The following is a 41,820-nucleotide window of genomic DNA, read 5'->3' as shown; positions in this document are numbered from 1 at the left end:
GTTAATAAATTATGATAAAGTAGTGTTACCGATGTGACCAGGCATCTTTGTTACCTATGTGCCGGTCACACAGGGGGGATCAAACCGCCGGCAGTTGCATCACCAGTGCAAAGGCGGTGATTATCCAGATGAGGGTACTTAATAAATAGGGGTGTTTAAAGCGCTCATAGGTTTTTTTAACAGACCATAAATCAATCAATAGCACCGGGACTACTGTCAGGGCCGCAAGTAAAAGAATCTGTGCGACCAACCAATCGCCGGTTTCAAAAGGCAGGATGTCCCTAATACCCTCTGCCAACACGTAGAGGATGGCCTTTAATTTCAGCAGCACCCATAAAACCCAGGGTTCATAATAGGCCAGTAAAAAGGAAGCCAGAGCCGTCGGGAGGATGAGTTTCATACCGGGGATTTTGAAGAATTTTTTAATGGCCTCGCCGAATTCCTGGGAAAAAAAGACGACTATGGCCGAACACAGTACAACCAATGCAATGGTTAATAACATGCCGCTACCCTTTTTCTTCCAGTGCTTCCCAACGCGCATAAAGTGTTGCCAATTCCGCCTCGTCTTTTGCCAGTTGTTGCGTGAATTGAGTGATAGTTTGCGCATCGCGTTGATAAAAATCGGGATTGGACATCACCAACTGCAATTCGCTTATTTTTTCTTCCAATTGTTCAATTTTTTGAGGCAATTGCGCTAACTCCCTTTGCTCATTAAAACTCAGTTTAACCGAACTAGCATTGCGTTTGATAGTCTTAACCGGTGCATTGGTGTCGCGCTGCTGCTTTTTCTGCCGGCGATAATCCTCATAGCCTCCCACGTATTCATTAAATACTCCTTCGCCTTCATAAACCAGCACACTGGTGACAACCTGATTAATGAAAGCACGATCATGGCTAATCAATAACAACGTGCCCGGGTAATCAACCAGCATGGTTTCGATGAGTTCAAGCGTTTCGATGTCCAAATCATTGGTCGGTTCGTCCATGACCAGAAGATTTACCGGTTTGGCGAATAATTTGGCCAGCAGCAGGCGGTTACGTTCACCGCCGGATAAGGTGGAAACCAGCTGATTGAATCGCTCCGGAGGAAATAAGAATTCACGCAGATAAGTGGCCACATGCTTTTGTTTGCCATTGATGGTGACGTAATCCGCCCCATCGCCGACATTGGCCATGACCGTTTCATTTTCATTGAGTTGGCGGCGTAGTTGATCAAAATAGGCGACCTCAAGGGAGGTCCCCTGACGCACCGTGCCACTGTCAGGCTGCAACTCACCTAGCAAGGTACGGATCAGCGTGGTTTTACCGCAGCCATTAGGGCCAATGATACCCACTTTGTCACCGCGAGTCAGCAGCAAGGAAAAATTCTTAAGCAGTGTTTTATTGCCTAATGTTAAATTGACCTTATCCGCCTCAATCACCAAAAAACCGGAGCGACTCACATCCAGCGTCACCGACTGCACCTTGCCCAATTGCGCTCGACGTGCCCTGTGTTCTTCACGCATGGCTTTTAACGCCCTCACCCGCCCTTCGTTGCGGGTTCGTCTGGCTTTAATGCCGGTGCGAATCCAGGCTTCTTCCTCACTCAGGCGTTTATCGAACAATTCATTGTGCTTCTCTTCCGTCAATCGCATCGCTTCACGGCGATCGAGGTAGGTTTCATAATCGCAATCATGCGTATACAGGTTGCCCCGGTCGACTTCGACAATGCGGCTGGCCACCTGGCTTAAAAATTCCCGATCGTGGGTTACAACCAGCAAACTGCCCTGGTACGTTTTGAGATAAGATTCCAACCAATCAATAGCATTCACGTCCAGATGGTTGGTCGGCTCATCCAGCAGGAGCAAATCCGGTGCGGCAATCAAGGCTGCGGCCAACAGGGCACGGCGTTTCATCCCGCCTGAGAGTTTATCCATGCGTGCATTGGCATCGATGCCGATGCGGGTAGCCATCATTTCAACCCGTGGCAAAATATCCCAGGCGTGGAGATTGTCCATCCGAACCTGGCATTGGGCGAGGCGATTCATATCGTTGCCCTGAGACAAGCGATGAAACTCATCAAGCACCTCACCCACTTCGCCAAGACTTTTGACCAGGAAATGATAAACCGATTCATTCTCATGAACAGGCACGTCCTGCGTTAGTCCTGCCACACGCAGGCCGCCCAAGCGGTTAATCTGGCCTTTGTCCGGTTGCAATTGGCCTTGCAACAGCCGCAGCAGAGTGGACTTGCCGGCACCATTGCGCCCTACCAGCGCAATACGATCCTGGGCTTGAATCTGCCAATCCACATCGTTAAGCAATTGATTGCCAGCAATTTTCAAGCTGACACCGTGAAGCGAGAGTATACTCATAAAAAACCTGTTGACCTAATTGTGTAAAACCTATTTTTCAATGATCAATTGCCTGTCTTTCTGCGATATATTAAAAAGCGACAACACATTCATTCCCAACAGCACCATCTCGTCCTGTTCATCCGGTAAAATGACCGCTTTAATATTTTTTAACTCAAAAGGACCAAAGGATAATCGCTCAAGCCGCGTTAATAAGCCGGTGACCTCGCCGCTGGCGGTATTGAGGGTAATGGGGTAACGACCTTCCAGGTGAAGCGCATCAGCAACGGTTTTGGGAATAGCAACCAGACTTGCACCCGTATCCACCATAAACTCAACCGCCTTGTCATTGATGAACCCCTTGACGCGGTAATGGCCCTGCCTGTCGCTTTTAATGGTTAACGTGCCCTGGTCTATGTCGTAGCGTGCGGGGTCATGCTGCTCATGAATATAAAAAAAAGTAAACAGCAGGCCGAATAAAATCAACCAGGCAATAATAAACATCTTACGCCCGGTACGGGCGTATGAATCGTTTTCCACGCCAGTGACTCACTTATTGTCGAGGTAAAACCAAAATGCCGTCCATTTCAACCTGGGCACCGCGCGGCAGTGCTGCCACCCCAATGGCCGCTCTGGCTGGGAATGGTTCAGCGAAATAGCGGGTCATGGCTTCGTTAACCAAAGGAAAATGGTTCAAATCGGTCAAATACACATTTAATTTGACAATATTGGCCAAGGTGCCCCCGGCTGCTTCGCACACGGCAGTTAAATTCTCCAGAACCTGATTAATCTGCAACCTGATTTCGTCACTGCAAAGCTGCATGGTTTTAGGATCCAGTGGAATTTGCCCGGATAAATACACGGTATCGCCGCAACGGACGGCCTGGCTGTAAGTCCCAATCGCTGCTGGAGCGACTTCGCTGTGAATGGCTTGCATGAATTAATCCCCCTGTTTCTTACGGTAAAGGCGCATGACCACTTTATTGGCCCGCAAGCGCCGCATGACTCTGGCTAAATGGGTACGGTCACGCACACTGATTGAAAACGTAACCGCGTTATGCCGCCCGTCGCGTGGGTCGACATTGATATTGCCAATATTGGATTCCGCCTCCGCAATGGCTGTGGCTAAAGCAGCAAGCACACCACGCTGGTTGGCCACGTCCACAGTGATATCCACCCAGTATTCTCCCTGCACCTGCTCATCCCAGCGCAGGGAAATAAACTGCTCAGGATGGCTTCGGACATGATTGACCTGCGGGCAGTCACTGGCATGAACAATAATACCTCGACCCTGCTGGAAACGTCCAACAATGCTGTCGCCGGGTATGGGCTGGCAGCAATCGGCAAAATGAATCACCATGCCCTCGGTGCCTTTAATGGCTAAAGGTCCCCCTTGGGCGGTTTTTTCAAGTTCCGGGCTTTCCTGGGTAATGACTAAGCGTTTGGCAATGACCATGGGCATTTGATTACCGATACCCACAGCGTAATATAATTCATCGGCAGATTTATAGCTGAGATCCTGCAGGAGGGCCTGAATGGATTCAGGCGGTACCTTGGATAACTCACTGCCCAGTTCGTTCAGTGCCTGATCCAGCAATCGTTTGCCAAGGACAATGGATTCTGCATGTTGCTGACTTTTCAAAAAATGACGGATATTGCTGCGCGCCTTGCCAGTTACGACAAAATTTAACCAGGCAGGATTCGGATGAGCGCCCGGCGCGGTAATGATTTCCACGGTTTGCCCATTGGACAAGGGGATGCTTAAAGGCACCAGCCGGCGGTTCACCTTGGCCGCCACGCAGCTGTTGCCTACGCCGGAGTGAACCGTGTAAGCAAAATCAACCGGGGTGGCCCCTTTTGGCAATTCCATGATATGCCCTTTGGGCGTAAACACGTAAATTTCATCAGGAAACAGGTCGATTTTAACGTTTTCGATAAATTCCAGTGAATTACCGGTGCTGCGCTGCATTTCCAGCAAACGCTGCACCCATTCCCTGGCCCGTAACTGGGCTTCATTAATTTCAAGGCCTGAGGATTTGTAAATCCAGTGCGCGGCAACCCCGTTTTCAGCAACCTTGTCCATATCGCGGGTACGGATCTGCACTTCCAGCGGTACGCCATAAGGACCAAACAGGGTCGTGTGCAGGGATTGATAACCGTTAGCCTTGGGAATGCCGATGTAATCTTTAAACCGTTGGGGGACGGGTTTATACGTGCGATGTAACGCACCCAGTACCCGATAACAGGAATCGATGTCTTCGGTTATCACCCGAAAAGCGAACACATCGGTAATCTCCGTAAAAGATGCTTTTTTTTGCTTCATTTTACGGTAAATGCTGTAAAGATGCTTCTGACGGCCAAACACATGCTCATAAGGAATATTCAAATCGTGCAGGGCTTTTTGCAAATCATGTTCAATGCGTTGAGTCAGCTCCCGGCGGTTACCCCGTGATTTCTCCACCGCCGATTTAATGGCACGGTAGCGCATGGGGTATAAAGCCTGAAAACCCAAATCCTCAAGGCCAGTGTAAAGCGCGTGCATCCCCAGACGGTTGGCAATCGGGGCATAGATTTCCAGGGTTTCAATGGCAATACGGCGGCGTTTTAAACGCGGCATGGCGCCAAGAGTATGCATGTTATGGAAGCGATCAGCCAGTTTAACAATAATGACGCGGATATCCTTCACCATGGCAAGCACCATCTTACGAAAGTTTTCCGCCTGGGCTTCTGCCCGCGATTCAAATTTGATTTTGGTTAATTTGGTCACGCCATCCACCAGCGCAGTGACGTCTTCGCCGAATTGCTGGGTTAAATCATCTTTGCTGATGGACGTGTCTTCGACCACGTCATGCAGGAGCGTCGCCATGATTGTCTGATAATCAAGACGCATGCGGGCAAGAATAAGGGCAGCGGCAACCGGATGGGTGATATAAGGCTCGCCGGAACGGCGCATTTGCCCCTGATGTGCTTTTTCAGCGACCAGGTAGGCCTGATAGCATTTTTCAATGTAGGGTTGCTCTAGATAGCATTTAAGCTCTTCATCCAGCTCCTTAAAGTAGCTCACGCCTTACTCCCCTCGCTTTGATGACGGCTATTATTAGGCGAGCCGCAGCTCCCTGGTTATAATTCAAGCGATATTGCCAAAACATCGAAAGCCTTAAACCAATTCTTATTAAAAAATGTACTCTATTATTTAAGTATCGCCATCAATGCATGAATCATCAAGACAAATAGACTATCCGGATGATAATTCCTGATTTTGGGATAATTAAGCACGTCCCAAGGTTTCGTGAAGGCCACGAAACCTGATACAGAGGAGATCTACCGGATGTTAATCCTTCTCCAGAATTTCAGGCGTGACTAATCCGGCTGCGATTTCTCTTAAAGCAACCACTGTGGGTTTGTCATTTTCCCAATCCACCATTGGTTGCTCGCCGCGGACTGCGATTTGGCGTGCACGTTTTGTAGCCACCATGACTAATTCAAAACGATTTGCTACGTGTTCTAAACAATCTTCTACCGTTACACGTGCCATACAAACTACCCTCCAGAATTGAAACGGCAAACCTTTTTATACCCGGTTTTGCCTACTTTTTAGCTAAAACATTCTATTTTACTGCTATGAGAGCAGGAAAGAAAGTAATTTTCCTACTTTGGCCGATTGACGCTGCAAGGTCAGGCGATTGGCTTTGACAATGGCCGTGAGATCCGACGCCGCCTGTTCGAAGTCATCATTGACAATCAGGTAGTCAAATTCTGAAAAATGGCTTAATTCATCCTGGGCCCTATGCATTCGATCAGCGATAACGTCCTCTTTATCCTGTTTCCTCTCCTGCAAACGCTGTTTTAACACGTCAAGCGATGGCGGAACCACGAAAATGCTGATGGCCTGGGGGAAAATGCGGCGGATTTGCTGCGCCCCCTGCCAGTCGATATCGAGAACCACATCGATGCCGGCACTGAGACGGGCATTGATCTGCGCCACGGAGGTCCCGTAATAATGGTTGAAGACTTGGGCATGCTCAACAAAATCGTTGTCATTAACCATCTCGAGGAAACGTTTTTCATCCACAAAGAAATAATCCGCTCCCTCTTTTTCGCCGGGACGTTTGGCACGCGTCGTATGAGAGATGGATACCTCAATGTCATCCAGTGTGCCAGTCAGGTGTTTAACCAGACTGGTTTTGCCGCCACCTGAAGGCGCTGCTACGATGAAAATATTTCCCAGCAATAAATTAGCCATTTTATCTACTCTATGTTTTGAATTTGCTCTCGCATTTGTTCAATCAATACTTTCATTTCTATCGCGCACTGTGTCAGTTCAATGGAGTCTGATTTTGAGCCCAGCGTATTGGCTTCGCGATTTAATTCCTGCATCAAAAAATCAAGCCGTCGACCTGATGCTTCAGTATTACTCAATACGCGCGCAACTTCCAGCAGATGCGTGGTTAAACGATCAAGTTCTTCACTGACATCCATACGGGTGAGCATAAGGGCGATTTCCTGCTCAACACGGGTCTGGTCAATATCAAGTTGCAAGGCATGCAAGCGGGTTGATAATTTATCGCGGGTATCATCCATGGACACGCTGACAGCCATTCTGGCTTTATCCACTTCGTCGTGCATTTTTTTAAGCCGCAACTGCAGGTAATGCTCTAAAGCCTCCCCTTCGGCCATTCGCGCCGTGATCAATGCCTTGACCGTCTGCGCAAATAAGTCTTTGACCTGACTGGCCAGATTTTCAGCGTCGGGTTGAGCAACCTGCACAATACCCGGCCAACTCAGCAGGGCTGACAGGGTTAAATCATTGGCCAGATGTTTCTCAGCGGCCAGCTTATCGCCCGTTTCGAGCAGGGAATCCAGCAAAGAATGGTTGATGGCGATGGATTGTGCCTGGCCGGCATTATCAGTCAGCTTTAACTGGCATTCAAATTTACCACGGCTGCACTGCTCACGAAGCACATGGCGCAAGTCATTTTCCAGAAAGCGAAAAATCTCAGGCAGCCTGAAAGAAATGTCCTGGTAGCGATGATTCACGGAACGAATTTCCCAACACAGGGTGGTCGCCTCAACCTGAGCCTGGGCTCGAGCAAAGGCAGTCATGCTTTGAGTCATAGAAAACCTGGATTGACTAAGGTGGGGCGACTATAAACGAAATTTGTACAAATGCAAGCCCAGGTGCATGATTGCCTGGAAAAGGGTATACTTGTGCATTTTTAGCGAGGATGAACCCATGCGCCCAAGTAATCGCGAAGTCAATCAGTTACGCCCCATCAAAATTACCCGCCAATACACCCAACATGCCGAAGGCTCCGTGCTGGTGGAATTTGGCCAGACCCGCGTACTGTGCACCGCATCAGTGGTCGAAGGCGTGCCTCGTTTCCTCAAGGGTAAAAATCAAGGCTGGATTACCGCGGAATACGGCATGCTCCCCCGTGCCACCCACAGCCGTACCGAGCGCGAAGCGAGTAAAGGTCGGCAGGGCGGACGCACCCTGGAAATCCAACGATTGATTGGCCGCTCATTAAGAGCCTGCATGGATTTAAAAGTACTGGGCGAAAATACCCTCACCATTGACTGCGATGTGATTCAGGCAGACGGTGGTACGCGTACAGCAGCGATTACAGGCGCCTGCGTGGCCATGAAAGATGCGGTCCACTGGATGGTCACCCGTGAAAAGCTGCGCAAAATGCCTGCCTTCCAGTATATAGCCGCCGTCTCAGTCGGCGTCTACCGCGGCCAGGCCGTTCTTGATCTGGATTACGCCGAAGACGTCCTGGCGGAAACCGACATGAACGTGGTGATGAATGAAACCGGAGAATTCATTGAAGTACAGGGTACAGCCGAGGATAAAAATTTCTCTCGACAACAGCTCAATGACATGCTGGCTCTGGCTGAAGGCGGCATTGCCCAATTAATCCAGTTGCAAAAGGAAGCAGGGCTTCAGGGTTAAACATCGAGTGCATCGACATGGATGCCGCGGCACGTAGGATTAAGTCTTTGCAATGAACCTGGCTCGGCCGGTAGCCCGTACACAGGGGGGCGTGCCCAATAAAAACCGACCTTACTGCGGCTTGTCCGGGTAACCCGTACACAGAGGGCGTGCCCCCAATAAGCCTACCTACCGCGGCGTGGCCGCGGTATCCAGCGCTCAGGTCATTGCCTACGCCCCCAACTGGATGCCGCGGACAAGCCGCGGCACGTAGGGATTAGGTCTTTGCAATGAACCTGGCTCGGCCGGTAGCCCGTACACAGAGGGGCGTGCCCCAATAAAACAGACCTTACTGCGGCTTATCCGGGTAACCCGTACACAGAGAGCGTGCCCCCACTAAAGCCTACCTACCGCGGCGTGGCCGCGGTATCCAGTGCTCAGGTCAACGCGTTCGAACTAAAACAGGGTTTTATTAATCGCTACATCCCGTGCCGTGTGTTTGGCAATGAGGTTGTCGTGAACAAGCTGGGTCAAATGCTGATCAAGCGTCTGCATGCCCTTGGCCTGCCCCGTCTGAATGGACGAATACATCTGTGCCACTTTATCTTCACGAATCAGGTTTCGGATGGCTGAATTGCAAATCATGATTTCCAGCGCCGCCACCCGCCCGCCGCCCACTTTCTTTAACAGACTTTGTGCTACCACAGCCATTAATGATTCAGATAACATCGAGCGGATCATCGACTTTTCTTCACCAGGGAACACGTCAATAATCCGGTTAATGGTTTTGGTTGCCGAGTTGGTGTGCAGCGTGCCGAAAACTAAGTGTCCGGTTTCTGCCGCGGTCATGGCGAGACGAATGGTTTCCAAATCCCGAAGCTCCCCTACGAGAATAATGTCGGGGTCTTCACGCAGGGCTGAACGCAGGGCCGCATTGAAACTGTGCGTATCACGGTGCACTTCCCGCTGGTTGACTAAGCATTTCTTGCTGTTGTGGACGAATTCGATGGGATCTTCGACGGTCAGAATATGCTCATAGCGGTTGGAATTGATGTAATCGATGACTGCCGCAAGCGTGGTACTTTTACCCGATCCGGTCGGTCCTGTAACCAGCACCAACCCCTTGGGGTAACTGGCCATTTCGGTAAAAATAGGCGGCAACCCCAAATCCTCCATGCTTAAAATTTTGGACGGAATGGTTCGGAATACCGCACCGGCACCCCGTGACTGGGTAAAGGCGTTGACCCTGAAGCGCGCAAGGTTGAGAATTTCAAATGAAAAGTCGGTTTCGAGATGCTCCTCAAATTCCTTGCGTTGTTTGTCATTCATGATGTCGTAAATGATTTTAATGACATCCTTGTGCTCCAAAGCCGGCACGTTAATGCGCCGCAAATCGCCGTCGACACGAATCATCGGGGGCAACCCTGCCGATAAATGCAGATCCGAGGAATTATTTTTAACTGAAAAAGCTAACAACTCGGCAATGTCCATATCCAATCCCTGTCATCACGTTGCTGACTATCACTATTTCATAGAGTAGCTCACTAACTGCCGTGGGGCAATGATTGTGAGGATGAAGCGGCTTTGATATCGTTAGCTTTTTGCAATCAGCCGACAATACCATGACCATTGCCGAACGCATACACCTTATTCAGCAACAAGTCTCCCAGAGTGCCAAAGCCTGCCAGCGTGAGCCGCAGACCATTCGCATCATGGCCGTGAGCAAAGGTCAGCCTGTCAGCGCGATAAGCGAAGCCTTTGCGGCCGGCCTGTCTAACATCGGTGAAAATTATTGGCAGGAGGCTTTCGAAAAAATGAAGCTCCTGCGGCACCTGCCGCTGACCTGGCATTTTATCGGCCCACTGCAAAGCAATAAAACCGAGGGCATCGCCAGGCATTTTGACTGGGTTCACAGCGTTGATCGGGAAAAAATCGCCCGCCTTCTGTCGCAGGCACGCCCGGCCGATAAGCCGCCGCTTAACCTCTGCATTCAGATTAATCTCGATAATGAACCCAGCAAGTCCGGCATTGATCCTGCGAAAATCGATGCGTTGGTTAAATGCATTAACACCTTGCCCGGTTTATGTCTGCGTGGCTTTATGGCCATCCCCAAACCCTTGGCGGATGAGGAAGCACAGTATGCCAGCCTGCAACGACTCACCGCCTTGCTTAAGGAAACCAATCAGCGCCTGCACTTGCAGATGGATACCTTATCGATGGGCATGAGCGATGATTTGCAGGCCGCCATCCGTGCCGGCAGTACCTTTATCCGCATTGGCCGCGCTATCTTTGGCGAGCGCCCTCATAACAGGACATGATGAATGAACATTACTTTTATTGGTTATGGTAATATGGCACGCGCCCTGATTCAGGGCTTTGAAAGAAATAAAACCCTGACGGTAAGTGCCGCTTCCCCCTCGCTTAAAACCGGCCAGCTCGGTTCTTTGCGATGCTATGCAGACAACAAGGCCGCGATCGGACGTCATACCGATATTCTGTTCCTGACGGTCAAGCCGGCCAAAATGGCTGAGGTCCTCCGTGAAATCGGCTCCTTTATTCCGCCAGAAGCGGTGGTCATTTCCGTGGCGGCCGGCGTAAGCCTTGCGTTTATCCAGTCATTTTGCACACCCGGGCAGGCCATTATCCGCTGCATGCCCAATCTACCGCATGCCGTTGGACTTGGCGCCACACCGCTGGCAGCCAATCAAGCCTTAACCGCCACACAAAAACAACGCGTCGAAGCGCTTTTTCAAAGTGCGGGGATTTATACCTGGGTTGACGAAACAGACCTCAATGCATTTACCGCCATCTCAGGCAGCGGCCCTGCCTATGTTTTTTTATTGATTGAGGCCCTGGTCGATGCAGCAACAAAACTCGGCCTTAAAGAGGCTCAGGCGACTGATTTTGTTTCTCAAACCGTTCGGGGCGCCGCGGTCCTGCTTCAGGAAAGCGGCCTGTCAGCCCGGGCCCTGCGTGAAAAAGTGACCTCCCCTGCCGGCACCACGGCTGCAGCCCTTGGCGTATTGCAAACGCAAGGGTTTGCGGTAATGATTGATTCAGCCGTGAAAGGAGCATTTAATCGCGCAAACGAACTGGGTTCTATTGACACTGCCTCAAAAAAGCCAAAAAATTAACACCATTCAAGCATGGCCTGATCCATCAGCCTTGCCTTAACCGCTATCCCTTGAGGAGATTTTATGACAGGCCTTGTAACTGTAGGGTATTACCTCGTCAGTCTGTTTTTTTCGTTAATCCTGTTATTGTTATGGGCTCGTATTTTTTTACGGTATTTCCGCATCAGCGCCCTGCATCCCATAAGCCAGGGCATTAACGGCTTGCTCAACCCGGTCATCGGCCCAGTCGAGCGCTTAGTCTACAAAAATCAGCCAGCGCCCAAACGCTACGACTGGATTACCCTGCTCTTTGTCATCGTGGTAGAATTGATTAAATTCTTTCTAATCGGCCTGATTGTTTATGGCGCTATTATGCCCTTCCCTTACCTGATTCTTTTTACAGCCGCCGACCTCATTGTCCAGCCCCTTAATCTTCTATTCTTCATGGTGTTAATCCGGGCACTTATGAGTTGGGTTAACCCGCAATGGCACCATCCGGCCGGGGAAGTACTGGCGGTGATGACTAACCCGTTACTGGCTTTGGGACGTAAAATCATCCCTGATATTTCCGGTTTTGATTTCTCACCCATCATTATTATGATCATCATTAAAGTCATTACCCTGTTTATCAGCGCATCCATGCCTTTACCGATTCTTTAGGAAAAGGCAGCCTCCTTTTTTAAGTGAGAGCAGCTATACTTGAAGCAAAGAATACGACGTTGAGGGCTGCCATGAACCGTGTGTTAACGACCCTTGGATTGCTGCTCCTCTCATGCACAGGTTTTGCTGCACAATCCCTTTATTGCCCTCAAAAGGCCGGCTACATTAATGTCGGCATGACCGAGGATCAGGTCAGGGCAGCCTGCGGCGAACCATTAAGCAAACAGGAATCCAATAACCCTATCATGCAGAAAGTGCAGGTTCAGCAATTGTTTTTTAACAATCAGGGTTCCAGCACGGCCTTTTATGGCGTCTGGTCATTACCAGTCGGAACCAGCAGCGGCGCCCAACTGCAGGTCGATGTCGTCAACAATAAAGTCTACAGCGTCAAATTAAATGGTTCCGACACCAATGCTTTTTCCATCTGCGGCGGGACCAGCATCCAGGTCGGTGATCCCGTTGGAAGGGTCTATGGCTCCTGCGGCAACCCCTCGCTGGTGAACAACACTTACATCAATCAACCGGTAGCCACAGCCCAGAAACCGCAACTATGGATTTATCAACCCGGTCAATATCAATCACCCGTTACCTTGACATTTGTCGATGGCAAATTACAATCCATCGATTAAATTTTATCGGGATAGTATGAATGGCTGAAAGTATTGATGAAATTACCATTGCCTTTGCAGATGACGGCATGGAAACAACGAAAGAGCTGGGCAAGGAAATTCTTTCCAAGGGAGCCTGGACGACCATCCTGTTTCGTTATCAGGATTGGGATAATACCCAAAAGGCCTATGGTCCGGTTAAATATTCCATTCGCCGCTACCAAAAGCGTAACAACCAGTACTGGATGAAATCCAAATTCAATATTTCAAGCAACGAGCAGGCACGAAAAATAATTGAAACACTGAACCAATGGCTTGCTGAGGACGACACCACGGGCAACTAGCCGTTCTCAGAATTGAATTGACCCACCTCTGGCACACCACGCGTGTGCCGCCGTCAATTTTGAATAATGCTGCAAATTGCTTTATAATTTTTCCCCATCTAATCCTCGGTGCCTGGCATGAAATTTCGCTTCACACTTCTTCTGTTCTGCTTCATGGCCATAGCAGGTGCCTGCTATTTTTATTTTAACCGTGTTGATGCCGAACTGCCTTCCGTCACACGGGCTAAACCCATTACCGTGGAAGTCTCGCGCGTCAAAGAAAAGGTATTTGCCGAGGAATTTGAAACCTTAGGCTCCTTAGCCAGCGTCGACAACATTGACATCAGTTCGGAATTGGCCGGGCAAATCACCGCCATTCATTTTAAGCCGGGCACCGACGTTAAAAAAGGCACACTGCTCATCCAGCTCGATGATACTGTCTTAAGGAGTGAATTGGCGACTGCGAAAGCTAATCTTGAACTGAGCGAAACCAATTACAAACGAACCACCGAACTCGCCAAACGCGGACTGGCGTCCGAGCAGGCTCAAGATCAGGTGCTTGCTGATTTGAAAGATAAGCAAAACCGCGTCAAAGTTAAACAGGCGCAATTGGCAAAACTGCGCCTGAAAGCCCCATTTTCTGGCACCCTGGGGTCCAGAAAAGTCAGTGTCGGTCAGTATGTGAATGTTGGACAACCCTTAGTCCGCCTCATTGCCAATCACCAGTTGCGCATTGAATACAGCCTGCCTGAACGCTTTTTAACCCGTTTAAAATTAGGCCAGCAAGTGCGGGTTTTTTCTGAAGCCTTCCCCAAACACAGCTTCAAAGGGGTTGTCAATTACATTGCGCCGTCCATCGATAAGGAAACGCGTACGATTGCGGTCGAGGCGTTAATCGATAACGACAGGCAACTCTTGTCAGCCGGCCTTTTCGTGCGGGTCAGCCATCAGTTGGGCAAAGAAAAAAAGCGCCTGTTTGTTCCGGAAGAAAGTCTCATTCCTACCATCAATGGCCAGCGCGTTTTTGTCCTGCGTGACGGCAGGGCCGTGGCCCTTCGCGTGCAAACCGGCGCCCACTATAAAGCACTCACTGAAATTAACAGCGGCTTAAACCCCGATGATGTCGTCATTATCCGCGGGCAACACAAGCTCAAAGAAGGAAGTCGCGTGGTCGCTGTTGCCCATGGTGCACCGTGACGTTTCCTGAGCGCTGCATCAAGCGCCCAGTCTTCACTATCGTCCTGACCTTACTGCTGGTGATTACCGGTTTATTGCATTTTAAACAATTGCCTGTGCGTCATTTGCCAAACATTGATAAACCCGTGGTCACGATCATGACCGTTTTTGATGGGGCCAGTCCGGATCTGATTGAAAAAGAAATTACCATCCCCATTGAAAACCTATTAACCAGTGTGCCTGGGGTCGATCTGATTCGTTCAACCAGCCTGCTCAGTAAAAGCCGCATCAATGTCGAATTTCAATTGGGTGTGGATATTAATGAAGCCGTGAATGAAATTCGCAATAAAATGTCGGCGCTTCAACCGCGTCTTCCCTTGGGCAGTGACGCACCGACTGTCAGCAAAAATGATGACGATGCTAATCCGGTCGTGGTTATTGCCTTTCATGACTCCAATAAAAACGCACTGGAATTAACCGATTACATCACCCGTAATATCAAACCTCAATTGCAGGAAATTCAGGGAGTCGGCGAGGTGGTTTATCATGGCGCACGCGACTATGCGGTAAAAATCGCACTGGATCCGGTCAGGATGGCCGCCCGAGGCATTACCGTAGCCGACATTAAACGAACACTCACGCAGCAGAACATCGATGTACCCAGCGGGCAAATTAAAAGTAAAAACCGTTATTACACTGTCGTCACCCACGCCCGCATTCAAAACGTCAAACATTTTGCTGAATTGGTGATTGCCAAACGCAATAATCAACTGATTCGTCTGGGTGAAGTCGCTATCATTAAAGTGGGCAGCGAACATGAAGATAACCTCTTGCGGGTGAATGGTAAACCCGCCGTGGGTTTAGCCATTCTCGCTCAATCCACAGCCAACCCGGTCGAGGTCGCTAAAGCCGTCAATCAGGAACTTAAACGCCTGCGTCCTACCTTACCCGTTGGATTTCAAGCCGAAGTGGTTTTTGATTCCACCCATTTCATTAAGGAATCGATCCACCAGGTCTATAAAACGTTCATCGAAGCCGCCCTCTTTGTCGGCTTTGTTGTGTTTTTATTTTTAGGATCTTTAAGGGCCTCGCTCATTCCCATCATCACAATTCCCATCTGCCTCATTTGCACCTTCTGGCCCATGTATTGGCTGGGATTTGAATTAAATTCGCTGACTCTACTGGCTATGGTGCTGGCCATTGGCCTGGTTGTCGATGATGCCATTGTCATTCTTGAAAACTGTCACCGCCATATGGAGGCGGGACTTTCGGCGATGCAGGCAACCATTAAGGGCAGTAATGAAATCATGTTCGCCGTCATCGCCATGACCTTAACCCTGAGCGCCGTTTATGCCCCTATGGGTTTTGTGTCCGGGTTTACCGGCAAATTATTTTTGCAATTCGGCTTTACCCTGGCATTGACAGTTATTTATTCCGGCATTATCGCATTAAGCCTTTCCCCCATGATGTGCTCAAGGCTGATGAAGAAAAGTCATTCACCCTACCAAAACTGGCTGGACAGGCAATTTGCCCGCCTCGGCAATGCCTATCGGCGCAACCTGCAAAATACCCTGAAAAAACCCATCATCCTGGTTGTGTCATTACTGGCTTTTGCAGGCGCAGGCACGCTGTCTTATCAGAAACTTGGCGCGGAAATTGCGCCAGTGGAAGATCAGGCTTATATAATTGGGCCAGTCAGTTCGCCAACCAATTCCAGCACAGCGTATACCGATTACTACACGCGTGAACTGGAAGCCATTTATGAATCCATTCCAGAAAAAATGGCTTATATGGTTTCCATCAAACCTGCCGCGGCCTTTACATTATTGAAATTAGCGCCGTGGAACAAACGCTCACGCTCGCAAAAAGAAATCAGTCAGGATCTAAGTGACAAAATGCAGAAAATCCCCGGCATTAATGTTTTTCCCGTCAGCCCCAATCCCTTAGGTCATCGCAGCGGCGGTAACAGTCAGTTCAGCCTGGCCTTAGTCAGCAATACCTCTTATTTACGTCTCAATGAAATTGGCACAGGCCTGGTCAAACGCTTGTCCAAAGATCCATTATTGCGCCACGTCAAAAATAATCTGGCGCTCGACAGTGAACAGGTGGACATCACCATTAATCGCCAGCTGGCAGCCGATTTGGAAGTCAACCTCGCTGATATTGCCGAATTACTCTCAACCATGCTCGGCGGTAACAACCCGGTTAACTTTAATTACGACGGTCAGGCTTATAAGGTCATTCTGCAATTGCAACAAGCTCAGCGCAGCGACATTGCGATTTTAAATAAACTCTACGTGCAAAGCGGCCATGGCCGCATGATTCCACTGACTACCCTAGTCGAAGTCAATAACAGCATTGGCCCTGACAGCCTGCCGCATTTAAATCGTCAACGTTCCGCAATCATTACCGCTGAACTTGCACCCAATGCCCATATCAGTACAGTCGTATCACGGGTGGAGCACCTGCTCCACGATTACTTGCCTGACGATATCCAATACCATTTTACCGGTGCGATTAAAGATTACCTCGAATCTTCCGGAAGCAGCTTATCTGCTTTTTTACTGGCACTATTATTCATCTATCTGGTATTGGCGGCGCAATTTGAGAGTTTTACTGATCCGCTAATCGTCCTGCTAAGCGTTCCCCTTTCGCTGGCAGGCGCCGCCCTGATCCTTTTCCTTTGCGGTGAAAGCCTGTCGATTTATACCAACATCGGTATGGTCACCCTAATAGGCCTTATCACCAAACATGGCATTATGATCACCGAATTTGCCAATCAACGGCTTCAGCAAGGTCAGGATAAATTGACCGCGGTATTAACCGGTGCTGAAGCCCGCTTACGCCCTATCCTGATGACCACCATGGCCATGCTGCTCGGCGCCCTGCCTTTAGCCCTGGCTTTTGGTGCCGGCGCTGAAAGCCGGCGTCAATTGGGTATTGTCATTTTAGGCGGCATGAGCGTGGGTACTTTCTTCTCCTTGTATGTCGTACCCTTTGCCTACTGCCTGCTGTCACGGCGTAAACCGGTGGAGATGGCAGACACAGTAAAAGTGCATCATCAACCGATCGTTAAAGAGGCTGAAACGATAAAATATAAAGCTTAGTGCCCACTCACGGATGCCCGCCTTGCGCGGGCATGGCAGAAAGCGAGCGCTTGCTCCTTCAACTGATTATGAATAAGCCGAAGTCACGAACAAACGCACGATGCTCCTGTTATATTAGAAATAGCAACCCACACCATCGAAACCGATGACGTCGCAGTGCCTGAAGGATGATTGATCCAATTGATAACGGGCCTTGCCGTACACTGCCACAATCCGATCACCCCTCTGCTCCACTTTAGGCAATTGATAATCGCTTTCGTCCAGGCAACCGACGTCCAGCTGTTGCCAATTGGCCGTCGCCGTGGTTACGGTTTTTGGTTGGGTCAAGGTCCCCTGGGCACAGACGCTTAATCCCAGATCCTGTGGCGCAGGCGCTGAGAAGACCACATCATACCCGGCCAGGGCCGCCTTGATGGCTTGATGGGCATCAAGGATACCGTGACCACAAGGCTTTTTACCCACACACGACTTGTTGGCATCTCGGCTCTCGCCAAATGCATGGGTGGTTGTAAAGAGGAGTTGCTCAACCTGTTCCGGCGTGATATCGCTGTTTTTTACAGCATAAATCAGAGCGGCAATACCTGCGGCATGTGGAGAAGCCATGCTGGTGCCCTGATAAAAGTCGAATCCAGACCCCTGATAGCCGCCCCCCGGATTAACCGTCGACAGGATAGCGCCGGTCTTGCCATAGCGCGCGTCACCACCGGGTGCCGCGTAAGTAATACCAGGACCGTAATTGGAATAATAAGCACGCAAACCTTCAGGGCCGGTGGAGGCAACCTTCATGGTGTGATTACAGACAGCAGGGGCATTATAATGTTCCCAGCGGTTATCATTACCGGCTGCTGCAGCAACGACGGCTCCCTGCTCGCGGGCGAACGCCAAGGCTTCCTGCAAGGCTTCATCGCAATGATCAATCTCTTTACCAGGACCTTCATCCACCCCAAAACTCATATTCAATACTTTAGCGGGGTAAGGATTGTGCGGCACCCCCGGCACATCACCACCGACAGACCAGTATATGGCATTGACCACCTGACTTTCATAAAACATACCGCTGGCATCCGGTATTTTCACTGGCAATACTTTGAGGTGAACGCCTATGCCATTCATGACATCGCCATAACCGGCAATCGTTCCGGCGACATGCGTCCCATGATAGGAACGGGTTTCATCCCGGACATCGCGGTTGTTTCCAGCAAAATTCCAACCCCAGACTGCCCCGCCATCGTCTTTCGTGAGGTTATCCACCAGACTGGGATTTAAGGCAACCCCGGTGTCCAGCACAGCAACCACCACGGGGAAATACGCCTCACCTGTTGTATAAGCCCAGGCTCCGTCTCGCTTGCCGGCGGCCGATTCCAGCATGACGCCTGCCGGCGCTGAAAACTCATCCCATTGCAGTTCGTGGGATAGTGGCATGTAGTCACTGCGCCTGGGCTGGTTCATGGGCTTAAAATGGCCCACACGGTCTTTGACGGCGTATTTGATCTCGGGATTGTGACGTAATGTCGCCAATACCCATTCCGTTGCGTCGCCACCTTTGCCAAAGGCCTGTTTTATTTCTGTGGCTGAAATGGAAAGCACATGGGCACCATTCGCCATGGGAGTCAGTGTGTGGATAGGAACATGCAATTGCTGAGTTAATTGCTTTTGCAGGCTGGTCAACGCCATGGGGTGTTTGTACTTGACGATGACCCGCACGTCATTGGCTTTAGTTGAAGCATAGCCCCCTTGCGCCAGGGCCAGCAGGGTGAATCCAAGAAATCCTGTTTGATACCGCATTTATCCCTCTCCTTGCGTCAATAAGTTGTTCAGTATGCAGGAGTTTTTTTTTAACAACAAGAGTATTGGTTACGGATTACAAGTCTTGCACTCAGGAGGGGATATCCCCCTTTGTACAGGGGGAAAGTAATGAATCAATAACGGTAATGATCCGGTTTATAAGGCCCGTCAACAGCAACCCCAATATAATCTGCCTGTTCAGGGGTCAACTGGGTTAATTTTGCGCCTATGCGGTCTAAGTGTAGCCGGGCCACTTTTTCATCCAGCTGTTTGGGCAATACATACACCTGGTGGTCGTAGCGGTTACTGTGCTGAAATAATTCGATTTGGGCTAAAACCTGATTGGTGAAAGAGGTAGACATCACAAAACTGGGATGCCCCGTCGCACAGCCCAAGTTAACCAAACGGCCTTCGGCTAGAATAATCAGACGTTTGCCGTCTGGGAAAATGACATGATCGACCTGGGGTTTTATATTTTCCCAACGGTATTGGCGCAGGCTTTGGATATCTATTTCTGAATCAAAATGACCGATGTTACAAACAATGGCTTGATGACGCATGCGGATAAGATGGTCATGTGTCACAACGTGGTAATTGCCTGTGGCGCTGACGACAATATCCACCTCATGAGCAACATCATCCAAAGTCACTACCCGATAGCCTTCCATCGCCGCCTGCAAGGCGCAGATGGGATCAATTTCGCTGATATAGACCGTTGCTCCCTGGCCTCTCAGGGCTTGAGCACAACCTTTGCCCACATCGCCATAACCCAGCACGATAGCTACCTTGCCAGCAATCATGACATCGGTGGCTCGCTTTAATCCATCCAGCAGGGATTCCCGGCAACCGTATAAATTATCGAATTTCGACTTGGTCACGGCATTATTGACATTGATGGCCGGCATTTTGAGCTGATGCTGCTTAGCCATTTCATACAAACGGGCTACACCGGTTGTGGTTTCCTCCGAAACACCCTTGACGTTCTTGAGCAGGTCTGGGTATTTTTCATGCATGACCTGAGTCAAATCGCCGCCGTCATCCAGTAACAGGTTGGGCTCCCAGCCATTAGGCCCGCGGATGGTTTGTTCCACACACCACCAATACTCGTCTTCCGTTTCACCTTTCCAGGCAAAAACCGGGACACCGCTTGCCGCAATCGCCGCGGCGGCCTGATCCTGGGTGGAAAAAATGTTACAGGAAGACCATCGGACTTCAGCACCCAGAGCAATCAGGGTTTCGATTAATACGGCTGTCTGAATGGTCATGTGCAGGCAGCCGGCAATTCTTGCGCCCTTCAACGGTTGGGTTTTGCCAAATTCCTGACGCAAGGCCATCAAGCCCGGCATTTCGGTTTCAGCAATCGCTATTTCTTTGCGGCCCCAGGCAGCTAATGACAGATCGGCTACTTTAAAATCCTGCCCAACACGAGGGGTGCTCAATGCATCGATGTGTTTCATGTGATTATCCTTTCTCACGACTTTAAACCGGATTTAAACGCCTGTTGCACGATGCAACAGGCCATTGCTTCATTATAGTGCTCTTTTTAAGGCATCCACTTTGTCCAGACGCTCCCAGGGAAGGTCATTACGGCCATAGTGACCATACGCGGCTGTTTGTCGATAGATGGGACGCAGCAGATCGTGATGATCAATAATACCCTGCGGCGTCAAATCGAAGTGTGTATTGATGAGATCAATGATGGTGTCATCCGATAAACGTCCGGTATTGTAGGTGTCAATGCTGATGGACGTGGGCTCTGCCACACCAATGGCATAAGAAACCTGAATTTCGCATTTATCAGCAATGCCTGCAGCCACCAAATTTTTAGCGACGTGGCGAGCAGCATAAGCGGCGGAACGATCCACTTTGGACGGATCTTTACCGGAGAAACACCCACCGCCATGACGAGCCATACCACCATAAGTATCCACAATAATTTTCCGGCCAGTCAAACCGCAATCGCCCAACGGTCCGCCGATAACAAAACGGCCGGTGGGGTTAATGAAATAGCGGGTGGAGGCATTTAACCAGTCCGCTGGCAAAACCGGCTTGATGATTTCTTCACGCACCGCCTCGCATAAATCCTTGTGACTGATATCAGGCGCATGCTGGGTAGAAAAAACGATGGTATCAATCGCGACGGGTTTGCCCTGTTCATAGCGCATGGTGAGCTGGCATTTGGCGTCCGGGCGTAACCAGGGTAATTTCCCTTCTTTACGCAGCTGAGCCTGCTTCGCCATCAGGCGATGAGAATAGGCAATCGGGGCCGGCATGAAGACATCGGTTTCCCGGCTGGCATAACCGAACATGAGACCCTGATCCCCGGCACCGAGGATTTTGGTTTCTTTATTGTCAACCCCTTGGGCAATGTCGGGAGACTGCTTACCGATAGCACATAACACGGCACAGGATGCCCAATCAAACCCCATCTCGGAACTGTTGTAACCGATGTCGCGGATGACGCCGCGGGTGATTTCATCGACATCAACCCAAGCGTTTGTGGTAATTTCTCCGCCGACTAACACCATCCCGGTTTTGACCAGGGTTTCACAAGCCACACGGGCTTTGGGATCTTTTGCTAAAATGGCATCTAAAATGGCATCAGAAATCTGATCAGCAATTTTATCCGGATGGCCTTCTGAAACGGATTCCGAAGTAAAAACGTGAAAATTACTCACTACCTGTTCTCCCTAAAGTGGTTTTATTATTTTAACCCATCATACTGACAAATTCATCGAAAATGATTTCAATTTCATGCGGACCGGGGCTTGCTTCGGGATGCCCCTGAAAAGCCAACGCCGGTTTGGTCTTGTGGCGGATGCCCTGTAAACTGTTATCGAAGAGTGAGCGGTGCGTGATGTCCAGGCAATCCGGCAAACTGGTTTCTTCGACAGTGAAGCCATGGTTCTGACTGGTAATGAATACCCGGCGGGGCTGTTGCGTTTCAATCACGGGATGGTTGGCACCATGATGACCAAATTTCATTTTAACGGTTTTAGCGCCAGCAGCTAAAGCGAGGATTTGAAAGCCCAGGCAAATGCCAAACACGGGTATGCCCCTTTCCAAAAACTCGCGCGTGGCGGCAATCGCATAATCACAGGCAAACGGATCACCCGGGCCATTGGATAAAAAGATACCGTCAGGATTTAAAGCCAATGCGTCTTTGGCCGACGTGGTCGCCGGCACGAGGGTAATGTGGCAACCTTTGTCATGGAGAATGCGCAAAATATTGTATTTGACGCCAAAATCATAAGCGACAACATGGAAATGCGACGGCCTGGATTTTTGTCCCCATTCGCCGCGTCCCTCATGCCAGCGTTCGATCGTCTGGCGTGATACGTCGCAGGCCAGATCAAGACCGTCCAAGCCGCTAAATTGTTGTGCCTTGCGGACAGCCGCTTCCTCATCATCCCGCGTGCTGATGCAGGCACCAATAGCCCCTTTTTCCCGTAAACGGATGGTTAACTGGCGGGTATCTATTCCGGCAATGGCCACGACGCCTTGCTTCTTAAGCCATTCCGGCAGGGATTGTGACGCACGGTAGTTGCTGGAAATCAGCGAACAATGCCGCATAACCAGACCCGCCGCCCAGACTCTTGAAGATTCCATGTCCTCATCGTTACAGCCGGTATTTCCTACATGCGCGGTAGTCAGGGTGATAATCTGCCTGGCATAGGATGGGTCCGTTAACATTTCCTGATAACCCGTCATGGACGTATTGAACACCAGTTCACCGACGCAATCCCCGTGTGCACCCACGGAAACCCCTCGGAATACTGTTCCATCGGCTAGCGCTAAAATTGCTGGTTTATTTAACATGGAGATACTCATCACTAAGGGCTTTTGGGCTCTGGACCCTTTTGGTCTGAGAAAGGGCCCAGAGCAGACATCACTGGCAAAATTAACGGATTGTAACGCACCCGTGTTAAAATTTCATGTCTTCGAAGAATTTTTTTACACCATCGAACCAGGAGCTCAATCGCGGCGAATGCGTTTTTTTACTGCTATCCAGTGATTCCTGCAATTGGGTTAATAATTCTTTCTGTTCGCGGGATAAATTTACAGGCGTTTCCACCACCACACGGCAAAGCAAATCACCGACCCCCTGACCTCTGACCGATTTAATCCCCTTGCCCCTCAAACGAAACACCTTGCCGGTTTGGGTCTCGGCGGGAATCTTAAGGGTGACGCGCCCTTCCAGGGTAGGCACTTCAATGGAGCCACCCAAAGCCGCGGTGACAAAGCTTATCGGCACTTCACAATGCAGATCGCTGTCGCTGCGTTCGAAAATGGGATGCGCCTTGACGCCGATTTGCACATACAAATCACCAGAGCCGCCGCCATGGATACCGGCTTCACCTTCTCCGCTTAAACGGACTCGGTCGCCATTGTCGACACCCGCCGGGATTTTAACGGTAAGTTTTTTACTTTCCCGCACACGGCCCTGGCCATGGCAATTGACGCAGGGATCCGTGATTACACGGCCTTCACCATGGCAGCCGGGGCAGGTTTGTTGAATGGAAAAGAAGCCCTGTTGAATACGTACCTGTCCCACACCACCGCAGGTTTCGCAATTTTTGGGATTAGACCCCGGTTTTGCCCCTGAACCATGACAGGCTCCGCAGGCTGCATGACGAGGCACTGTAATTTCAATCTGCTTACCGGCCGCCGCTTCTTCAAGGGTCAGCTGCAGATTATATTGCAGATCGGCACCGCGCTGGCCGCGTGATTGACGCCCTTGCCCACGCCCACCCGAGAAAATGTTTTCAAAAATATCTTCAAACACATCACCAAAGCCGCCAAAACCGCCAAAGCCGCCTCGCATCGAGGGGTCAACACCGGCATGTCCAAACTGATCATAGGCAGCCCGTTTTTGCGGATCGGATAGCACAGCATAGGCTTTTTGAATTTCCTTGAATTTTTCTTCAGACTCTTTGTCATTGGAATTACGATCAGGGTGGTATTTCATGGCCAACTTGCGATAGGCCTTTTTGATTTCGTTTTCATCGGCATGACGGCCAACGCCGAGAAGTTCGTAGTAATCCTGTTGTTCCATGACTGCTCACATCAATAATAACGCTATACCTATAAACCTATAGCACAATAACAGTAAAAGAGCGCCTTGGCACTCTCACCTTAGATCATTACAGCAACCAGGAACCGGCAGGGATGAGCCGGTTCCTGCCGGCTTTTATTTCTTGTCGTCCTGAACCTCTTCGAATTCAGCATCGACAACGCCTTCATCGGCCTTGGAAGCAGAGGCTTCTTCCGCATGGGTCTCAGCACCGGCTGAAGCCCCCTGCGGTTGGCCTTCCGCTGCTTTTTTGGCATAAATGCGCTCAGCCATTTTCGCAGAAGCGTCCGTCAGCACTTTCAATTTGTCTTCGATGTGAGCCTTGTCATTGCCCTTGACCGCTTCTTTCAACTCGGAAATAGCCGTTTCAATGCCGCGTTTTTCGTCATCCGAGAGTTCGGTCGCCAGGTCTTTCAAGGATTTTTCACTGCTGTGAATCAAACTGTCAGCATGGTTTCGAACATCAGCCAATTCTTTGAATTTCTTGTCTTCGTCCGCATGCGCCTGGGCATCTTTCACCATGGCTTCCACTTCCGCATCACTTAAACCACTGGACGCTTTAATGACGATGGATTGTGCCTTACCGGTCGCCTTGTCTTTGGCAGACACATTTAAAATACCATTGGCATCGATGTCGAAGGTCACTTCGATTTGCGGCACGCCACGCGGTGCAGGCGGGATATCGTTTAAGTCGAAACGGCCTAAGGATTTGTTCGCGGAAGCCTGTTCACGCTCGCCTTGCAGAACATGAACCGTAACCGCCGTTTGATTATCATCGGCCGTGGAGAAAACCTGATTGGCCTTGGTCGGAATGGTTGTGTTTTTTTCGATCAGCTTGGTCATGACGCCGCCTAAGGTTTCAATACCCAGAGACAACGGCGTGACATCAAGCAACAGAATATCCTTGACATCCCCTGACAGAACCGCCGCCTGGATTGCGGCACCGACAGCAACCGCTTCATCCGGGTTAACGTCTTTACGCGGCTCTTTGCCGAAAAAGTCCTGTACGGTTTTTTGCACCAGCGGCATACGGGTTTGACCGCCGACTAAAATCACTTCATTAATTTGAGAAACGGACAAACCAGCATCTTTCAAGGCCGTTTTGCAGGGCTCAATGGTACGCTCAACCAGCTTTTCAACCAACGATTCCAGTTTGGCACGGGTCAATTTGATGTTGAGGTGCTTCGGCCCTGATGCATCAGCGGTAATATAAGGCAGGTTAACATCCGTTTGTTGAGCGGAAGATAACTCAATTTTTGCTTTTTCAGCGGCTTCTTTCAGACGTTGCAGAGCCAAGGGGTCGTTATGCAGGTCAATGCCTGTGTCTTTTTTGAACTCAGCTGCCAAGTATTCAATTAACGCCAGGTCGAAGTCCTCACCCCCGAGGAAGGTATCACCATTCGTCGACAAGACTTCAAACTGGTGCTCGCCATCGACTTCTGCAATTTCAATAATGGAGATATCAAAGGTACCGCCCCCCAAGTCATAAACGGCAATGACCGAGTCACCGCGTTTCTTGTCCATACCGTAAGCCAATGCGGCCGCGGTGGGTTCGTTGATAATACGCTTGACTTCAAGACCGGCGATACGTCCAGCATCCTTAGTGGCCTGACGCTGAGAATCATTGAAGTAAGCCGGCACGGTAATCACCGCTTCCTTGACTTCTTCGCCGAGGTAATCTTCAGCCGTTTTCTTCATTTTACGCAACACTTCCGCAGAAATTTGCGGTGGCGCCTTGTCCTGGTTTTTAACGCGCACCCAGGCATCGCCATTGTCGGCTTTGATGATTTGGTAAGGAACCATTTTAATGTCTTTTTGAACAACCGGATCATCAAAACGACGGCCAATCAGACGCTTGACGGCAAACAGCGTATTTTTAGGATTGGTGACGGCCTGGCGCTTGGCGGCCTGGCCGACCAGTGTTTCATTGTCATCCGTGTAAGCAACAATAGATGGGGTTGTGCGGTGACCTTCACTGTTTTCAATCACGCGGGTGTTGTTCCCTTCCATGATTGCCACGCAGGAGTTGGTCGTACCCAAGTCAATTCCAATAATTTTTGCCATTTTATTCTTGCTCCACTATTAATATATTCATCATGTCTCTGATATGGGGTGAAATTTAACAATTTCAAGCGCATTTAAACATTTTCATCAATCGCCCTGGGTTTGGCGACAATAACACGCGCCGGACGAATGATGCGATCGTTGAGTTTGTAACCCTTCTGGAACACAGCAACAATGGAATTGGGTGCAGCTCCCGGCACGTCCTGCATGGACATGGCCTCATGTTCCTGCGGATTAAAAGTTTCCCCCTGTGGATCCAGTTGCTTGACGTCATGCTTATCCAGCACATCCAGAAAAAGCTTCATGGTTAACTGCAGGCCCTCATACATGGCGGTATTGGCGTCTTTGTCCGCCAGTTGCAGCGCCTGCTCCAGGCTATCCAATATGGGCAACAGGGACGAAATGAGTTTTTCCTGACCATAGCGATGCGCATTGGCGACATCACGTTCCGCCCGGCGGCGAACATTGTCAAGCTCCGCTATCGCACGGACTGATTTTTCCCAATTCTCATGGGCCTGTTTTTCAGCCAGCAGCAGTTTCTCCTCAAGCCCACCAATACTGGGTTGTTCGAGAGCGCCTTCAATGTGTTCTTCGGGATCAGCATCCTCATCCAGATCGTGATCATCCTCAAACAGATCATCCCTCTCCAGGGCTTCACTTTCCTCTTTAATTTTTTGCCAGTTTTTTGTTTTATTGTCGCTCATCAGCCACTCCTCGCATCAATCAGACGCTCTAAGTTGGGGGCGACGATAGAAAATTCAAGTCCTCCTGTGCAATAATAATGAATAAAGCGGTTGCGATTTTAAGGCAGATAGCTTTTGACGTATCTTGCGCAATCTGTTCATTCATCGCATACTTGGATATTTGCCTAGTCATAAGGTTCACTATGAGTTCTTGGTCCCCTGTTTCCTGGCAGCAGTTTTCTTACCAGCAGGCAGCCACTTACCCCGATGAAATTCAACTGTCGCGGGTGGTCGAGCAGTTAAGTCAAATGCCGCCTTTAGTCACCAGCGGCGAAATTAAAAGGCTGAAACTGGCCATAGCCCGCGCCGGTCGGGGACAGGCTTTTATTTTACAGGGCGGTGACTGTGCCGAATCATTTAATGATTGTCGCTCGCAGGTTATCAGCAACAAATTAAAAATTTTGCTGCAAATGAGCCTGGTGCTCCTCCACGGTATGCGTAAACCCATCATCCGTGTCGGCCGCATTGCCGGACAATACGCGAAACCCCGTTCGTCTGATTTTGAAACCGTCGACGGCGTGACTTTACCGAGTTACCGCGGCGATTTGGTCAACTCCCCGGAGTTTAACGCCCATTCCCGTATCCCTAACCCCAAGTTGTTGCTCAAGGGTTACAGCTGTGCCGCCATGACTTTAAATTACATCCGTGCCCTGCTTAACGGCGGCTTTGCCGATCTGCACCACCCGCAGCGCTGGGATTTAAGTTTTGTCGAACATTCACCGCAGGCGGAGGAATACAATGCGATTGTCCGCTCGATTGCTGACTCACTTGATTTTCTTGAAAGCATTGATGGCTTACGCAACAGCAGCCTGAACAAGGTCGATTTTTATACGTCGCATGAAGCCCTGCATCTCCATTATGAGCAGGCGCTGACGCGTAAACCGCAGGATGGCCTGTGGTACAATTTATCCACGCACTTGCCCTGGATAGGCATGCGCACCGCGCAGCTTGACAGCGCTCATGTGGAATTCATTCGCGGCATTCAAAATCCCATCGGCATTAAAATCGGCCCATCGGCTACTAAAGACTGGCTTAACGATTTGTTACACAAAGTCAATCCCGAGCGCGAAGAAGGCCGCGTGCTGCTCATCACCCGCCTGGGTGCCAATCAAATTGAAAAGCTGCTGCCTTCGTTGATTCAAGCCGTACAGGATAGCGGCTTTCCCGTTACCTGGTCCTGCGACCCCATGCATGGCAATACGGAAACTACGGCAGACGGCATTAAAACCCGGCGTTTTGACAATATTCTTTCGGAGTTGCAGCAAGCGGTTACTATTCATCATCAGATGAACAGTTATCTGGGTGGCGTGCATTTTGAATTAACCGGGGATAACGTCACCGAGTGCATTGGTGGCGCCCGTGGTTTAAGTGAGGAGGATTTAAAGCATGCCTATCGCAGCCTGGTTGATCCCCGCTTGAATTATGAACAATCCCTGGAAATGGCTATTCAATTGAGCCGTCAATTCCAAACTGGCTAAAATGCTGCTGAAGGTGCACAGGGATGCGCTCTTCAAGCCAATAGACGGGCCGCCCCGGAACACCGCCGCTGATAAAACCCACATGCCCCCCTCGCTTACTCAGTTCCAGAGTCACTTGTTCCGACAAGGCCTGCTCTTCGGGAACAACGTCCGGTGTCATGAATGGATCGTCTAATGCATGAATAATTAACGTCGGCGTGGCAATTTTACTTAAGTAGGAATGACAACTTGCTTGGCGATAATAGGCATGCACATTGGCAAAACCGTGCAAAGGCGCCGTCACTTTTTCATCAAAAGTCCAGAAACAATGCCATTGATTGACATTCATCAATTCTTCGGGCAAATCAGGCTTTAGTAATGCAATCTTGCGGCTAAATACCTTTTTCAAGCGCCGCAAAAGGTAAGACTGGTAAATGCGGGAAAATCCCTGGCCAATTTTGTCGGCGACCAGTCGCAACTGGAAAGGAACGGAAACGGCAACAGCCGGATTGACGAGGTGTTGTTCTCCCTGCTCTCCCAACCATTTCAATACGACATTTCCCCCCAGCGAAACCCCAACCACCGCTTTTAATGTGTCCGGTTCACGCTCAGCCAATACGTGTAATAAATAATCCAAATCGCCCGTATCACCCGAATGATAAGCACGCGCAAGACGATTAGGTTCTTGACTGGCACCTCGGAAATGCATGAGCATGGCTCGCCAACCATGCTGGTTGAAAACACTCATTAAGCCGGCGGCATAGGTCGATTCAATACTGCCACCGAGACCATGGAGTAGAATAACCAACGGCGTATCACCAGCCAGACCATTTACAGCCCACGCTAAATCAATAAAATCACCGTCAGGCAATTCAACGCGCTCCATCTTATCAACTGGCGCTGTGACACGGCGCATCATGGTCGGGTAAAGTGTTTGCCCATGACCATTCATTAACCACCAAGCCGGTTTAAAGCCGCTTTCGATGATCATCAATCCTCCTGGTGATAAAATGGGCTGTATTCATGGACTGCTTCAAGCATGGCCGCGACGTGTTCAGGTGGAACATCCGGCGTAATGCCATGCCCAAGATTAAAGACATGACCACTGCCCTTGCCGAAGGAGGCCAGCACTTTTTTGACTTCCTCACGAATCACGCTTTCGTTCGCCAATAACACCGTCGGATCCAGGTTACCCTGCAAAGCCACTCGCTTGCCTACCCGCGCTCTGGCGCCTTGCAAATCACAAGTCCAATCCAGTCCTAACGCATCGCAGCCGGTCATAGCCATAGCCTCCAGCCATTGCCCCCCGCCTTTAGTAAAAAGAATAATCGGTAGGTCGGGGAAACTCTGTTTAATTTCTCTGACAATTTTCTCCATGAAATGAAGCGAAAATTGTTGGTAATTTGACGTGCTGAGCAGGCCGCCCCAGGTATCAAACAGCATGACGGCATCCACCCCGGCACGAATTTGCTCTTGAAGATAGGCGCTGACTGCAACCGCGAGTTTTTCCAGTAAGGCATAGGCAGCCTGCGGCTCATTATAGAGCAAGGTCAGCATTTGCTTGTAATCGCGGCTGCCCTTGCCTTCGACCATGTAGCAGGCCAATGTCCAGGGACTTCCGGAAAAGCCAATGAGGGGTAGATGCGATGGCATCGCCCCGCGAATCAAACGCACAGCCTCCATAACATAGTTTAGCTCATCAACAACGGCGACATGAGGCAATGCTTCAATATCACGGATTGTACGCAAGGGTTTGTGAAAGCCTGGGCCTTCGCCTTCCGCAAAATAAAGCCCTAATCCCATGGCGTCAGGGATAGTCAAAATATCGGAAAATAAAATGGCCGCATCCAGCGGATAACGGCGCAGGGGTTGCAGCGTGACTTCGCAAGCCAGTTGCGGATTTTTGCACAGGCTTAAAAAATCCCCCGCTTGCTGACGCACCTGGCGGTATTCAGGAAGATAACGGCCTGCCTGCCGCATTAACCAAACCGGCGTGCGAGGGACTGATTGTTGTTTTAAAGCGCGTAAAAACAGGGATTGATGGCGGTCATTCATTGGGATAATCTCAGTTCTTGTTTAAAGGTTAATGTTAGCATTTTTATTGTTTCGCTAAACAGAAAATCAATTTGGAAATAAACAATCAATGGCTATTTTCAGGCTACTTCCTCTCGATACCCTGTCAAACGAGAGGCCGTTTCCACATTCAAAGAAAAACATCAGGCAATGATGCAATTTGATGAGCACTTTGGTTATGATGCTACTCTGATGATTTTTATCACGCTTAAACTGACCAGGGATAGTAACCTGCAAGAAAAAGCCCCTCACCTTGGACGATGATGGCTATGTTCATGATGGGATTCTCCCGGAATTTAAGACGTGAAAAAGAAATACCAGGAGCACAGCATGTGATCCTACGGGTGCATTTTGTTTGTCAGGCTCAAAAAGCCAGTTTAAGGATATCTTAATTTTTATCGGTTATCCTATCAACAGTAGTAACCCTAAGGGTCATTGATGGAAACGAACGAGCATAAACAAGCGGGCAACCAAATCCGTATCGTAACATTTGCCAATCCCTATCTGGAAGGCAGTGAAAATCTGTCGCCTGACGACAAGCAAACCTTAAAAGTGCGGATGATGCATAAAGTAGATGGCATTCCCATGCCGCTTGATCTGCAATTAAGCGCCGGTGACATCGTCGCTTTGGCCGGCGACTATTACACGCTCGCAGGCTGGGGTTTGCAATTACAAACACCCCAAGGGACTGATAACAAAGAAGTGATCACCAAACCCATTTCAACTCCAGAAATACAGGCTTTTCGGGGCGCTTTTGAAGATTTGGCCTCCTCTAAGGTGAAACAATCCGATATTCAACGCATTTATGCCATTGAAAAAAGTCCTCTTCCCAGCCTTCTGCAACAGGCGGCGTATGCCTTGCTTGTCCCAGGATACGGGGAAAAATTGAACAATAATGAGGCCCATTTTTCGCCCTGGTCACTCAGGGCTTACATCGTCGGCCACCGCTCGGCCCTGCGTATGGCCCACTTGGCCTATGTATGCAAAGAACTGGCTGCAGGAAGGATTCAAGAAGACAGCGACAAGTTACCAGCCAAATTAAAAGCCAATCTGCAAAAAATCCGGGATGATAAAGACAACAACAACTATAAATTCGCAGGAAAATCGCAAAAAGACATTTATATCGAATTAGGCCATCGTTACCACGCCATGGCGGTTGCCCGCGATTTATTCGCCATGCATTTTTATTCCGACCACTTTGCTGCCGGCCATTTAAGCCGCATGGGCATGATGCGCAAAAATCTGCCAAAAAACTTCGGTATTTGGGGCGGCATTTTAGTCAATAACATGCACAATGAAGACAACTCGGTCAGCATTACAGCCAGCAATCCGTTTACCCCTGTTATTTCAACTCAGACCAAACCAAATGATGAGCCTTTCATCATGATTCGTGAGGATCATAAAGTTTACGGCGATGGCACTTATTTTCAACGCCAAAACAATGGCAACAGCGATATGTTGATCAATGGCATGGATAATTCACTGGGTGATATCGCTCGACTGCTGCACGACGGCACGATGCGTCAACCCGAAAATTATGGGGGTCTGACTTTTTTACCGGAAATCGATCTGGATAAACCGCAGCCCCAGCCCTTATTTATTGCCCAGGGTAAGGACATTTATTATCGCAAGAATGTTCGGTCAATCAAACAATTATCCCCTGAGGAGTATGCCAACACCATGGCTAATCCGGCAGCGCAGAAAGATGATTATGAGCAGTTAACCTACTTTAAAGCCTTTCTTTTAGTCTTGAAACTGCGTGTGGGTGGGCTGTTTTTCAAACCCGAGATTATCAAGCCAGTGGTTAAAACATCGGAACCATTAACCCAATCGTCAACAAAAATAACGCAAGGGCTCTCAGAAGAACCGGCACCGACGGTTAAGGTCACCCCAGTAAAGTCCAGTTGGCAGCGACACGAACTATCTAATCAACCTGGCGCGCTTCAAACTCATGGCTTTCTAGCCCTCCGATCCCATAAGCCGAAGGATAATCCCGTGCAGGCTGAACATAGCTTTGCCTATTAAAAACACACCTCATTGGCCATTCATGCATGGCCAATGAGGCGAATTCCTTTATTTTGGAGAAATAACCACTTCTTCGGGTGGTGTTTTAGCTGATACTGTTTCGATAGCAGGACGCGGCCCGACATGCATATCGATAAAACGCAAACGACACATCAGTGATCCTTCTTCATTAAACTGAGGGTGCTCTCTTGCTTCGGTTTCCAGCGTATTTAAAACGGTTTTCATTTTCTCCCCCTGGACAAGCCCCTCGACTGCCTTTTTAACGGCCTCATGATGATGGCGGCCGCGATGAGCTGTAAAAAACAGGGATACCCTCGGAAAGGCAGAATCCAGCTTGCTGTAATCGATAAGAATCTTAAGGGTGTTTTGCTTGGGCGTGCATTCAAGCTGCCAAAGATGGCTGTGATCGCGGGGGAGTGCCTTTTTAATTTTTGCGCCCCCCATATCGGACAAGAGTTGGGTTTCTGTTTTAGTAAAGCCCAGGAGCCATGAATTATGCAGGTAGCAGTATAATTTTTGCTCACATTTTTGCATGTAATCAGCCGGCTTACTTTCAAGAAACACGTTGATTTCGGGTGCCTCCACCTTGGCCATCATCGCTAAAACCATGTAAATATCAATGAAATTGCGGGCATTATTTTGGGTAGTGAGCGATTCTCTTGCATCAATCACCAGTCTGGTGGATGGGCAATAGACTTCATCATTCTGTAATCCAGCGAATGATTTCTCGTCGCCTTTATATTTTTCATAGGTGGATTGCTGTTGACTGGCCAAGCCCTCAACAAATGAGCTCAGCGCAATAAAATCAGTACTCATCAGGGCAGGCGTAAAACACGTCGCAAAATGATCAAAGGCCGGTCGATTCTTAGGCGATATGGCCAAACGGGTGTGCTGCAAAAGCTCCTTATCTTTAAGCTGGGGATCAATGCTGTAATAGAAATCCCATTTTTCTTCAAACGATTTACAAAGCGTTAGAATCTCCCCATAGCTGTATTGAGCAGCAATCAAGGATTCCAGGAAACTTTTATAATGATGCTCAAGCGTTGTGAATGCTTCTGATTTCTTGAGCGCCAGGGCAATTTTACTCTTGTCATTTGAATGCAATGAAATATAGCTGAGGCGGCTTTGTTTATAGTCCAACATCTCCTGGAGTACAACTGCGGACATGACCCTGAATGCGTTACTGCGAACGTATCTCACTATCACCGGCTTCTCGGGAATTTCATCAATCTCTACAGGATCTACCAAAAGGCTAAGCGTGTTCTTTATTTTTTCAGCGAATGACGTTCCGCTCAAATCGATGGTTTTAAAATACGTAAGTTGAAATGGCATACTGCTCTCCCTGAGTCACAAAATCATCAATTTTAATTCAAACTGCCTTAACAATCCACACTCCTCACATCTTGATGCCATCTTGGCCTGCTGCTATGCTATTCATTTTAAAGGAAACGGCGCATGGACAGTCTGCACATTAAAGGCCTTACTATTGCAACGCGCATTGGTATTCATGAGTGGGAACAACGCATCGCTCAACGTTTACTGATTGATATTCACATCCCGGCTGACTTCAGCGATTGCCAGGAGGATATTAACAAAACCATCGATTACGATAAATTATGTCAACGGGTCACACGTCATGTGGAATCGCAATCGTTTAAACTCATCGAAACCGTAGCCGACTCGGTCGCTAACCTGCTGAAAGCAGAATTCCCTATCCAGCAGGTCTCTGTCAGTGTCAGCAAACCCCATGCCGTCAAAAATGCCAACGACATTGTGGTCAATGTAAGCCGCTAAAAACCACCTGACCATGCTCTTCGACAAGCAAGTCCCTCTGATTTTCGTCCATCAGCGGCAAGGATTCTGTCTGCAAGGAAATATCTGGATCTGGCGCATTGGCTGGCTTCCATGGCAAACCGGACTGACACTGGGTATAGGAGCACGGGCCAAAATCTGCCTTGTCTTCTTCCTTTGGCACGGCATCGGACTGCTGACATTTAAATCGATACGCATTGCCTAAAATCAGTAAGGTCTGAACGATCATCAACGCAACCCCCACCGCGGGATTGAGGGTTATGCCCAGGGCAACTAAAAGGCCCCCCGTCAAAATCACTGCCGCCATATTATACGCCAGGCTGAACCCCAAATTTTGTTTGATATTACTGACGGCTTGCCTGGCAATCGCCAAGCCATGGGCAATCGGTAATAATGAGCCTTGCTGGATGATGGCTCCGGCATTTTGAGAGGCCATGGCATGGCCAGAGCGTGACTGCACGGCGAAGCCTACATCGCTGCACGCCAGGGGCAAGCCGTCATTGCCGCCATCCCCGACCATGGCCACATGATACTTCTTCGCTTTAAGCGTTCGTATAAATTCTGCTTTCTTTTCACCACCCACGCAACCGGCATGGATATTCTCGTCAGGAATACCTAAACGCTCGGCATAACGGCGAGCCGTTTCCAGCGAAGCACCCGTATTAATAAACAGCGTTTTACCCGCTGCTTTTAACGCATCAATGGTTTGTTTGGCATCGGGACGCAGGGGATCTGTTATCACAAAATAGCCGAGTAATTTTTTCTTACTGGCTAAGAACACCAAACTGTCACCAGCCTGTAACGAAATCTTTTGCAACAGGTCCGGCGGGCATTCAACCCCTTCCTGCGCCATCAATTCCTGATTGCCAATGAGGTATTCCGTATCAGCAATGGTTCCCTTTAAGCCAGTATGGTAAGAATCGTCCACGTCGCTGGCAAGGCTTTGTTGTAATTTACCGCCGTATTTTTCATGGGCTTCATCACAGATTGCTCTGGCGAAGGCATGGGGCGAATGGCGTTCTAACGCAGCGGATAGCGAAAACAGATCACTTGTATTAATTGACTCATCAAGCAAACCGGTTCGGGTGATTTTGGGTTCCCCCAGAGTCAACGTACCATTCAAATCAAGAACTACCGCATCAACCGAGGCAGCCGCCTGCAGGGCTTTACCGCTTTTAAACTGCACCCCGTGATCAGCCGCTTTGCGATTACCAATCATCAGGGCCAAAGGAACAACCAGGCCTAATGTACAGGGGCAGGCGGAGACTAGCACTGTCACGGCGCATTGAATAGCCAGCGCCGGGGGAAAAAAGCAGGCAATGATAAGGCCCGATAAAAGGGCGAAACCGATCACGGCAGGAATAAAATATTGTAAAATTCTGGTGGCCATCTCCTCAATGGGCGCCTTTTCCATATAGGCTTCTGCAATGCCACGATCAAGCCTTGCCAGATAAGACTCGCTTTTGACGGCTTTCACCTGCAATACTAGCGGAGAAGCGTTTAAGGGAAGACGCATGCCCGATAACAAATGCTCCCCTTTTTTCAAGCGGCGCGGAATGATGGCACCACTGATAATATTATCATCAATCCAGTTATCATCTGACAAACAGATACCGTCTAAAGGAATGATGCCGCCGGGTTGAATAATAATAATCTCATCCACTTCAATCAATGCCAATTCACGGCTCTCTTCTATCCCTTCTTTCAATACCTGCACATCTTGGGGCAAATCCGATTGGTAGGTTCTATCCAGGCCCAATTTGTCTTTAATGGATTCTTCAATGGCAAGGCCAATGTGGCGAAAACCAAAAATAAGCAGCCCGGCTTCAAACATCATGGGCAACCAAGGGACAAAAAAGGAGGCAATGGAGACACCAATAATGGTCAGTGTACTGATAGCGAACAGCGTATCCATGGTTAAGGTACGGACCTTCACCAATTTTATCCAGGCCTGATAGTAGGAGGATGCGCCAAGGAGAAGCGTTAACACCACGGAGGTAACCCCCAACGCAATCATGATCGCCAAAGGCAGCCCGCCGGTCACCAGGCAGGCTATCATCAAGGCTATGCCGCACACGGTTCCTACCGCACCTAAAAACCAGTGTGACTTTAATACGCGTTGATAAAAGGGTAGAGGAGTAGGTATCTTCTGTTCAGGGGCTAATGTTGCTGGCGAAAAAGCGTGGGATTTTTTATTTCCCGGCAACACGCCAGGTTGGGATAAGTCAGGATTGAGTTCTGCTGAAATATCAGTAATATCATAAGCCTCAAGCAAGGCTAATAATTCTCTTTGGGTTTGCTCGTTTTCCTCTTCCTGCAAAACGGTGACAAACCCTTTTTTTGTGGCCAAATCCACACCCCAGGAGACGAATTTTAACCTCTCTTTCTCTCCCGCAAATAACCCATCTACAGAATTAACACAAGCACCGCAGGTAATACCGGGCAACGAAAAATGATAGGTTACAGTCATGTTAACCTCGGAATTTTGTTATTGTTATGATCAATCCAGTGCTTTTGCCCTAGACGTTAAATTTCCGAATAATCCCTTTGATGTGTTCCGTACGTGCCACATCGGTCTGGGCTTTTTCAGCCTCTGAGCGCGAATGGAACGGACCGATAATCACCCGGAACCAATTGGTGCGATTTTGGGCAATGGTGGTGATGGAAACATCAAACCCTTTTAATACCAGCAGCGCTTTCAGACGCTCGGCATCCTGACGGCGGTTGAACGCGGCCACCTGCACCAGATAGGATTCATGTGCCTGAACGGCGGGAACAGAGGGTTTGGCGTCCGTTACAGGTTTACTTTCCACGACAGCGACGGCTGGCTGGGTTGCATGAACCGCGGCCTGACCTACCGATTGACCGGCAGCCGCATGAGCCGACGGCGTAGCCGGGGTTGGTATCATTTTAGTGGGCGTTGCGGCTGTGGCGGCGTGATTGGTGACCGGCGCGCTGTTGTCCTTGGACAGCAAGGTATAAAATTCAAATTTGGGCTTGGGCCTTTCTTCGTGCTTAACCACTGCCGGGGTTGCAGGCGTTGGTTTTTCTTCTTGAGCAAGAACATTTTTATCGATCCAGTTGGATAAACTGGTCACATCAAACACCGTCGCTGCCAAATAACCACTTAAGAACGAGGCGATAACCCACAGGAATTGTCGCGGCGCACGGCTTTTTTGTCTCGAATTGCTTCCCTTTCTACCATAATCCCTTGCCATCACATGCTCTCAGGGCTTGAGACACCCAACAAATGTAAACCATTACGCAACACCTGACGGACCGCCTTTAATAAACAAAGCCGTGCAGCGCGTTGCACCTCGTCTTCGCATAATAATTGCACCGCATTGTAATAACTGTGCAGGTTATTGGCAAGTTCGCGCAGGTAGTAAGCCACCTGATGGGGTTCACAACTGCCGGCGGCGGCCTTAATGACTTCAGGGTAGCGACTAATCATAGTCATTAATGCTTGTTCATGCGGTTCCTTCAACGCACTCACATGATTAAGACCCATGTCCTCGTTCAGGCTCAAGCCCCGTTCACGCAATTGGCGCAAAACGCTGCTGATGCGGGCATGCGCGTATTGAATGTAATAAACCGGGTTGTCGCTGGATTGCGACTTGGCTAAATCCAAATCAAAATCCATGTGTTGTTCCGGCTTGCGCATGACATAGAAGAAACGGGCCGCGTCGTTGCCCACTTCATCACGCAATTCACGCAGGGTGACAAAGGAGCCACTGCGGGTGGACATCTGTACCCGTTCGCCGCCACGGTAAAGAATGGCAAACTGAACCAGCAGCACATTCAGTGCATCCTCATTATGGCCTAAAGCATTCACTGCCGCACGGACACGGGTCACATAACCGTGATGATCGGCGCCAAAAATATCAATGACGCGATCAAAGCCGCGATCGTATTTATTCCAGTGGTAGGCGACATCCGACGCAAAATAGGTGGTTTGGCCATTAGCTCTAATCAGTACCCGGTCCTTTTCATCGCCAAAATCCGTGGCTTTAAACCACAAGGCCCCATCTTTCAGGTAAGTATGGCCGCCCGCTTTCAAGGCTTCAATCCCTTTGCTGATGGCGCCATCATCGAGCAGAGACTGTTCGGAGAACCAGCAGTCAAACCGCACACCAAATTCAGCCAGATCACTTTTGATATCGCAAAGTACCGAATTTAAGGCCAATTGATGAAAATGCTTAAACCCAGCCTCACCGACTAATGCACGGGCACGTTCAATGATGGCATCGATATAAATCTCTTTATCGCCGCCCTCGGGTTCATCGGGGGGAAGCCCCTGGCTTACCATGGGCCATTCGTGACGGTAGGTCATGCCATAGTCACTCAGCGCCTGCTCTGCAATTTCATTGACATACTCGCCGCGGTAGCCATTGGCAGGAAAGACAATGGATTCGCCCGCCAGACTTAGGTATCGCAACCAGACGCTCACGGCAAGGATATTCATTTGACGCCCGGCATCATTGACATAATACTCACGGCTGACATCATACCCTGCCACTGTTAAGAGATTAGCCAGGGTCGCGCCGAAAGCAGCACCGCGGCCATGACCAACATGCAAAGGCCCCGTGGGATTGGCTGATACAAATTCTACCAGCACTTTTTTGCCCTGCCCCAAATCACTGGCGCCGTATTCGTCACCCTGCTTCAGGATCTGAGCAATCACCTGTGACAGCGTATCGCTTTTCATGAAAAAGTTAATAAAGCCAGGGCCGGCAATTTCAAGGCGCTCAAGCGCAGATTCTCTGGGCAGATGGGCAATGATTAATTCAGCCAGTTGCCGGGGCGATTGGCGGCAAGGTTTCGCCAGCATCATGGCCAGATTGGTCGCAAAATCACCATGAGCGGCGTCTTTGGTGCGCTCAATTTTAATTTCCACGTCGACATCAGCCGGAATAACCGCTGATTTTTTCAATGCTGCAATAGCCGATGCAAGCCAATTTTCCACGGTTTCTTTCATTGCACTCATTCTTTCGTCAAAAAGCAGCTATTATGCGCTTTTTCCCAACAGTTGCAAAGCCCAATCAGCAGAAAGCCGGCGATAACAAATTGTACACCATGTGATAAAATCATTAGCCAGAGAAAGGGAGAAGACATGACAGTTAACACCACGTCCTATGAATACCACCATATGGGGATTCCAACCCACCGCCCTCGCCCGGGGGAACGATACAGCGAACGTTTCAAAATGTATACCAGCGGCGGCGAAGACAGTGAATACCGCATTCAATACCATCGCTTTGAGCCGGGTTGCCCGCTTCATCCCCTCATCCAGACCAAGCCCCATGTGGCGTTTAAAGTACCTGATTTAAGTCTGGCAATCAGCGGAAAACGCGTCATCCTTGAACCATATGAACCCATTCCCGGCTTCAAGGTGGCCATGATCGAAGAATGCGGCGCACCCATCGAATTCATTGAAACCACATTAAGTGAAGAACAAATCTGGCATGGGGATCACAGCAAAGCCTACATTTATTCCAGCGGGGACGCCTAGTCTATTGAAATGTGACTATTGAGGCGCCTACAGGCAGTGGCTCCTCAAAGGGTTTTTGCTGCTCATCCACTGCTTCAATGACGTCATTCATTTCAAGAAGAAGGGCCTGTTTATTGGTTTGCTTTTCTTGCTCGATGGCCTTCTGAGATGCTTCCTGAGCCCTTGCACTGAAAAACCCGACCATGGAGGCTGCGGCACCCAACTCAGCACCCATTAAAACACCCATGGTGCCCATCAGGATGCCCTCTGCCAACGTCATACCGGCAATGGCTCCCGGAATAGCGCCAAATCCGCCTCCCCACCAGGTGAGCGCCGCACCGGCAACAAACCCCAGCACTAGCCCAAGCAAGGCACCAATGCAGCCTGCGATACAGACCCGCATGCCAATGCTCAGGCGTTTAGCGGCCAGATCCTCGTCCAGTTGACAGGCAAACTTGCTTATTTCTTCGCGAGAAAGTCTCGGTTTGGAATGAAGGCGTCGTGCTAAAGCGGTGAAGTGCTCGAGGACAATGGGAAATGCTGTTTCACCGGGTTTGGCGCGTTGATGAGTGAATAATTCATCTTCTATTTTTTGATGCAGTGCTAAAAAGCGATCCACCACACGAAGATCCACTTCGCCATCACGTACCAATTGTTGAATGGCAAACGATAACTGTGACAATTGTTTATAAGGCAAGGAACTTGAATAATTCAGTTTAAGCCATTGTTTTTTAAACTGCTCATGGCTTCGCCTTTCCCGTTCCAGTAAAACAACTCGTCGATACAGGCTTTGCATGGCAGCCGGGAAACAGTCAATCAATTGCACTATCTCCGCCTCGGTGCAATCAGGAAAATAATAAGACCAATCAATAACCATGGTGCGTGAGGATTTGTTATTACCCCGCACGTGTCGCTGAAAATCCGCTTTGATGGCTTCAAGTTGAGATCGATAGCCAACTTTTAATTCGTTCAGGTGTTCAGCTATCTGCTGCTTGGAGAGTATGCCCGATCGCAAATCAGCAATAACAGGATGCAGAGAAAAATCATCGTCCGCCTGACGAGGGTATTCGCCAAGCACATGCTTTACATTCGGATAAAGTGTTAACAATTCCTGCTCGGAATCCAGTTTTTTGTGCTTATCCTGTTGGAAAGAATATATATTTGCTGATAATCGATGACTCTCAAGGCTATCCTGGAAGGATTTTATCCTTGGCCACAGGCCTTGCTTTAATGTTTTAACATCATGCGCCAGTTGCTGCATGGCTTTTGAATGACGATGAGCAAATGATTCGCGCTTATCCTTTGCCATGGCGTGCGCATTTACCTTGATCTTATAAATAGCGAGATCCGATTCGGGCAGGTTTAAGATCGTCAGCGGGTAAGGGGGAAGAATGGGCGCCGCTTCTCTAAATAGCGCGCTGTGCGGCTCATTTAAATCCTGCTTCTGATTCTGACTGACGGAAAAGGGGGTGGGCAAGCCGTCAGGACCCGAAATGGGGTAAGGTCCGGGCACAAAACCAGCATGCAAAGGCACACCCGCCTTATTCAACTCAGACCAAAGCTCCAATACCAAACGCTCATGGGTGAGATTCCTGAATGCCTTATCCTGGTTTGGCAGGCTTAAGATGATTTCCTTGCCGCGAGAAAGCCCTTCCTGTGCACGGCGATGAATTGCGCTATCATAAGCGTTCTCGGGTTCTTCCTCAACGGCAAAGACATGGGCATCAACACGGTATTTTTTAGCAATGCCCCTAAGAATGGCGGCAATTGCCTCACGTTTGTCATGGGCACTGCCAGGCCTTAACGCTGAGGGATCAAGGGCGACGTTTAACTGCCAACCTTGCGTTTTCTTCGTCTCATCCATGAGCATGCTGAGTGAGATGTAAGGCATGGTATGTGATTTAAAAAAAAATGATTTTAGCGTGACTTTATTAAGGATTTATTAAGAAATAAAATTAACCTGGCGGCAAAACACGGCCTACGCACTTCAATTTTCAATCAAACTGAGCAAATTTTCTAAAAAGGAATTGTCCCATCCACCGAT

Annotated in this window: 35 protein-coding genes; 12 read left to right on the top strand and 23 right to left on the bottom strand. The window is 49.4% G+C overall.

Annotated features, from left to right (window positions below; genetic code table 11):
* Window positions 1-79 precede the first annotated feature (79 nt).
* The 8 genes from Lery_RS03570 to Lery_RS03535 form a co-directional block, all read right to left on the bottom strand.
* Window positions 80-502 (bottom strand): hypothetical protein, encoded by a 423-nt coding sequence (locus tag Lery_RS03570; RefSeq protein ID WP_058525889.1) that lies wholly within the window; start codon window positions 500-502, stop codon window positions 80-82.
* A gap of 4 nt (window positions 503-506) precedes the next feature.
* Window positions 507-2,354 (bottom strand): ATP-binding cassette domain-containing protein, encoded by a 1,848-nt coding sequence (locus tag Lery_RS03565; RefSeq protein ID WP_058525888.1) that lies wholly within the window; start codon window positions 2,352-2,354, stop codon window positions 507-509.
* A 30-nt stretch (window positions 2,355-2,384) separates the two neighbouring features.
* Complete coding sequence (locus Lery_RS03560; RefSeq protein ID WP_058525887.1) at window positions 2,385-2,873, bottom strand: retropepsin-like aspartic protease family protein; 489 nt, start codon at window positions 2,871-2,873, stop codon at window positions 2,385-2,387.
* 13 nt (window positions 2,874-2,886) lie between these two features.
* Window positions 2,887-3,270: a RidA family protein gene (locus Lery_RS03555; RefSeq protein WP_058525886.1), complete on the bottom strand. Its 384-nt coding sequence runs from the start codon at window positions 3,268-3,270 to the stop codon at window positions 2,887-2,889.
* Window positions 3,271-3,273: 3 nt separating this feature from the next.
* Window positions 3,274-5,397, bottom strand: coding sequence for a bifunctional GTP diphosphokinase/guanosine-3',5'-bis pyrophosphate 3'-pyrophosphohydrolase (gene spoT, locus Lery_RS03550; RefSeq protein WP_058525885.1), 2,124 nt, complete (start codon window positions 5,395-5,397; stop codon window positions 3,274-3,276).
* A 267-nt stretch (window positions 5,398-5,664) separates the two neighbouring features.
* Complete coding sequence (gene rpoZ / locus Lery_RS03545) at window positions 5,665-5,868, bottom strand: DNA-directed RNA polymerase subunit omega (RefSeq protein WP_058525884.1); 204 nt, start codon at window positions 5,866-5,868, stop codon at window positions 5,665-5,667.
* An 84-nt stretch (window positions 5,869-5,952) separates the two neighbouring features.
* The gene (gene gmk / locus Lery_RS03540; RefSeq protein ID WP_058525883.1) at window positions 5,953-6,576 is read right to left on the bottom strand and encodes a guanylate kinase; all 624 of its coding nucleotides are present in this window, start codon (window positions 6,574-6,576) and stop codon (window positions 5,953-5,955) included.
* Window positions 6,577-6,581: 5 nt separating this feature from the next.
* On the bottom strand, window positions 6,582-7,448 hold the full coding sequence (locus Lery_RS03535) for a YicC/YloC family endoribonuclease (RefSeq protein WP_058525882.1): 867 nt from the start codon (window positions 7,446-7,448) through the stop codon (window positions 6,582-6,584).
* Window positions 7,449-7,566: 118 nt separating this feature from the next.
* On the opposite strand from Lery_RS03535, the gene rph reads away from it, so the two are divergent.
* Window positions 7,567-8,286, top strand: a complete 720-nt coding sequence (gene rph, locus Lery_RS03530) for a ribonuclease PH (protein WP_058525891.1) — start codon at window positions 7,567-7,569, stop codon at window positions 8,284-8,286.
* 435 nt (window positions 8,287-8,721) lie between these two features.
* Here rph and Lery_RS03525 read toward each other — a convergent pair whose 3' ends face one another.
* Complete coding sequence (locus tag Lery_RS03525) at window positions 8,722-9,756, bottom strand: type IV pilus twitching motility protein PilT (RefSeq protein WP_058525881.1); 1,035 nt, start codon at window positions 9,754-9,756, stop codon at window positions 8,722-8,724.
* Window positions 9,757-9,887: 131 nt separating this feature from the next.
* Here Lery_RS03525 and Lery_RS03520 point away from each other — a divergent pair, with 131 nt between their 5' ends.
* The 7 genes from Lery_RS03520 (at window position 9,888) to Lery_RS03490 (ending at window position 17,252) form a co-directional block, all read left to right on the top strand.
* Entirely contained in the window at window positions 9,888-10,583 is a 696-nt protein-coding gene (locus tag Lery_RS03520; RefSeq protein WP_058525890.1) for a YggS family pyridoxal phosphate-dependent enzyme, read from the top strand.
* A gap of 3 nt (window positions 10,584-10,586) precedes the next feature.
* Window positions 10,587-11,399, top strand: coding sequence for a pyrroline-5-carboxylate reductase (gene proC, locus Lery_RS03515; protein ID WP_058525880.1), 813 nt, complete (start codon window positions 10,587-10,589; stop codon window positions 11,397-11,399).
* Window positions 11,400-11,462: 63 nt separating this feature from the next.
* On the top strand, window positions 11,463-12,038 hold the full coding sequence (locus tag Lery_RS03510; RefSeq protein ID WP_058525879.1) for a YggT family protein: 576 nt from the start codon (window positions 11,463-11,465) through the stop codon (window positions 12,036-12,038).
* Window positions 12,039-12,109: 71 nt separating this feature from the next.
* Window positions 12,110-12,667 carry a DUF2845 domain-containing protein gene (locus Lery_RS03505; protein WP_058525878.1) on the top strand — a complete coding sequence of 186 codons (558 nt, stop codon included), beginning with the start codon at window positions 12,110-12,112 and terminating at the stop codon, window positions 12,665-12,667.
* 20 nt (window positions 12,668-12,687) lie between these two features.
* Window positions 12,688-12,990, top strand: coding sequence for a hypothetical protein (locus Lery_RS03500; RefSeq protein WP_058525877.1), 303 nt, complete (start codon window positions 12,688-12,690; stop codon window positions 12,988-12,990).
* A 117-nt stretch (window positions 12,991-13,107) separates the two neighbouring features.
* The gene (locus Lery_RS03495) at window positions 13,108-14,166 is read left to right on the top strand and encodes an efflux RND transporter periplasmic adaptor subunit (protein ID WP_082657112.1); all 1,059 of its coding nucleotides are present in this window, start codon (window positions 13,108-13,110) and stop codon (window positions 14,164-14,166) included.
* Entirely contained in the window at window positions 14,163-17,252 is a 3,090-nt protein-coding gene (locus tag Lery_RS03490; RefSeq protein ID WP_058525875.1) for an efflux RND transporter permease subunit, read from the top strand. The genes Lery_RS03495 and Lery_RS03490 overlap by 4 nt, the downstream gene beginning before the upstream one ends.
* Window positions 17,253-17,366: 114 nt before the next feature.
* Here the strand turns inward: Lery_RS03490 and Lery_RS03485 are convergent, their stop codons facing one another.
* From Lery_RS03485 to grpE, 7 genes are all read right to left on the bottom strand, one after another.
* Entirely contained in the window at window positions 17,367-19,037 is a 1,671-nt protein-coding gene (locus tag Lery_RS03485) for a S8 family serine peptidase (RefSeq protein WP_058525874.1), read from the bottom strand.
* Window positions 19,038-19,171: 134 nt separating this feature from the next.
* Entirely contained in the window at window positions 19,172-20,494 is a 1,323-nt protein-coding gene (ahcY, locus tag Lery_RS03480; RefSeq protein WP_058525873.1) for an adenosylhomocysteinase, read from the bottom strand.
* Window positions 20,495-20,566: 72 nt separating this feature from the next.
* Complete coding sequence (gene metK / locus Lery_RS03475) at window positions 20,567-21,715, bottom strand: methionine adenosyltransferase (protein WP_058525872.1); 1,149 nt, start codon at window positions 21,713-21,715, stop codon at window positions 20,567-20,569.
* A gap of 31 nt (window positions 21,716-21,746) precedes the next feature.
* Complete coding sequence (gene carA, locus Lery_RS03470; protein ID WP_058525871.1) at window positions 21,747-22,856, bottom strand: glutamine-hydrolyzing carbamoyl-phosphate synthase small subunit; 1,110 nt, start codon at window positions 22,854-22,856, stop codon at window positions 21,747-21,749.
* A gap of 106 nt (window positions 22,857-22,962) precedes the next feature.
* Window positions 22,963-24,093: a molecular chaperone DnaJ gene (gene dnaJ, locus Lery_RS03465; protein ID WP_058525870.1), complete on the bottom strand. Its 1,131-nt coding sequence runs from the start codon at window positions 24,091-24,093 to the stop codon at window positions 22,963-22,965.
* A gap of 135 nt (window positions 24,094-24,228) precedes the next feature.
* A complete protein-coding gene (gene dnaK, locus Lery_RS03460; RefSeq protein ID WP_058525869.1) occupies window positions 24,229-26,175 on the bottom strand; it encodes a molecular chaperone DnaK in 1,947 nt (648 codons plus the stop codon).
* Window positions 26,176-26,249: 74 nt separating this feature from the next.
* Window positions 26,250-26,879, bottom strand: coding sequence for a nucleotide exchange factor GrpE (gene grpE / locus Lery_RS03455; protein WP_058525868.1), 630 nt, complete (start codon window positions 26,877-26,879; stop codon window positions 26,250-26,252).
* A 182-nt stretch (window positions 26,880-27,061) separates the two neighbouring features.
* On the opposite strand from grpE, the gene Lery_RS03450 reads away from it, so the two are divergent.
* Complete coding sequence (locus Lery_RS03450; RefSeq protein WP_058525867.1) at window positions 27,062-28,396, top strand: 3-deoxy-7-phosphoheptulonate synthase class II; 1,335 nt, start codon at window positions 27,062-27,064, stop codon at window positions 28,394-28,396.
* Here the strand turns inward: Lery_RS03450 and Lery_RS03445 are convergent.
* A complete protein-coding gene (locus tag Lery_RS03445; RefSeq protein WP_058525866.1) occupies window positions 28,362-29,366 on the bottom strand; it encodes a hydrolase in 1,005 nt (334 codons plus the stop codon). The genes Lery_RS03450 and Lery_RS03445 overlap by 35 nt on opposite strands.
* Complete coding sequence (gene hemE, locus Lery_RS03440; protein WP_058525865.1) at window positions 29,366-30,430, bottom strand: uroporphyrinogen decarboxylase; 1,065 nt, start codon at window positions 30,428-30,430, stop codon at window positions 29,366-29,368. Before hemE ends, Lery_RS03445 begins: the two co-directional genes overlap by 1 nt.
* A 456-nt stretch (window positions 30,431-30,886) precedes the next feature.
* Between hemE and Lery_RS03435 the strand changes: the two genes are divergently transcribed.
* Window positions 30,887-32,473 (top strand): hypothetical protein, encoded by a 1,587-nt coding sequence (locus Lery_RS03435; RefSeq protein WP_058525864.1) that lies wholly within the window; start codon window positions 30,887-30,889, stop codon window positions 32,471-32,473.
* A 48-nt stretch (window positions 32,474-32,521) separates the two neighbouring features.
* Here the strand turns inward: Lery_RS03435 and Lery_RS03430 are convergent, their stop codons facing one another.
* Entirely contained in the window at window positions 32,522-33,805 is a 1,284-nt protein-coding gene (locus Lery_RS03430) for a DUF5617 domain-containing protein (protein WP_058525863.1), read from the bottom strand.
* A 123-nt stretch (window positions 33,806-33,928) separates the two neighbouring features.
* Here Lery_RS03430 and folB point away from each other — a divergent pair, with 123 nt between their 5' ends.
* Entirely contained in the window at window positions 33,929-34,267 is a 339-nt protein-coding gene (folB, locus tag Lery_RS03425; RefSeq protein WP_058525862.1) for a dihydroneopterin aldolase, read from the top strand.
* Here the strand turns inward: folB and Lery_RS03420 are convergent.
* Genes Lery_RS03420 through argS form a run of 3 tightly spaced genes read right to left on the bottom strand, consistent with a single transcriptional unit; the run spans window position 34,251 to window position 39,263 of the window.
* Window positions 34,251-36,755, bottom strand: coding sequence for a heavy metal translocating P-type ATPase (locus Lery_RS03420; protein ID WP_058525861.1), 2,505 nt, complete (start codon window positions 36,753-36,755; stop codon window positions 34,251-34,253). The two genes, folB and Lery_RS03420, sit on opposite strands and share 17 nt — an antisense overlap.
* Window positions 36,756-36,804: 49 nt before the next feature.
* Entirely contained in the window at window positions 36,805-37,503 is a 699-nt protein-coding gene (locus Lery_RS03415; RefSeq protein WP_058525860.1) for an SPOR domain-containing protein, read from the bottom strand.
* A complete protein-coding gene (gene argS / locus Lery_RS03410; RefSeq protein ID WP_058525859.1) occupies window positions 37,503-39,263 on the bottom strand; it encodes an arginine--tRNA ligase in 1,761 nt (586 codons plus the stop codon). Before argS ends, Lery_RS03415 begins: the two co-directional genes overlap by 1 nt.
* 135 nt (window positions 39,264-39,398) lie before the next feature.
* Between argS and Lery_RS03405 the strand changes: the two genes are divergently transcribed.
* On the top strand, window positions 39,399-39,797 hold the full coding sequence (locus tag Lery_RS03405) for a hypothetical protein (protein ID WP_058525858.1): 399 nt from the start codon (window positions 39,399-39,401) through the stop codon (window positions 39,795-39,797).
* A 1-nt stretch (window position 39,798) separates the two neighbouring features.
* Here the strand turns inward: Lery_RS03405 and Lery_RS03400 are convergent, their stop codons facing one another.
* Window positions 39,799-41,640 (bottom strand): hypothetical protein, encoded by a 1,842-nt coding sequence (locus Lery_RS03400; protein ID WP_131751040.1) that lies wholly within the window; start codon window positions 41,638-41,640, stop codon window positions 39,799-39,801.
* Between the last annotated feature and the right edge of the window lie 180 nt (window positions 41,641-41,820).

The sequence above is a fragment of the Legionella erythra genome (genome assembly GCF_001467615.1).
Lineage (GTDB): Bacteria > Pseudomonadota > Gammaproteobacteria > Legionellales > Legionellaceae > Legionella_C > Legionella_C erythra.
The sequence above is the reverse complement of the archived record's forward strand: the minus strand, read 5'-3'. Positions and strand labels throughout refer to the sequence as shown.

Excerpts from the sequence above, each read along its gene's own strand:
- Lery_RS03505 (WP_058525878.1), top strand. The coding sequence starts at position 12,110 with ATGAACCGTGTGTTAACGACCCTTGGATTGCTGCTCCTCTCATGCACA.
- Lery_RS03450 (WP_058525867.1), top strand. The coding sequence starts at position 27,062 with ATGAGTTCTTGGTCCCCTGTTTCCTGGCAGCAGTTTTCTTACCAGCAG.
- Lery_RS03415 (WP_058525860.1), bottom strand. The coding sequence starts at position 37,503 with ATGGCAAGGGATTATGGTAGAAAGGGAAGCAATTCGAGACAAAAAAGC.
- Lery_RS03405 (WP_058525858.1), top strand. The coding sequence starts at position 39,399 with ATGACAGTTAACACCACGTCCTATGAATACCACCATATGGGGATTCCA.
- ahcY (WP_058525873.1), bottom strand. The coding sequence starts at position 20,494 with ATGAAACACATCGATGCATTGAGCACCCCTCGTGTTGGGCAGGATTTT.
- Lery_RS03485 (WP_058525874.1), bottom strand. The coding sequence starts at position 19,037 with ATGCGGTATCAAACAGGATTTCTTGGATTCACCCTGCTGGCCCTGGCG.
- gmk (WP_058525883.1), bottom strand. The coding sequence starts at position 6,576 with ATGGCTAATTTATTGCTGGGAAATATTTTCATCGTAGCAGCGCCTTCA.
- Lery_RS03525 (WP_058525881.1), bottom strand. The coding sequence starts at position 9,756 with ATGGACATTGCCGAGTTGTTAGCTTTTTCAGTTAAAAATAATTCCTCG.
- folB (WP_058525862.1), top strand. The coding sequence starts at position 33,929 with ATGGACAGTCTGCACATTAAAGGCCTTACTATTGCAACGCGCATTGGT.
- Lery_RS03400 (WP_131751040.1), bottom strand. The coding sequence starts at position 41,640 with ATGGATGAGACGAAGAAAACGCAAGGTTGGCAGTTAAACGTCGCCCTT.
- proC (WP_058525880.1), top strand. The coding sequence starts at position 10,587 with ATGAACATTACTTTTATTGGTTATGGTAATATGGCACGCGCCCTGATT.
- Lery_RS03445 (WP_058525866.1), bottom strand. The coding sequence starts at position 29,366 with ATGATCATCGAAAGCGGCTTTAAACCGGCTTGGTGGTTAATGAATGGT.
- Lery_RS03420 (WP_058525861.1), bottom strand. The coding sequence starts at position 36,755 with ATGACTGTAACCTATCATTTTTCGTTGCCCGGTATTACCTGCGGTGCT.
- hemE (WP_058525865.1), bottom strand. The coding sequence starts at position 30,430 with ATGAATGACCGCCATCAATCCCTGTTTTTACGCGCTTTAAAACAACAA.
- Lery_RS03500 (WP_058525877.1), top strand. The coding sequence starts at position 12,688 with ATGGCTGAAAGTATTGATGAAATTACCATTGCCTTTGCAGATGACGGC.
- dnaJ (WP_058525870.1), bottom strand. The coding sequence starts at position 24,093 with ATGGAACAACAGGATTACTACGAACTTCTCGGCGTTGGCCGTCATGCC.
- Lery_RS03570 (WP_058525889.1), bottom strand. The coding sequence starts at position 502 with ATGTTATTAACCATTGCATTGGTTGTACTGTGTTCGGCCATAGTCGTC.
- Lery_RS03430 (WP_058525863.1), bottom strand. The coding sequence starts at position 33,805 with ATGCCATTTCAACTTACGTATTTTAAAACCATCGATTTGAGCGGAACG.
- rph (WP_058525891.1), top strand. The coding sequence starts at position 7,567 with ATGCGCCCAAGTAATCGCGAAGTCAATCAGTTACGCCCCATCAAAATT.
- rpoZ (WP_058525884.1), bottom strand. The coding sequence starts at position 5,868 with ATGGCACGTGTAACGGTAGAAGATTGTTTAGAACACGTAGCAAATCGT.
- grpE (WP_058525868.1), bottom strand. The coding sequence starts at position 26,879 with ATGAGCGACAATAAAACAAAAAACTGGCAAAAAATTAAAGAGGAAAGT.
- Lery_RS03565 (WP_058525888.1), bottom strand. The coding sequence starts at position 2,354 with ATGAGTATACTCTCGCTTCACGGTGTCAGCTTGAAAATTGCTGGCAAT.
- Lery_RS03510 (WP_058525879.1), top strand. The coding sequence starts at position 11,463 with ATGACAGGCCTTGTAACTGTAGGGTATTACCTCGTCAGTCTGTTTTTT.
- argS (WP_058525859.1), bottom strand. The coding sequence starts at position 39,263 with ATGAAAGAAACCGTGGAAAATTGGCTTGCATCGGCTATTGCAGCATTG.
- Lery_RS03520 (WP_058525890.1), top strand. The coding sequence starts at position 9,888 with ATGACCATTGCCGAACGCATACACCTTATTCAGCAACAAGTCTCCCAG.
- Lery_RS03555 (WP_058525886.1), bottom strand. The coding sequence starts at position 3,270 with ATGCAAGCCATTCACAGCGAAGTCGCTCCAGCAGCGATTGGGACTTAC.
- carA (WP_058525871.1), bottom strand. The coding sequence starts at position 22,856 with ATGTTAAATAAACCAGCAATTTTAGCGCTAGCCGATGGAACAGTATTC.
- dnaK (WP_058525869.1), bottom strand. The coding sequence starts at position 26,175 with ATGGCAAAAATTATTGGAATTGACTTGGGTACGACCAACTCCTGCGTG.
- Lery_RS03495 (WP_082657112.1), top strand. The coding sequence starts at position 13,108 with ATGAAATTTCGCTTCACACTTCTTCTGTTCTGCTTCATGGCCATAGCA.
- Lery_RS03435 (WP_058525864.1), top strand. The coding sequence starts at position 30,887 with ATGGAAACGAACGAGCATAAACAAGCGGGCAACCAAATCCGTATCGTA.
- Lery_RS03535 (WP_058525882.1), bottom strand. The coding sequence starts at position 7,448 with ATGACTCAAAGCATGACTGCCTTTGCTCGAGCCCAGGCTCAGGTTGAG.